54 protein-coding genes, 1 tRNA gene and 2 pseudogenes (1 of these 57 only partly in view) are annotated in these 56,802 nt (G+C 61.3%); 28 read left to right on the top strand and 29 right to left on the bottom strand.

The genetic code is table 11. The features are described 5' to 3' along the window. Both CTP10_RS37510 and CTP10_RS37515 read left to right on the top strand, forming a co-directional pair. Entirely contained in the window at positions 1–1,518 is a 1,518-nt protein-coding gene (locus CTP10_RS37510; RefSeq protein ID WP_058698215.1) for a replication initiation protein, read from the top strand. Positions 1,519–1,691: 173 nt separating this feature from the next. After that, positions 1,692–1,779: transfer RNA gene (locus CTP10_RS37515), tRNA-Ile, on the top strand. Between the two features lie 1,539 nt (positions 1,780–3,318). Here the strand turns inward: CTP10_RS37515 and CTP10_RS37525 are convergent. From CTP10_RS37525 to CTP10_RS37585, 13 genes are all read right to left on the bottom strand, one after another. Next, entirely contained in the window at positions 3,319–5,046 is a 1,728-nt protein-coding gene (locus tag CTP10_RS37525; RefSeq protein WP_058698213.1) for an ATP-dependent helicase, read from the bottom strand. Between the two features lie 255 nt (positions 5,047–5,301). Beyond that, positions 5,302–6,147 carry a hypothetical protein gene (locus CTP10_RS37530; RefSeq protein WP_058698212.1) on the bottom strand — a complete coding sequence of 282 codons (846 nt, stop codon included), beginning with the start codon at positions 6,145–6,147 and terminating at the stop codon, positions 5,302–5,304. A gap of 57 nt (positions 6,148–6,204) precedes the next feature. After that, complete coding sequence (locus CTP10_RS37535) at positions 6,205–6,822, bottom strand: DUF4400 domain-containing protein (RefSeq protein WP_058698211.1); 618 nt, start codon at positions 6,820–6,822, stop codon at positions 6,205–6,207. Positions 6,823–6,825: 3 nt separating this feature from the next. After that, complete coding sequence (locus CTP10_RS37540; protein ID WP_233528063.1) at positions 6,826–7,119, bottom strand: hypothetical protein; 294 nt, start codon at positions 7,117–7,119, stop codon at positions 6,826–6,828. After that, on the bottom strand, positions 7,094–7,600 hold the full coding sequence (locus tag CTP10_RS37545; RefSeq protein WP_058698210.1) for a hypothetical protein: 507 nt from the start codon (positions 7,598–7,600) through the stop codon (positions 7,094–7,096). The genes CTP10_RS37540 and CTP10_RS37545 overlap by 26 nt, the downstream gene beginning before the upstream one ends. A 7-nt stretch (positions 7,601–7,607) precedes the next feature. Further along, positions 7,608–9,464 carry a conjugative transfer system coupling protein TraD gene (traD, locus tag CTP10_RS37550; RefSeq protein WP_058698209.1) on the bottom strand — a complete coding sequence of 619 codons (1,857 nt, stop codon included), beginning with the start codon at positions 9,462–9,464 and terminating at the stop codon, positions 7,608–7,610. Continuing rightward, positions 9,464–10,723, bottom strand: coding sequence for a TraI domain-containing protein (locus CTP10_RS37555; protein ID WP_058698256.1), 1,260 nt, complete (start codon positions 10,721–10,723; stop codon positions 9,464–9,466). The genes traD and CTP10_RS37555 overlap by 1 nt, the downstream gene beginning before the upstream one ends. Then, on the bottom strand, positions 10,723–11,772 hold the full coding sequence (locus CTP10_RS37560) for a type IV secretion system protein (protein ID WP_058698208.1): 1,050 nt from the start codon (positions 11,770–11,772) through the stop codon (positions 10,723–10,725). The genes CTP10_RS37555 and CTP10_RS37560 overlap by 1 nt, the downstream gene beginning before the upstream one ends. Beyond that, positions 11,769–12,506 (bottom strand): conjugal transfer protein TrbJ, encoded by a 738-nt coding sequence (locus CTP10_RS37565; protein WP_070940838.1) that lies wholly within the window; start codon positions 12,504–12,506, stop codon positions 11,769–11,771. Before CTP10_RS37565 ends, CTP10_RS37560 begins: the two co-directional genes overlap by 4 nt. An 11-nt stretch (positions 12,507–12,517) precedes the next feature. Continuing rightward, positions 12,518–14,971, bottom strand: a complete 2,454-nt coding sequence (locus CTP10_RS37570) for a VirB4 family type IV secretion system protein (RefSeq protein WP_058698206.1) — start codon at positions 14,969–14,971, stop codon at positions 12,518–12,520. After that, positions 14,965–15,294 (bottom strand): VirB3 family type IV secretion system protein, encoded by a 330-nt coding sequence (locus CTP10_RS37575; protein ID WP_058698205.1) that lies wholly within the window; start codon positions 15,292–15,294, stop codon positions 14,965–14,967. Before CTP10_RS37575 ends, CTP10_RS37570 begins: the two co-directional genes overlap by 7 nt. A gap of 1 nt (position 15,295) precedes the next feature. Then, positions 15,296–15,643, bottom strand: a complete 348-nt coding sequence (locus CTP10_RS37580) for a hypothetical protein (RefSeq protein ID WP_058698204.1) — start codon at positions 15,641–15,643, stop codon at positions 15,296–15,298. A gap of 17 nt (positions 15,644–15,660) precedes the next feature. Further along, entirely contained in the window at positions 15,661–16,713 is a 1,053-nt protein-coding gene (locus CTP10_RS37585; RefSeq protein ID WP_058698203.1) for a CpaF family protein, read from the bottom strand. Positions 16,714–17,155: 442 nt separating this feature from the next. Between CTP10_RS37585 and CTP10_RS37590 the strand changes: the two genes are divergently transcribed. The 16 genes from CTP10_RS37590 (at position 17,156) to pilV (ending at position 32,327) form a co-directional block, all read left to right on the top strand. Beyond that, positions 17,156–17,863: a VirB8/TrbF family protein gene (locus CTP10_RS37590; protein ID WP_058698202.1), complete on the top strand. Its 708-nt coding sequence runs from the start codon at positions 17,156–17,158 to the stop codon at positions 17,861–17,863. 16 nt (positions 17,864–17,879) lie between these two features. Further along, positions 17,880–18,779, top strand: a complete 900-nt coding sequence (locus CTP10_RS37595) for a TrbG/VirB9 family P-type conjugative transfer protein (RefSeq protein WP_058698201.1) — start codon at positions 17,880–17,882, stop codon at positions 18,777–18,779. After that, positions 18,779–20,008 carry a TrbI/VirB10 family protein gene (locus tag CTP10_RS37600; protein WP_058698200.1) on the top strand — a complete coding sequence of 410 codons (1,230 nt, stop codon included), beginning with the start codon at positions 18,779–18,781 and terminating at the stop codon, positions 20,006–20,008. The genes CTP10_RS37595 and CTP10_RS37600 overlap by 1 nt, the downstream gene beginning before the upstream one ends. A 4-nt stretch (positions 20,009–20,012) precedes the next feature. Continuing rightward, entirely contained in the window at positions 20,013–20,795 is a 783-nt protein-coding gene (locus CTP10_RS37605; protein WP_058698199.1) for a transglycosylase SLT domain-containing protein, read from the top strand. Continuing rightward, positions 20,792–22,057: a TrbG/VirB9 family P-type conjugative transfer protein gene (locus CTP10_RS37610; protein ID WP_058698198.1), complete on the top strand. Its 1,266-nt coding sequence runs from the start codon at positions 20,792–20,794 to the stop codon at positions 22,055–22,057. Before CTP10_RS37605 ends, CTP10_RS37610 begins: the two co-directional genes overlap by 4 nt. After that, a complete protein-coding gene (locus tag CTP10_RS37615) occupies positions 22,057–22,491 on the top strand; it encodes a lytic transglycosylase domain-containing protein (protein ID WP_058698197.1) in 435 nt (144 codons plus the stop codon). The genes CTP10_RS37610 and CTP10_RS37615 overlap by 1 nt, the downstream gene beginning before the upstream one ends. Positions 22,492–22,519: 28 nt before the next feature. Next, complete coding sequence (locus CTP10_RS37620; protein ID WP_058698196.1) at positions 22,520–23,062, top strand: toxin co-regulated pilus biosynthesis Q family protein; 543 nt, start codon at positions 22,520–22,522, stop codon at positions 23,060–23,062. Next, a complete protein-coding gene (locus tag CTP10_RS37625) occupies positions 23,059–24,720 on the top strand; it encodes a type II secretion system protein GspD (protein WP_058698195.1) in 1,662 nt (553 codons plus the stop codon). Before CTP10_RS37620 ends, CTP10_RS37625 begins: the two co-directional genes overlap by 4 nt. Positions 24,721–24,735: 15 nt before the next feature. Continuing rightward, the gene (gene pilP, locus CTP10_RS37630) at positions 24,736–25,404 is read left to right on the top strand and encodes a type IV pilus biogenesis protein PilP (protein WP_081050309.1); all 669 of its coding nucleotides are present in this window, start codon (positions 24,736–24,738) and stop codon (positions 25,402–25,404) included. A 3-nt stretch (positions 25,405–25,407) separates the two neighbouring features. Then, positions 25,408–26,670 (top strand): type 4b pilus protein PilO2, encoded by a 1,263-nt coding sequence (gene pilO2 / locus CTP10_RS37635; RefSeq protein WP_058698194.1) that lies wholly within the window; start codon positions 25,408–25,410, stop codon positions 26,668–26,670. Further along, positions 26,667–28,469 (top strand): GspE/PulE family protein, encoded by a 1,803-nt coding sequence (locus tag CTP10_RS37640; protein ID WP_058698193.1) that lies wholly within the window; start codon positions 26,667–26,669, stop codon positions 28,467–28,469. Before pilO2 ends, CTP10_RS37640 begins: the two co-directional genes overlap by 4 nt. Continuing rightward, positions 28,466–29,506 carry a type II secretion system F family protein gene (locus CTP10_RS37645; RefSeq protein ID WP_058698192.1) on the top strand — a complete coding sequence of 347 codons (1,041 nt, stop codon included), beginning with the start codon at positions 28,466–28,468 and terminating at the stop codon, positions 29,504–29,506. The genes CTP10_RS37640 and CTP10_RS37645 overlap by 4 nt, the downstream gene beginning before the upstream one ends. Positions 29,507–29,542: 36 nt before the next feature. Continuing rightward, positions 29,543–30,043, top strand: a complete 501-nt coding sequence (locus CTP10_RS37650) for a prepilin type IV pili (RefSeq protein WP_058698191.1) — start codon at positions 29,543–29,545, stop codon at positions 30,041–30,043. Between the two features lie 128 nt (positions 30,044–30,171). Then, positions 30,172–30,423, top strand: coding sequence for a hypothetical protein (locus tag CTP10_RS37655; RefSeq protein WP_233528062.1), 252 nt, complete (start codon positions 30,172–30,174; stop codon positions 30,421–30,423). Positions 30,424–30,592: 169 nt separating this feature from the next. Continuing rightward, positions 30,593–31,072 (top strand): hypothetical protein, encoded by a 480-nt coding sequence (locus CTP10_RS37660; RefSeq protein ID WP_058698190.1) that lies wholly within the window; start codon positions 30,593–30,595, stop codon positions 31,070–31,072. 7 nt (positions 31,073–31,079) lie between these two features. Continuing rightward, the gene (gene pilV / locus CTP10_RS37665) at positions 31,080–32,327 is read left to right on the top strand and encodes a shufflon system plasmid conjugative transfer pilus tip adhesin PilV (RefSeq protein WP_058698189.1); all 1,248 of its coding nucleotides are present in this window, start codon (positions 31,080–31,082) and stop codon (positions 32,325–32,327) included. A gap of 701 nt (positions 32,328–33,028) precedes the next feature. Here pilV and CTP10_RS37670 read toward each other — a convergent pair. The 3 genes from CTP10_RS37670 to CTP10_RS37680 all read right to left on the bottom strand — a co-directional run bounded on the left by CTP10_RS37670 (position 33,029) and on the right by CTP10_RS37680 (position 36,969). Continuing rightward, on the bottom strand, positions 33,029–34,042 hold the full coding sequence (locus tag CTP10_RS37670) for a CAP domain-containing protein (protein ID WP_058698188.1): 1,014 nt from the start codon (positions 34,040–34,042) through the stop codon (positions 33,029–33,031). A 530-nt stretch (positions 34,043–34,572) separates the two neighbouring features. Continuing rightward, entirely contained in the window at positions 34,573–35,748 is a 1,176-nt protein-coding gene (locus tag CTP10_RS37675) for a FlhC family transcriptional regulator (protein ID WP_058698187.1), read from the bottom strand. A 12-nt stretch (positions 35,749–35,760) separates the two neighbouring features. Then, positions 35,761–36,969, bottom strand: a complete 1,209-nt coding sequence (locus CTP10_RS37680) for a hypothetical protein (protein ID WP_058698186.1) — start codon at positions 36,967–36,969, stop codon at positions 35,761–35,763. 597 nt (positions 36,970–37,566) lie between these two features. On the opposite strand from CTP10_RS37680, the gene CTP10_RS37685 reads away from it, so the two are divergent. The 8 genes from CTP10_RS37685 (at position 37,567) to CTP10_RS37720 (ending at position 44,101) form a co-directional block, all read left to right on the top strand. Next, on the top strand, positions 37,567–37,875 hold the full coding sequence (locus CTP10_RS37685; RefSeq protein WP_058698185.1) for a hypothetical protein: 309 nt from the start codon (positions 37,567–37,569) through the stop codon (positions 37,873–37,875). A 96-nt stretch (positions 37,876–37,971) separates the two neighbouring features. Further along, positions 37,972–38,400 (top strand): hypothetical protein, encoded by a 429-nt coding sequence (locus CTP10_RS37690; RefSeq protein WP_058698184.1) that lies wholly within the window; start codon positions 37,972–37,974, stop codon positions 38,398–38,400. A 3-nt stretch (positions 38,401–38,403) separates the two neighbouring features. Beyond that, positions 38,404–39,204 (top strand): hypothetical protein, encoded by an 801-nt coding sequence (locus tag CTP10_RS37695; protein WP_058698183.1) that lies wholly within the window; start codon positions 38,404–38,406, stop codon positions 39,202–39,204. Positions 39,205–39,216: 12 nt separating this feature from the next. Beyond that, a complete protein-coding gene (locus tag CTP10_RS37700) occupies positions 39,217–39,786 on the top strand; it encodes a single-stranded DNA-binding protein (RefSeq protein WP_058698182.1) in 570 nt (189 codons plus the stop codon). 212 nt (positions 39,787–39,998) lie between these two features. Further along, the gene (locus CTP10_RS37705) at positions 39,999–41,075 is read left to right on the top strand and encodes a primase-helicase zinc-binding domain-containing protein (protein WP_058698181.1); all 1,077 of its coding nucleotides are present in this window, start codon (positions 39,999–40,001) and stop codon (positions 41,073–41,075) included. A 103-nt stretch (positions 41,076–41,178) separates the two neighbouring features. Continuing rightward, positions 41,179–41,388 (top strand): hypothetical protein, encoded by a 210-nt coding sequence (locus tag CTP10_RS37710; protein WP_058698180.1) that lies wholly within the window; start codon positions 41,179–41,181, stop codon positions 41,386–41,388. A 153-nt stretch (positions 41,389–41,541) separates the two neighbouring features. Beyond that, positions 41,542–42,765: an ISL3 family transposase gene (locus CTP10_RS37715; protein ID WP_116318649.1), complete on the top strand. Its 1,224-nt coding sequence runs from the start codon at positions 41,542–41,544 to the stop codon at positions 42,763–42,765. Between the two features lie 1,000 nt (positions 42,766–43,765). After that, on the top strand, positions 43,766–44,101 hold the full coding sequence (locus tag CTP10_RS37720; protein WP_176844252.1) for a hypothetical protein: 336 nt from the start codon (positions 43,766–43,768) through the stop codon (positions 44,099–44,101). Positions 44,102–44,109: 8 nt separating this feature from the next. Here the strand turns inward: CTP10_RS37720 and CTP10_RS37725 are convergent, their stop codons facing one another. From CTP10_RS37725 to CTP10_RS37735, 3 genes are all read right to left on the bottom strand, one after another. Then, complete coding sequence (locus CTP10_RS37725) at positions 44,110–46,182, bottom strand: recombinase family protein (RefSeq protein WP_058698177.1); 2,073 nt, start codon at positions 46,180–46,182, stop codon at positions 44,110–44,112. A 136-nt stretch (positions 46,183–46,318) separates the two neighbouring features. After that, positions 46,319–46,651 carry a DUF6788 family protein gene (locus CTP10_RS37730; protein ID WP_058698176.1) on the bottom strand — a complete coding sequence of 111 codons (333 nt, stop codon included), beginning with the start codon at positions 46,649–46,651 and terminating at the stop codon, positions 46,319–46,321. A gap of 52 nt (positions 46,652–46,703) precedes the next feature. Beyond that, entirely contained in the window at positions 46,704–46,991 is a 288-nt protein-coding gene (locus CTP10_RS37735) for a DUF5372 family protein (protein ID WP_058698175.1), read from the bottom strand. Between the two features lie 29 nt (positions 46,992–47,020). Between CTP10_RS37735 and ltrA the strand changes: the two are divergent. Continuing rightward, a pseudogene (ltrA, locus tag CTP10_RS37740) lies at positions 47,021–48,043 on the top strand (group II intron reverse transcriptase/maturase); the annotation flags it as partial. Positions 48,044–48,126: 83 nt separating this feature from the next. Here ltrA and CTP10_RS37745 read toward each other — a convergent pair. The 3 genes from CTP10_RS37745 to CTP10_RS37755 all read right to left on the bottom strand — a co-directional run bounded on the left by CTP10_RS37745 (position 48,127) and on the right by CTP10_RS37755 (position 49,838). Next, positions 48,127–48,252 (bottom strand): hypothetical protein, encoded by a 126-nt coding sequence (locus CTP10_RS37745; RefSeq protein ID WP_271816321.1) that lies wholly within the window; start codon positions 48,250–48,252, stop codon positions 48,127–48,129. Positions 48,253–48,342: 90 nt separating this feature from the next. Continuing rightward, positions 48,343–48,825 (bottom strand): hypothetical protein, encoded by a 483-nt coding sequence (locus CTP10_RS37750; RefSeq protein ID WP_143010732.1) that lies wholly within the window; start codon positions 48,823–48,825, stop codon positions 48,343–48,345. A gap of 11 nt (positions 48,826–48,836) precedes the next feature. Next, a complete protein-coding gene (locus CTP10_RS37755; protein ID WP_058698174.1) occupies positions 48,837–49,838 on the bottom strand; it encodes a PRTRC system protein D in 1,002 nt (333 codons plus the stop codon). 1,112 nt (positions 49,839–50,950) lie between these two features. On the opposite strand from CTP10_RS37755, the gene CTP10_RS37760 reads away from it, so the two are divergent. After that, entirely contained in the window at positions 50,951–52,102 is a 1,152-nt protein-coding gene (locus CTP10_RS37760; protein WP_058698173.1) for an integrase domain-containing protein, read from the top strand. Positions 52,103–53,230: 1,128 nt separating this feature from the next. Here CTP10_RS37760 and CTP10_RS37765 read toward each other — a convergent pair. The 7 genes and pseudogenes from CTP10_RS37765 to CTP10_RS37795 all read right to left on the bottom strand — a co-directional run. Further along, the gene (locus CTP10_RS37765) at positions 53,231–53,383 is read right to left on the bottom strand and encodes a hypothetical protein (protein WP_158577659.1); all 153 of its coding nucleotides are present in this window, start codon (positions 53,381–53,383) and stop codon (positions 53,231–53,233) included. 52 nt (positions 53,384–53,435) lie between these two features. Further along, positions 53,436–54,026: a hypothetical protein gene (locus CTP10_RS37770; protein ID WP_058698171.1), complete on the bottom strand. Its 591-nt coding sequence runs from the start codon at positions 54,024–54,026 to the stop codon at positions 53,436–53,438. A gap of 54 nt (positions 54,027–54,080) precedes the next feature. Further along, positions 54,081–54,353 carry a hypothetical protein gene (locus CTP10_RS37775; protein ID WP_058698170.1) on the bottom strand — a complete coding sequence of 91 codons (273 nt, stop codon included), beginning with the start codon at positions 54,351–54,353 and terminating at the stop codon, positions 54,081–54,083. Positions 54,354–54,838: 485 nt separating this feature from the next. Continuing rightward, positions 54,839–54,952 (bottom strand): annotated as a pseudogene (locus CTP10_RS37780) (DUF5131 family protein); the annotation flags it as partial. Positions 54,953–55,545: 593 nt separating this feature from the next. Next, positions 55,546–55,989 (bottom strand): DNA translocase FtsK, encoded by a 444-nt coding sequence (locus CTP10_RS37785; protein ID WP_058698168.1) that lies wholly within the window; start codon positions 55,987–55,989, stop codon positions 55,546–55,548. Continuing rightward, complete coding sequence (locus tag CTP10_RS37790) at positions 55,979–56,596, bottom strand: DUF1173 family protein (protein ID WP_081050304.1); 618 nt, start codon at positions 56,594–56,596, stop codon at positions 55,979–55,981. Before CTP10_RS37790 ends, CTP10_RS37785 begins: the two co-directional genes overlap by 11 nt. Next, positions 56,596–56,802, bottom strand: the end of a protein-coding gene (locus CTP10_RS37795) for a hypothetical protein (protein WP_058698167.1). Its footprint extends 243 nt past the window's final position; 207 of the gene's 450 nt are visible here — the last part of the coding sequence; its start codon lies off the right edge, out of view; its stop codon occupies positions 56,596–56,598. Before CTP10_RS37795 ends, CTP10_RS37790 begins: the two co-directional genes overlap by 1 nt.

Genomic DNA, 56,802 nt, shown 5'->3' on the forward strand with positions numbered 1-56,802 from the left:
ATGGCAAGCAGCGTAGCAAAGCGGGTGACACCACTACAGTACGCGCTCGACTTATTCGTCGAGATGGCGCCCGCACAGACAGCCATACATGAGGTCGCCACCGACAAGGATATTGGCTACCACAAAAACAAGGTCTTCGCTCGCATTGTCGGACTGGGGATGTCCGCTCGCCGGTTTGTCGACGCTGCGTACTTTATCGTGGCGCAGGAACCCGAGGTCAAGGAAGGCTACGAAGTCTCGCTAAGCTTTTTCAAATGGCTGATGCGCTATGACAGCAAGAACAGGAAACACTTTTCGAGCGTTATTCGCAGCGTGAAGTCGTCGATGCTCGAAGTGACCAGCGCACCCGTTGTGTCGGTGGACGCGAGCGGCCGTCTCCTTGAAAGCCCCGGTGCGGCACATGACGGCGACGAGACTGACAGCGATGCCCGCAATCCTGATGTCGATACCGTGCGGGTCTCAGACGAAGAGGGCGACTGGCTCGAATTGATCGGTCGGGTCAGTGTGAGGGACGGACGGATTCGATTCCGTGTCCCTGTAGAGCTTCAACGGCTCATCAAAGACCCGGAGAATTCGTATTGGACGAGCCTTCTGGTCACGTCGAAGTTCACGCTCATCTACGCTCGCGCCATCTATGACCACATCCTGCCCAACGTATCGGACGAGCGGACGGACTGGTTGCCCCTCGATGTTGTGCGGAATCTACCGGGCAAGTCATGGGCCAATAACGCGGAGTTCAAGTACTTCAAGCGTGACTACCTTGACAAAGCAGTAAGCCAAATCAACGAGCTTTCCGACATTGAACTGTCCTATGAGACCCGTGCGGGGACACCCCGGTCTAGGAAGAAAGACCAGATTCGTTTCCAGATGAAGCGAAAGGATGCCGCCCTGGCGTCCAAAGCGGCCATGCTTAATTCGGTGGCGCTCTTCCAGGCATTGGAGAAGGAGTTTGCACTGACTGACTCTCAGTTCGAGCGAATCGCGGATAACCGCAGCGTCTGGACGGATGAGAGGATTCAGCAGGCTATCGAATACGTTCGATGGCGTATCCGTTCCGGTGACAAGGTCAAGCGAGCATCAGGCTATTTGTTGGATGCAATCGCAAACGACTATCGCGTTTCCGAAGCAGACAAGGAAGTTGAGAGAGTTCAAGCCAAGCTCGCAGACAAGGCTAAGGAGGAAGTCGAATCGAAGTCTGCTGCGCAGACCGCGGTCGCGGCGAGCGTTGCAGCGGCAGACGCCGCCGCAGAGCGTCGCAGGCTGGAGGAAGTCCGCGCGGCTCGAGACTATTTTGAGAGCGCCGAGATGACGACCCGTGAAGACCTAGTCCGTAAGTTCGTCACGACGAAGACGATTGGGACGCGAACGATCGAGCGTCAAGGTCTCAAACCTGCGGACATAAACGCAAAGAACATTATGGAGCGACCAAATATTGCCACTTCATTCTGTTCATTTGTGGCCGGTGAGCTGAGGAAGGCTGCCCGCAGCCGTGCGAATAGTCAGGACAACGTTCTTTAGTGACGGAAAGCCGGCCTAACGCCGCGCAGCGTGGACCGCGCTCACCGGCATCAAGCGGTATCGCGTGACAAATTAGGCCACGGCGGCGTCCGCTCTATTGCGGGCCGGCCCCCACCAACCTCGGCTGCACGCATACAATCGCCGCACCTGGAAGTGCAGGTGCGCAATACTCAGGGCCGGACGCCGTGCTGGTTGCAGGCAGCGGACTCATAATCCGCCTCCGAGAGGACACCGTGGGTTCAAATCCCACCCGGCCCACCAAATGCGCAACGCCGATGCCCTCATTAAGCAGGCCGACTGAACATGTTGGAAGGAGGTCTGCCACCGAGGATGCCGCGAACTTGCTCAATAGCGGCCTGTGCCATGGCCGACGATGACCGTTTCGCTGACGACGGCTGGGCTAGGGCACGCGAGAGCCCAGTCGCAGCTCTGTCCATCTCGATCAGCCAGGCACGCGCTTGCTCATGCCCTAATGAATTACGGCGACCGTTGGCCTCGGTGATCACAATCGACGCCGAGTCGACCTCATAGATCCGACCGTCGGGTGCAGACACCCGTCGCCCACGGTATCGCTCAATGAGTTGGGCAACCTCCAGCCGGTCTTGTGCCGCCTGCGCGGCGGTTGCGCGCCTCTCGTCTTCTTGGGCCTTCCGAGTTTGGACGACATGCCTATAGTCTATGGGCCTTCCGAGGAGAGACTTGAGGTAGGCGAACAGCTCTCGTCCCCGGAGTGGACCAAGAAAGTGACCCGCTGCCGAAACAACGTCCGACAGTCGGTGGCCGGCCTCCCTCGCGAGCCGCATCAAAAGGAAGAGGGCGGACGTCGTCAGCTCTTGGTCACGCACGAGAGGCGCTAGATCAATGGGCACGGCCCGATCATCAATTTGCACAAACTCTCTCGGCCCCGAATGTTTCTTCGTAGAAGACTGGTTGGGGTTGTTTACGCCACTCACCGGTGCGAGACATGCGGAGCTGGACCGCGACTCATCGGAGCCCGTTCGAGGTTCTGGGTGCCCAAGCTCCCGGCTAGCGATCCCGATGCACTGTAGCAACTTTGCGGTGAACCCGATGCGCCCGACAACCTCGAGTTGCGTCCTCGTGCGTTGCTGCCTTTCACGCTCAATAAGCCCGGCGTCTTCAAGTGCGCCAAGCGCCCGATAGACAGTGGCCTCGCTAATCGCGAGGTGCTGCGCAATCGTTGCCTTCTTTATGAAGGCGAGCGAGGTGGGATCCTTCTGGTTCAGGGCGAAGCGGATGAGCGTTGCCAAGACTTGGCGATTGGTGATGTGCAAAGCGCGGAGCCCATCGGACTCGTAGACCAACGCGATCGCTCTGAGAATCCGCTCCGGCAGCCGGCCGGCATCGCACCTGGCTGGCTTGGCTTGCGAACCGTGGCTTTCGACAGGGGCCGGAGAGTGCGGCGCACCGCCACACGTTGTTGTTCTTCGGGCAATAGGAAGCCCGTCGAAGCGATATCTCATCTTCTTCGATCAATGCGCAAACTTGTGGGGAGCATTGACAACGAAGGGTGGGCTTCATAAACTCAGACTGTCTTGTTGTTGGACGAGTCAAGAGGGTTTTGAAGCCCGCTACGCCTTTTGTCAATGCCGATTAAAAGCCTGGAGCATGCGGACTCCAGGCTTTTTTCGCTTATGAGGATGCCTACGGGCTCAACAACCCCTCCTTGAAATCCGAGTGCCACCGCTACGCACAAAAATGAAGTGCCGGACGGCTATGGCACGCGCGATGGCAGGGAGCTCGCAACCATCAGACGCCACGAACGATCGGTTGCTTAATAAATCAAGTTAGCCCGGCTTCAACAACGAACCGGGACGTGGGGTTCTTCTTTGCCGTAGAAATCTGCAGCCAGTCGCGGGCGCGCGTGAGGGCAACGTAGAAAAGTCGCCGCTCCTCACTCTCCGGACTGGCTTCGTCCGGAACGATGGTTTCCTCGGCCCGGATCACAACAACAGCCGACCATTCGCGCCCCTTGGAGGCATGCATGGTCGTCAGCACCAAGGCGTCGTCGGCCGGCTCGTTATTCTTTTGGCGCAGAAACAGCACGCGTTCCGAGAATGGACCGTTCAGCCGCGTCAGGACGTCATATGCGGTATTGATAGCGCGCTTGCCCGGCTCGTCCGCCACAAACTTGAGCATCCATTCGCGCACGCCATCGAGAACGAGGGAAAGGAACTCGCGTTCACAGAGCGCTTGCCATTCCGCCAGCTTCTTCAGGAAATCGCGATACTTGTCGACTGTTGGTTCTGCGATCCCGGCCTGCACCAGGTCCTTTTTTCGCGGAATCGATCCCTCCGGCTTCGCCGTAGTCTGCGTGTGTAGCAGCTGCAGCTCATGCGAGCTGATTCCGGCGAAACCTAGCAGGGCATCGATGCCAGAGCTCTTGGACTTCTGAATCAGTTCCAGCAGGTCCCCCATCAACGCTGCCTCCGGGCGATCGAGGATAGAGCGGCCGGTTGCCCGGTAGTACTTGATACCGTGCGAGCGGCAGACGGCCTCCAATGGATCGAGAATGCGGTTCGTCCGCGCCAGCACGGCCGCCGTTTTGCCAGCCCGCAAAACCGGTGTCAGCGCCTCAACGGCTGAAACGGCTTCCTTGTACTCGTCCTCAAATCGCTTGAACTCGATAGCGCCGCCAGGCCCGCGATGGGCTACCAGCTCCTTCAGGATACGGTCCTTGTTGTTTCGAATGACACGATCCGCGATGTCCAGGATCTCAGTGTGTGAGCGGTAGTTCTTCCCGAGGATGACGGACCGTGCGTCGAACTCTTTGATGAATACCTCCATGCCCCGAAATCCGAGCGCACTTCGAAATCCGTAGATCGATTGATCATCGTCCCCGACCACCGTCACTATCGAACCGGCCTCCGCGTGCAGCGCCGTCCAGCGTGATTGCAAGCTGTCGCAATCCTGGTACTCATCGACCAGCAGGTACGTCATACGGTAGGGCGCAATGGTTCCGCTTTGCATCCCAGCTACAGCCAACCGCAGCATGTCCTGAAAGTCGATCTTGCCGTTCCGGGCCAGGGCGCTCTGATAGGCCTCATACAATTGAGCCTCCACAGTTCCTGAAGGCGGGTCGGCCAGTTGCATCTTGGCGCGCTCAATCGCAGCGATCGCATCCTCGACCTTCCCATCAAATCCCCCTTCCTGCAGGATCTGCCCGACGATAGCGAATCGAACGCCGTCGTGGACGATATCGGTGAGCTTGCCGGTTCCCTTCCCGAGTTGCTTATAGGCCAGCGAATGGAAGGTGCCCGCGAGCAGTCGCTTCTTGGCATCGGCCCCGGCTAGCGCCAGGATACGGTCACGCAATTCGACCGCAGCGTCCTTGCTGAACGTTACCGCGCCCACCGTCACGTCTGGGTTGGCGAGCAGCACGGCTGCCTTCGCCGCAATCGTCGCCGTCTTTCCGGCGCCTGGCACGGCCACGGCGACGCAGTGCTGACGCAGGTCGACCACCTCGCGCTGGGCGGGGTTCAGTCCTTCCAATACCTTTTCGAGCGACATGGCGATCGCAGTGTGGCAGTAAGTGGCACTTGGTGCCGGTTCAAAACAGCAAGTACCCCGAAGTGGTACCTCGGGGCAGATGTCGACGTCTGTTGATACGTTCGAAAGTGAGATCATGTCTCACGTGGTCCCACTAGCCATCACCAAGTGGCACTGCGTCCCACAGAGTGCCAATCCTCTTACTTCTAAACGGAGGGTAGAAACTAGGGCTTGGTGGGACTTGGTGTGACTGAGCGGGACCGTGCAGGCGGACAGTCAGACGCCGCGAACGGTGGTCATCAGCTTCAGGTGTGTCGTATAGCAGCGGAGGCCGAGCGGCTGGAACTTTCGCAGGAACCTCGTGACCTCGTCATTGACGTCCGTCATGTCGCGGATCCCGTTCCAGACCATGAAATCGAACTGGTCCATGGTTTGGTCGAACTTGATGAGGACCTGAAGCGCTCGGACGGCAAAGCGAGAGTAGGCCTGGACCTCCAGCTCGACGGACGGCCGCGTAATCGTCGGTTCGAAAACGATGTCGTCCTTGGCCCGCATCTCCTGCTCGCGTTGCTGGCGGTAGGCGGTTGCGACGCGCAGCTGCTCGTCGACATAGTCCTCGAGCTTTGCCAACTCACGCTCCAGGAACGTTTCGATGGTCGATAATTCGCTGCGCGAGAAGGTCGACTGACCGAAGCGCTGCAGGTTGAGCGACATGCGGTTCATGTACGGCCACCATTGCTCGAACAGCGGCCGCAGTCGGGTGTGATTCAACTTCAGTCCGACGGCCACGACAGCCGCGCCAGCGAGCTCGCGCTCGAGAATTTGACGACCCAGTTCGCGACGCCGGCGAACGATGGCTTGGCGGTCTGCCGGCGAGAGTTCGCGGAACAGCTTGCGGGTGCGCTCGACCTCTGCCTTCTTCTTCTCCAGGTCAGCCGTTGAAATGATGCCTTCCTTCCGCAGGGCGTCGGCAGACGCCTCCATCTCAAGCAGCTCCGACTCGACGTCATCGGGCCGATCCGCGGTGCCGGCAACGTCGACCGCAACAGCGGCCAGTGGCTGATCAAGCAGTTCGCTGACCGTAGCGGGCAGCTCGGCAGGGATTAGATCGGTAGTGGTCATAATTTCTCCTTGGATGGCCAGCCACTTGGCCTTTGGCATTCAGAAAGATGGTGTCGACTACTTGCCGACATGAAATGACGCCGCAAGGCGCCAGCTGAGCAAGCCGACCAGGCAGACGCCTAAGGTCCACCAGTAGGCCAGCAGGGAAATCGGAAGCAGCAGGGCGGATGCACCGAAGCCGAAGCACAGCAGCAAGCCATGTGCGGCGACATGGAACGTCACCGGGTTCGCGAACCCAGCGCCGGCGGCTCGGATCCTTCTCGACACGGCGCCGTCGTTGAGCAGCGCAGCAAGCAGCACCATGCCGCCAAACAGCCAGTAATGCGCAACCGCCGACCGATAGACCGCTCGATAGATGGTCAACCAGAAGTGCCGCATCCAACCACGCCCAAATTCGGATGCGCCGGCATCGGGTAGCGCCGTGTTCGCATCCGAGCCGGAGAACGATGCGCGCAACGCACCAGACCGGACAAACCATCGATCAAAGCGGTCGTTAGCCAACATCGTTGCCTTGTCCGCCTTGGGCTGTCCGAGCACATGTTCAACCGAACCCTGTTCCGCTTCACTCACTTCGAATACGGCATCGTCCTGTATGAACGGAGCGATGGCACATATCATCAGCGGCGCGGCTAGCATCCACATCCGAACATGGGAGACGAATCGACTGTTGGCCATGGCTCAGATCCAGTGCAGAGCGAGCAGAACAGGCAGCGCAGGGATCGCAGCGAGCGCGCCCCAGAACAATGCCGGCTTACGCGCCGCAATGCCAATCAGCGCGAAGCACGGGGCCGCGTTGCCGAGCAGGAATGCGCTTGGTATCGGGGTATCCGCATTCCCTGCGGAAATCCACGCCTGCATTTCGAACGCGAGTGCCTCGTCGACGCGAAAGAGCCGTGCGGCGATCCGCGGCTGGGTCTTGCGCAGCGAAGCGAGCGATTGCCTCGCCTTAGTATGCAAAGTCTCGAGCGACATCGTAGTTCTCGAAGTAGCGGGTAAAGCTGTACCCGGTCAGCACGCGTGCGGCCAACTGGAATGCTGCGCATCGCTGCGTCACATTCCCGGGAACTGGTTCGTCTACCACCTGGCAGACGTAGCCGATGGGCTGGCGTTGCTCGAAAGAGGGGATCGACTCGTGATAGGGATACCAAACGTTGTACTTCTCGCCCTTGAATGCGGCGTAGCGCTTGGCGTAGAGATCGTGGGCACGGCCGAACAGACCTTTCATGAAGGCCGCGTTGGCGTCACCATGCTTTCGAGCGGCGCGCCAGGCGGCGATAGCGTCTGTTAGCATCTCCTTGACCAACGGGTCTTCACGCACGCGGAAGTTCACGCCGATGTATTCGACTACCCGCGTGCATACGTCGTCCAGGTCTGGCGAGACGATGAAAACGGGCGAGAGCTTCGCGGAGAGTTTGTATTCCTTGGCGATTTGTCGGAACAGGCTGGTGCGCATTGACCTTTTAACCTTGGATAATTGGAATTCGACCCTGGTAGACGGAGCCACCGGAGATACGCAGGAAGTACTGCAGGTTGGGCAACTGCATGATCAACTCATGCGGAATCAATGGCGCTTTCTCAAGCTGGGTCGAACGTGACACGGAACCGCTGAACTCCCCGACATGCGCCTCGGTGCCAGTGCTTGTGCTGCTCGACACCACGACATTCCGGATGGCCGTGGTGCCAGCCTTCTCGCAGAACCACTCGGCCGTGTCGATATCTTCCAATCGTAAGACGAGCTGGTTGTTCAGATTGCCTAAAACCTGCTGCATCTTCGCCACGTTTCCCAGTTTGGCGGTGAAGTCCGAGCGTGTCTGGTAGGCGACGAATGCCTTGAAGCCTGCGCCACGGCCCTTGTTCAGGATCTGCAGCATCTGCTCGTTGATCGCCTCGGCTGCCTCGTCGACGATCAGGACGATCTCTGGAGGCTTCTTGTAGAAGTTGTAAATGGAACCGGCGACGGAAGCGATGTCGGCTAGCAGCATCGACATGACAGCCTGGGCCACCATAGAGTTGGAGAGCGAATCCGCACCGACATAGAGCACCGCCTTCTGCTTGATGACCTTATCGATGTCCCAGATCTCACGGTCATCGTCGAAGTCGTCTGCCTTTGGCGCCAGCATGAGGCCCGTCTCGCCGGTGGCCAGCATCTGGAGCAACGGCAGGGCAGAGGCGATGATGCGGCCGTAGTGGTCCCGATCGTGCTGGAACGTGGCGATGAGGCCATCGATAGCCTCGTGGCCATTCCCCTTGTCGGAGAAGCGCTCGATGTAGAGCCGGGCCATCCCGTCCAAGCGCGTGCCGCCTGGGCGCTGGCCGGCCTGTTGCATGTAGCCCATCACCTCCTCTTCCCAATCCGGCTTGCCGGCTTCAGGGAAGAAGCGCTGCAGGGCCCGATCCAGAAGATTGTTAATGCCGTTCTGGGCGTATTGAAGGATTGACCGCAGGTTCGGCTTGTCGCCGACGTAGAGTTCGCCCTTTACCGCGCGGTCGATGAACAAGAATGCGAACTGGCGGAAGGGTCCTTCCTCCATCAGCTGGGCGATGCGAGTTGGGATTTCCGAGGGTTGAGACCAATTTTCTAACGGGTTCAGGCGGATGGACTGCGAGGGAGCGGCCTGCTTCCAGTAGAGAAATTTGCGCCCAGTGCGCTCACACTCGCGCTTGACACGTGCGACCCACTCGCCGTCATTTTTCGGGTCGATGACGATTAAAACGTCGTTGGGATTGTGGATGACCTGGGTCGAAATGACCTCGTAGGTCCGGGTCTTGCCTGAGCCGGTCGTCCCGCTTACCGATGTATGGCCGGGCATCGCCTTGTAGTGAAAGGGCACCTGGATCTTCTTCGGCTCCATGCCGTGTATCCATGATTTGCCCTGGGGCGAATGGTCGGCAATGCTGCCCGCAGGCGCGAGCAGTTTCTCGACGCGCTCCACTATAGGCTGCGGCAGCCACCGCGGCAAGCCGGGAATATCGCTTGACGGCATGCGAAGGATGTCGTGCGCGATCTGGCAATGCTTCTGTGTCCACTCAAAGCCAGTGCCAAGATACATGGCATCGTCGGTCTTTCGTATGCGAGCGCTCAGCGCGAGGAGCGCCTCGATCGGAAGGACCGCAAGCCACTTGGTGGAGATGGCCAGCCGAAACTTCAGCGCGCGCCAAACCTGTGTAGACCGGAACAGCAGCATGCCAACGCAGAACAGGGAAAAATACCCGGCGCTCGGCATATCGCTTAGCAACATCAAAGCTGCGGCAAGAAGCCACCCGATCGCGGCCCGGAATTCATAAATGGGCCGAAAGTGATTGATGTAGTGGTGCATCACTCGCTGCTCTCTGGGGATTGCGGAGGGGACGCAATGAGGTTCGCCACCTTGTCAACCAGAAGGATGTCTTGGCCGACGATCTTGTAGAGCAGCTGGAACTTGCGAAGGTTGTCGATGAGCGTCTCGGACGCGATGCCGTAATTGCCGAGCATGCGCTTGCTAATTGCCAGCTTGTTATCGACCCACGATACTTTCACCTTTCCCGCTGACACGTCCTGTGCTAGCGCCCTGAAGAACTCGCGCATCAGGTTGGACGCACCCTCCAAGGCTTCCTTGAAGGGGTCGGCAGCCTGATCGGGGCGCAGCGACTTGGTGCCGTCGAGTTGTACGATGCTTCGCGCTACCTCGCGTTGCGTGCCTTCGGCTGTCTCGGCTTGAGACTGGGCTTCGCCAGTTCCAGGGCCTGCTTCCTTCTCCATCTGCGACACCACCACGGTGCTCGCGTTCTCCGGGCCGGGTGTCGAATCGGCTTGCGCCGGTGCTGGTGGGGCGGGTGCCTTGATCTGGGTCGAATCTACCGCGGCGGCTAGCGCTTCGACACTCGGTGCAGGCGTCCTGTCGGGCGCAAAGGCGGCGCGGCGGGCTTTGATCTCGAACTGTGTCACTGTGTCGATGGCCTGCCGGACAACCTTTTGAAGCAAGGTCTCGAGTCCGGTCGGTCGAGGCTCGGGGTTGATGGCGCCAAAAAGATCAGCGAGGACCTGGCCGTCGAACTGTGCGAGCCGGTCCGCACCAAGAATCTCGCGCGCCAGCAACGCGGTGCGCATGCGCTCCAGTGGGAGCACCGCATCGCGACGGGTGACGCGATACGTGTCATCGCTTAGCCACGGACCGAAAGCTCCATGCACGGCGGGGATCCACTCCGCCCCATCCCTATCCCGAAAGAATTTGAAGTGTCGGCATGACTCATCAAGGCGGGAGCAGCAGGCGGCGAGAAACAGCGCATACAGGTATTGCGGTTCCAACTGCCTGCGCCGTTCGGACGTCTGATTGGCCGCGAACTTTTGTGCGCCAGACAGGCGCATGGCGAAGTAGGCCGCCTCAACCGTTGCCCGGAACGCACCACCGGCCTCGGCGTGCTCGTTGTGGCGCAGCGGCATGCTGGAGAACCACGTCGCACAACGCTCCAGCACATCAAGCCACTTGCTGTTGAAGTCCGCGCCATCCGCTTCGTTGGCGTACTGTCGGATGAGCGCGACGCGGTCTGCCTGGGAGGAAAGGAGATCGGAAGCGGAAAGGTGAATGTGAGGGGTCATCATTTCCCTGCCAACTTCCTGCCGAGGTTCCAGGCTCCGCGCCCAAACATCTTCATGCCACCGGTGCCACTCACCCCGCCACCAGTTCCGAAGAGAGATCCGGCGATCTTCGGAATCTCCAGCGCGACAAAGCCCAATAGGATGGCAATACTGAGTGCGTAGCTTGCAGCAAGAAGCGTGTCCGTGCCGATGTTGCCAACGTCTGAGACGATGCTGAGCAGTGTGGCGCTCACCAGCTGAGAGATGATGGCGGCGACCACCATATACATCGATCCTGTAACCATGTAGTCCAGCCACGCTGTGAAGTATTTTCGGGAGACGTCCGCCATGCCAAATGCGACGGCTAGTGGGCCCACCACGATGCCTACGGCTACCTGCAGGTGACCCACCAGAATGAACCACGAGTAGATCAAGGCCGCAATCAGCACCGCAATGAATGCCAAGCCGAACAGAATCGCTGAGACGACGGCATCAATCAGTTTGAGTGGGTTGGCGAACCCCGCGAGTAGTGTCCTCAGCACGGAGTCGTAGAAGCTACCTCCGGTCCTTGCCAACGAGATTGGGACGTTGTAGATGTCTACCCCCCCGTTGATAGCTTGGGCGAGATCGTTGAACCAAACAAACAGCCCGGGCGCAAAGCTGGTGTAGCTGGCGTAGAGAGACGCGAAGATGCCAACTACCAGAAAGGTCTCAAAGAGATCCGTCCACGCGGATACTGCGTCGCTCGTTGCCGCGAATCGTAGGCCGGCGAAGACGAGGGTGATTACCCCGAGTCCGAATGCGATCTTGTTGGCGTCAGGTCGCGTCCGCTCGCTGAGCCAAACTGCAGCCTGGATGAGCCCGCTTCGCAGGCCGTTCATCTTGTCCAGCGCCTTCTTGATGCCTTGACCGACCTCACCAGGTGCGCCAGCACTTGCAGCCGTGGCGCTATCCCCACTGCTGATCGCTTCCTGCGCGACGGCAACGCAGGAAAAGAGGGTGAGGAAGCTGAAGACGAGCGCGGTGAGCATCGCACAGAGGCTGTGTCGGATCAGCGAGGCGTGGCTCATTTCAGGTTCAGGATGCGCTGACGTTGCTGTTCGCGTTCTGCCTGCAGCCGGCGCGCGACGTCTACCGACTCGGCCTCGACGGCCAGTGCCTTTTGATCCTTGTCGGCGTCTGACTGCGTCTTGGCGCTCATGATCTGCAGCAGATCGGAGTTCTGGTTTGCGAGGACATCCAGCATCTCATTCGTCGCTTCGGCAGCAGCTTGTGCCGTTCCAGTCAGCTTCATTTCCTTCTGGATCTTCTGGCGTCGCTTCGCCTGGGTCTGCACGTTCTTGACGACGCTGTTGCCCAGGTTGAACAGGTTCTTCGCGGTCTTGTCGCCGTTGGTGAGAAGCGTGCGCTGATCTTCAAGCCACTGACCGCTGGATTTGCCGGATGCGGCCACCATGCTCTGAACCTTGCTCAGGTAGTCGGCATTCTCGGAAACCGTGCCATAGAGATCCTTCAGCGTCACGCCGTAGACGTCGTATTTGCCGATGTCGTCCTTGATGGCGTCCAGCTGTTCAGCCAGGTGCACGGGGTCCATGCCGGTGGCCTGCAGCAGCTGGTTGGCCATCATCCGGTATTGATAGGCAATGTTTGTGTTCTCGTAGATCTCCGTTTTCAGCGATTGCAGGGCGGTCCGCGTCGTCTGGACCAGATTGGCCACATCGATAACGGGAAGCCCGCTGGCGTGGGCCACCGACGAAACAAGAAGGGATGCCGCGACCGCGGCCTTGATGAACCACTTGTTCACTGGAACTTTCCTTAGACGGATCGCGCGAGCATTTCGCGCACGTAGCTTTGCTGCCAGTCGGGTGCACCCGACGCGTAATGACGATCAAGAATCGATTGCGCGACACCATCCGAGCGCAACATCGCCACCATCTCGTCGGAGAACGGGCTTTGCAGCATCCGGGTCTGGGAGCGCGTGATCCACAGATAGTCGCGATTCGGTACTGCATCGTTGACCATCTGGATCTGGTCATCGGTCAGGCCGAACTTCTCCTTGTAAAGGTCCTTGCTGGTGTTCGCCTGGCTGTTCGGTAGGTAGATGAAGTTGCCGACGTTCTCTTTCAGGATCTCGAAGTCGGCAACCCGGGCCAGTTGTTTGAGCGATTGCGTCGCACCCCAGAGCGCCGCATTGAGCTTGCGGATGGTCACGATCCACATTTCGAACCGCTCGTAGAACCGTTTGTTGGTGAAGAAGAAGCCCAGCTCTTCCACCTCGATGATCGTGTATCGCGTGCCGAGGCTCTGGCTGATGCGATAAAACGCATAGTCCATGAACAGCGCGCCCGCCCGCGGATAGTTCAGGAACAGATCCCCCATCTCGATGGACAGGTTGTCGCTGATCTCGAACGCGTCTTCGGCATGGTCGAAGAAATGCCCGTACTGTCCGCCTTGCAGCCAGATTTGCAGACGTTCCCGCAAGCTGTCGTGCAGCAGCGTTGCGAGCCGGCCCAGGGTCCAGCTCTCTCGCCCATATCCGGCAAGGATTTTCACTGCCTCGAAGATATCCTGGCGTTGCTGGGGTGAAAGCGTGAAGGAGTCGTCCTCAATGGCCAGCGTCACCCACTCGGAGACGTAGGTGAAGTTCATAGGATCGGCCAACAACGACAGCGGATTGACCCGAGTCGCCGCTTCGAACTTGCCGGTGATGTCGATGAACTTCCCGCCACTCAGGAGCGCCGTGATGCGAGTGGATCTGTCCTTGTCGAATCGGATGCGGCGAGCTTCGTGCCTGCCAGCCTGGGAAACCAGGAAGTTCAGGAACACGGACTTACCCGCACCGATTGGGCCAATGACGATCAGGTGGGCATTTCCACCGGGCTGGTGCAGGTCGACACGCTGCGCGGTGCGATGGCGGGTGGGCAGGCAGGTCAGCGGTGGCACTTCCTTGCCTGCCTTGTCCGAGAGCCAGTCGTTGCGCGAGGGGCCGGGCATGACCGATCGGACCGGGGCGAGGTCGGAAACCGCGGGCGTCTCGACGAACTGCAGTCGGCGCTGCTTGTCCCAGCGGCCGGGCAGGGTAGAGTTCCAGGCGGCCATCAGATTGGCTTTCTCGCGGATTGCCCCGAAGCCAGCGTTGGTGAGCGCCCCAACCACCTCGCTGACCGAGTCCTCGACGGCCGCCTCGGAATCACCGTAGACGATGATGGAGATGTTGGCAAAGCCGTGCTGCGTGTTCTTGGCCGTTAGCCGCTGGAGCGCTTTGCCAGCTTCCTTGGCCAGTTCCTCGCGGCCCTCGTCGTTCTCGGCCTCTTCCTTGGCGAAGTACTGCTTCAGGATGGAGCGGATGTTGAGCGCTGCCATCTTGTAGAAGCGCCTCACCTTTTCGATGTAGGCCGCAGCGCGAGCCGTGTCGAGGAATCGATACATGATGCAGACATCGAGCTCGGCGTCGAGCTGCATCAGGCTGTCCAGTGCCGCTTCCTGAAAGCTCATCCATTCCTTAACGGCGACGATTGCCGCGTACCGCTTGCCATGGGCGGACTCGAACAACAGGCGCTCGGCGCCGACGGTCACTTCGGATTCGGTCAGGTGGGTGTCGAGCAGCGTCACCGGGTAGCGAATGCGCCTCGGCGGAACGCTCGGATTGGCAGCCTGGTGCAGGGCGGCGTAGCTTTCCTGCATGACAAGGCGGCGCGTGCGCAGACGCGGCACGCCGCCGGTGAAGGCGTCGAGCATCGACTCGAAGCGACGCGCATCGGTCGAGATCTTCTCCAGATCAAAGGCAAAGGCGCTGCGCGCGAAGAGCGTGTCCTTCGTCGCCTCGAAGATCGCCGCGTAGATGGACTTGCCACCGACCGTCATGTGGAAACCGGCCTTGTCGAAGAACTTCGCGATGCCGCTCTCCGGCGTGTAAGCGAGTGCCAGCGAGTGGGCATTGTGGAAGTACTTGCCGGTCGTCATGTGCGCCCGGTTAAGGGCGTCCAGACGCTCGTCGGCCTGCGAGGCGAACTCTCCTTCAACGTAGTCGCGAGCGCGCCGATGGCTGATCTTCCACCACGCGGTAATCCGGTTGTCGAACGTACGGCATGCCTGGTCCAGCTGATTGCGCGCAGACGTGATGTCATTGCTGTCGGGGCTGTCGGCGTCCACACCCTGAAACGCGTAGGAAGCGAGTAGCGACCCATCCTTGTTGAGGACGAGTTCCGGCGTAATCGATGTCAGCCACGGCACCAACTCATAGAGGGGACGGCGCTTTAACTTCAGCATGGCAGGTCGCTGTCAAAGCCGTAGGGACGGCGAAAGAGGGTATGCAGCTTGCCGTGCCACGGGGTGGACTCGTACAGATCGCCGTAATGGTTATAGACGTTCAGAATTTGGTTCCACCATGGATCCCGGGTCGTGAGCCAGCGCAAGAGCGCATGAAACGCCATGCCCATCAGCACCACCGCGACGGGGATCTTCCAGCCGCTGCGGAACGTCACGTACACCAGCAGAGCGACCACCGTGCCGTTGGCGATGGCCAGTCCGCGCACGGCCCCGCCGATTTGGCGAGGGCGGGATAGCCCAATGCTGACGTGGTGTTCGCGCATATCAGAATCCGGAGCACTGGGCAGCAACGCCGAGCGTCTTCATGATCGCCGGGGCTGCAGCGGCAAGACCGATACCGATACAGATCACCGAGACGAACTTCATGATGGTCGACTCGGAGTTGGCGATACCGATAGCGCCCAGGACGATCAGGATCAGACCGGCGACAAAGAGGTACTTCGTGTTGATGAACGTGGCGATGCCGCAGATGAATTCGCCGAGGTTGCCGAGGAACCCGTAGTCGGCCGCGACGGCGGATGTGGCCACGCTCAGCATGCCGACCAGGACCAGCATCGACGGGGCGTACTTGCGCGCCGTCTTGGCGGCACATTGAACAAACGGGGAAGACATTGGAGAGACTCCTTGGTTTAGAAAACGCGTTCGATGTCGTAGTCGTTGTTGCGGAAGCCCTTGATCTCGATGATTTCCGAGACGTGCCGCATTTCGCCGGTGCGGCGCATATGCACCACGTAGTTAAAGCACTCAGCGATGAGCTTGCGCATGTCATCCAGTTCCCAACGAGAGCCTGGCGGGATGCCAAGCATCGCCAGGCTTTCCATGCGGGAGAGGGCCGAGCGGGCGTTGTTCGCGTGTAGCGACGCCATGCCGCCGTCGTGACCCGTGTTCAGCGCTTGCAGCAGGTCGAACGCCTCCCCGCCGCGGACTTCGCCAACGAGGATGCGGTCGGGGCGGAATCGCAGGGCGAGCGCGACCAGCTGTTGGGTGGTCACGTTCTTGTCGGTGTTGGAGAGCAGGCGGACCGTATTGGGTACCCGCGTTTTGAGTTCCATCGTGTCCTCGATGGTCAGGACACGCTCGCCGTCGGGAATGTTCTCGACCAGTGCGTTCAAGAATGTGGTCTTGCCGGAAGATGTGCCGCCGGCGACTAGGATGTTCTTCCGCTGCAGGACAAGCTCAATGAGGGCATCCTTGAGCGCTTCATCTTCGACAGAGCCCGTGAATATGGGCTGATCGGTGTGTTTGCTGCAGGCGTGCCGGGACGAGAAGGCCCCCGCCTTCACATAGTCGCTAAGAGAGAGATTGGTCTCGCGGTGCCGGCGGATGCTCAGCGCATGGCCGTCAATGGCTGTGGGCTGCATGACGGCGGCGATCCGAAGCCCTTTGTGGCCCGCATTGATGATGCCTTGTGCGGTGCCCCGCACCGCAGACTTCTGCACCGAGGAAGCCAGGGAGCGAACAGCACCTTCCAACTTTGCGGGCTCGATCCTCACGTCCAATCGCGTCATCTCGCCGCGCCGCTCCACCCAGATGCTGTCGTGCCTGTTGACCATGACCTCGGCCACATCGGACGCATCGATGTAGGCGCGTATTGGCGCGAGCGATTCAAAGAACATCGCGACCGCGCTTTCTTCGAGCTGGCTGAGTTGCAATATGGGGTGGTTGGAGACTGAGGATTCCATGCCCGCTATTGTTGGCGGGCGATGTATCGTGTGGCGCGTTGAAAGATATACGACTTTTGCCAGCTTTCTACGGTTCTTCGGCACGGCTCTGATCTGAGCCAACGCCTTGGTGTGGTGCGAAGAGGAAAGTCTGAGCATGCTCATGCTGTTTTCGCGGAAAGGGATACCAAAACCATCGGCTTTCCGGGTAATCCTCCTTCGGGGCAGTTGGATATAGGGTGCGACGGGAGAGGCAGCATCAAACGACGCCTCTAGCCGGCTCCCAAAGCCCGTCGCAGGATCCAGGCGTCGCTACAGCGTCCGGAGGTCTCTCAAGTGTCCTGCGTGATCTGGCGAGATCGCGGAGATTCTCGGAAAGCCGCGCAAAATCGCATGGCTTTCTGCGACCTGAAGGGGTGACTTCACTGCTTAAATTGGCGGCATCCCAAAGGACTGCCGCAGCATGCGCTTCTTCCGCAAAGATTCCGACAATGCCAAGCCCCTCGCCGTTGCGCCAGGGATGTATGGCAATGAAAGCCCCGAGCAGCTGATCTTCGATCGCACCACAAGAATCTCCGTGGAGCGCAACCATTGGAAGGTCGCAACCCTCGGCCTGGGCTGCATTGCGTTGGCGGCGATCATGACGCGTGAACCGCCGCCTTCGGTCGTGAAGGCTGTAGGCGTGTCGGCGGATGCGAGCGGCAAGCCGATCGTGCGAGAGCTTGAGGCGTTCCAGCCGGAAGGCATTCAGTTGCAATGGGCCCTCAAGGATCTCGTGACGCGCTGGTTCACCATCGAACCGATCCTGACAACCCAGGTCGAGGACTCACGGATGGCGCGCAACCTGCGTTCTGTCCGCGAACAGATGATCGGATCCTCTCGCAAGCAGTTCGAGGATTGGGTGGCAGAGGATGAACCGTTTCGGCAAGTCGGTGCGTCGGCAACCCTTGTCCGCGAAGTCAAGGTAACCAATGTGGCCGTCCTGCCCGACAGTACCGTCGCGGTGGAATTCATTACCACCACGACGGAGGACGGCTACAAGCCGCGCAAGATGCGGTACGCGATGACGTTCCGCTACCAGGTAAAACCGCCGACGAGCGACGCCGTGCTTGGCACGAATCCATTCGGTGTCCATCCCGTTTTCTTCAGCCTCCAGAAATCGCCGGCATGAAGCCGGGTCTACGCTCATGGATATCCGCAAGTCATCCCCGCTGAGTTCCCTGGTTGCCGCCGCTGTGATGGCGCTGACTCTTGCCATACCGGACGCGCACGCCGCCGATAAGCCGGTGCGCCGGGTCGGCGCCAGTGTCGCGGGCCTCGGCATCGGCGACATTAGCGACGCCATGAACCCGGCCAACCCCTTTAACGGCGGCGTAGAGCCGATCGCGCTGCCGGGTGACTCCCGCCTCGTCGTCTTTACCTACAACCGCGACCAGATCTTTCGTGTGCTGAGCGCGCCGCTGAAGATGACCACGATCGAGTTCCCCGAGGACGAGCAGATCGTTGGCGAGCCGGCGTGGGGTGAGAGCGTTCGTTGGGACTACGAAACCGATGGCCTGAACCATCTGTACGTGAAGCCCCAAGCGGCGGGTCTGGTGAATACCCTTTCAGTGAACACCAACAAGCGCAGCTACGAGTTCACGCTCGTATCGTCGCCGTTGGGCGGCATCTTCTACCAGAAAGTGCGCTTTCGTATCCCCACGACGTTTGCGGCCAAGGCCAAGGCGCGTAGTGATGCGAGAGGCGAGCGGGGCGAGGGGAGAGCTGATCTGGAGGGCGTTCGCAATCCGGATGCCCTTGCCGTAGGGCCTGAGCAGCTCAATTTCGAGTATTCCATCTCGGGCAGCGCCAGCTTCAAGCCGGAGGCAGCCTTTGATGATGGCAAGGCGGTGTGGCTGCGGATACCGAAGGGCGCGGACTGGCCGGTGCCGCTGGCCAAGGACGGCAGCGACTATGTGGTCGTGAACTTCATACGCCGTGGCGACTTTCTGGTCGTACAGCGGCTGGCGGAAGCCATCGCCCTGCGCTCCGGGAGCGAGGAGGTCAAGGTCGAGCGCGGTCGCCGGCGCATCCTGGGGCTGTTCTGATGCGCGATCGCACATCGTCCACCGGTGTCTCCGATGTGACGGATGCGCAGGAGCGCACCGTCAAGGGAAAGCTGCCGCGCAACATCGTCATGGCGCTGGGCGTGATCGCCGCCTTGCTGGTGGGCGGGCTCGGCTACTACTTCCAGTCGGTCAGCGAAGAGCAGTCCGATGCCAAGGCCGAGCAGGATCGGGCGGAGCAGCTGCGCCAACGGGCCAGCAGCGGCGACAACGGGCAGACGCTCGAGGCCACGATTCGTGATCAGGCGGCCAAGGCGCGTGCTGAAGCGGAGCGCCAACGCGCACTGGCAGTGAAGCCGGACACAGGCAGCGCGCCAGTGATGACGGCGAAGGATCTTGCCGCCCCGGCCAAAGCTGCAGCATCCGATGCGAAGAAGAACGAAGAAGACGATATCTTCACGGCCTCGATCTTCAAGAAGGGCATGCGCAAGTCCCAACTCGGGCAGGCCAAGGTGCCGGCCGGGCTTGCTGATCTGACCGATCCCGCGCAGATGCGGGCGCTGCAGCAAGCCGCCGTGGCCCGTGCCAGCACTGCCAACGGGGCGCCGGAAGCGCCGGAACTGGCCGTCTCGCCGGACAAGCAGTTTCTCCGCGAAGCAGGTGCCATGACGACCTTGCGCACCGGCTTCGACGGCAAGCTCCCGAAGTGCACGCTGAGCCGAGGCTTCGTCATCCCGGCAACGTTCGCGGGCGGCCTCAATTCGGACAAGCCGGGCGAATTCCGCGCGACCGTCTCGCAGGACGTCTACGACACGGTGAATGGGCGGTGCAAGGTGATCCCAGCCGGCAGCACCCTGGTAGGTGCCTACAGCGCCGAGGTCACGATCGGCCAGGAGCGCATCCTCGCCGCGTTCGTCCGTATGCAGTTGCCCAATGGGAAGACGGTGCCCCTCATGGGTATGCAAGGGGCGGACCCAAACGGGCACTCCGGCATCAGTGGAGACGTCAACAACCATTTCTGGAAGATCTTCAGTGGCGCCCTGGTTATCGGTGTCCTTCAGCAACGCTTTAATGACAGCAACACAGCCACAACCGTGGGACCGTCTGGCCTGACGACGTACGGCAATGCTGCCGGCCAGATTGCAGCGCAAACCGCATCCACCATCCTGAACCGCAACCAGAGCATCCGTCCGACGATCACGACCGAGCCGGGCCAGAAGATGATGGTGCAAGTCAAGCACGACATGGTGCTGGAGGCATATCGTGACTAAGACCATGCTCGCCCTGACCACGCTGGTACTCGCCGGCGCGGCACAGGCCGCAATGATTCAGGCTGTGATCAGCCCGAACGCCTTGGTAGTGCATGCCGATGGAAAAGACCGGCTGCACACCATCGCCGGAAAACCGGTCCTGTATTGCGGCCTCGACGCGTTTCTAGGCTGGTCGGCCAGGCTGGTTGGCGCATTGATCGAGCCCGGGGCCGAGGAAGGTCCAGTCGTCCAACTCGGCGGGAAGGCCGTGCCGATCGCTGTCCTCCTCGCACGCGAAGGCTGGCTGCGGCCGCCCATCCTCACCGAAGCAGCCCAAGAAGCGCTCGCGGAGCGCCGTGGCGGGTGGGGTTGCGCGCCGAAGACCGAGCCGTTTTCTCAGATGGGCCAACGAGTCGATCCCAAGATTACGGCTGGCATCGCGATGAATGAATCGGCATACCGCGGCCGCCCTTGGCCGTGGACCTTGAACGTCGCGGGGCGCGGCATGTTCTTCGCCACGCGCGAGGAAGCGTACGCGGCGGTCAACCGCCTGCTGGCCAGCCAGCGCTGCGATTTTGATGTCGGTCTTATGCAGGTGAACTGGTGCTATCACGGCAAGCGCTTCTCGTCGCCTTGGGAAGCGCTCGCACCGGCGACCAATATCCGCGTAGCGGAGGACATCCTGGCCGAAAACCTGCGGCGCAGCGGCTCCCCGATGAAGGCCGTGGCCTGGTACCACAGCGCCAATCCGGAGCGCGGCGGGCCGTACTTCGCTCGTTTCATGAACCACGTCGCCCAATTCCGATGATCAGGTCGCTTCTTCTCTCCGCGCTGGTGTTGATGGCGAGCGCTCACGCAGCGACCGACACCGAGCCGCTGGACTTCGATTACCAGGTCGTTGCGCGGGCTGCGGATCGGCCTGCCCTGATCTTCAATGACGGGCTCTCGACGTATATCCAACCGCGGCCGGGCCAAGTGGTGCAGGCTGACGGTGCCGCGCAGAACGGCCCGTACTGGGTGGTCGATGGTGTTCCCGATGTGGTGCGCTATTCGGCCAACGGCCAGGCGGTCGTGGCGCGTTGGAAGCGAGCCAACGGCTTTACGTCCGAGCCGGCCAATCCGCTGGGCGATCTGCCGCGCGCGGCGATCTCGGGCAGGCTGGCTTTGATCGGCAGCTATACGGGCTTGCCACTGGTGCGCGCGGGACGGTCGTCCCTGCCATTGGCGCAAATGGTCAAGTCTATTGCGCCTGCCGGTTGGACCGGCACGGCGCAGAAGGACATTCCGCTGACGGATGACGTCTCGATTGAGCTGCAGGGTGGCGAGAACTGGCTCCAGGCGCTCGCGCGGGTCCTCGATCGCCGCGATCTTTACGCCGAAGTGGATTTCACTCGCCGCAACATCGCACTGCGCGTTGCGCCTCCGAAGAGCTTCTCGGTGATGGGTGAAGCGTCGGCCGCGGGGACGGGTGGGCTGGTGCAAGCTTCTGCGACAGCAGCCCATATGGAGCCGGGCGGCCCAACAGAAGCCGCAGCGTCGGTGCCGGTGGCCGGAACGCCTTTGCCGGAGGGCCCGACCCTGGCATCGGCCTTCGGTGCCGTCGCAATCCGCGACAACAAGCAGGGTCGCATCGAGATTCGGCTCGAGCAGGAGCCCAGGGACCTGGTGTTGCGCGACGAGACCGATAGCAAGATCTGGACGAAGTGGGATGAGGCCCAGCGCGTGCTGTCCTTTGCCACCGTCGACCGGTTTACGGCGATAGCGGACGGAAAGTCCGTGAGTGTGCAGCGCGTGCCGGAGATTGACTACGTCTTCCCGCGAGAGAACGGCGCCGGGTTGGAAATGGCTTTCGAAAAGGACGGCACGACCTACCTGAGCTTCGCCAAATCGATGGTCAGCGTGTCGGTCTTCGGCGATGACCACCAGCGCAACGGTGAGCAAAAGGACCGCTACTACAAATTCAACGGCATTGCGGCGCGATTGACGGTGATCGCCGACGGAAACGTGGTCTACGTGGATCGCGTGCCGCAAGTGCGGTTCAAAGAGCAACCCGGGAAGGTGGCGCTGTGATGATTCGCAGGATCGGAGCGCTGATCGTCACCTCACTGCTGGCTGGGACTGCCTATGCCGACTGCCTGGACGATGCCGCCGTATTCCACGGTGTCAGCCCGCCGCTGCTGCGGAGCATCGCCATCCAAGAGTCCGGCATGAGGCCGTGGGTGACTAACCGAAATACGAACGGCTCAGAGGATATTGGGCTCTTGCAAATCAACTCGATTCACTTGCCGCGGCTGAGCAAGTACGGCATTACGCGGGCCCACCTCTTCGATGGCTGCGTGAATGCCTACGTCGGCGCCTGGATTCTGCGCGAGAACATCCAGCGCTTCGGCCCGACATGGAAGGCGGTTGGCGCATACAACGCCGCGTCGCCCGACAAGCAGTTGCGGTACGCCAACCAGATCCATGCCCGGTGGCAGGCGCTGCAACGTGCCGCATTGCGGTAGTCCATTCCGTTCATTCGAAAGCATAGCTATGCGCCAATCCAACCGAACCATCCGCATCGCCGGGGCTATTGCCTCGCTGGTCACCAGTCTGTGCGTCACGCCGGCCGCCAACGCTTCCAAGGCACCCAGCGCGCATCCAGCACAACAACTGTCGAGCGATGGGTGGCAGTCGTTGCAGCCCGAGCGCACCAGCAAGGCCGCCGGCGGGGAGGCACTGCTGGCCGCTGTGTCGCCCATGAGGACCACTGTAACAGGCAGCGCCGTGTTGGGCTCCGGTGACACCTCGCCCGCTGCGGCGGCCGTCGCGCCGGTGGCTCATGAGTTCAGACTCCTCAAAGGGGAGCCCCTCCAACAACAGCTTCAAGGCTGGGCTACCCGGGCTGGCTGGACAGTGGCATGGAACGTCCCGGACGGTTGGATCGTCCCCGGCGACAAAGCTTACGGCAGTGACTTCGAAACGGCCGTCAAGCGTGTCGTCGAAGAGCTCGCGAGCAATGGTGCGGACGTGGTCGGCGATAGCTGGCGCGGCAACCGCACGGTGATCATCAGCCAAAACGGAATAGTGCAATGAGTATGCGAAGGAAACGCTTTACGGCGGCTGCCGTGGCGGCCGCCACGTTGATGTCCGGCTGCGGCGTGATCGAAACACGCAATGTACAAACTGCGATCGGCAGTGAGGCCAACGCGCACTATGCCGATGCGCCGCGCAGCCGGCCGGTGTTCCGTGTGCATGAGGGCGCATGGCTGATGGGAGAGAAGGTTCGCGCAAGCAAGCCACAACCGGACATTTACAGCAAGCATGTGGTGTTCAAAGGCAGCATCGGCTCGCTGACCGAGGCCGCCAACTGGATCGCGCAAAGCGTCGGTGTGCGCGCCACCGTGGACGCGTCGGCGCTGCCAGTCATCCCGGCTCAAGTACAACCGGCATCCGGGCCACGACCAAGTGGGCCTATCCCGATGGGTGGGGCTCCGCGTGTGGTGGACCTGGGTGCTCCGCTGGCCGGCGGAGCCTCGGTATCGGCGAATGGCGCAAGCATGGCGCCGGCATTGCCGTTGACCCTGCGCTATGAAGGCAATTTCAAAGGATTTCTGGAGGTGCTTGAGGCGCATTTTGTCGCGTGGTCTCGCTATAACGACGGCACCGTGACGTTCTTCAGGACCGAGACGCGTACCTACATGCTTCCGAGCCTTGCGGACTCCTCATCCATGGCCGGATCGATCACCACCTCGGACAGCAGTTCCGGCGGCATGTCCGGTGCCAGCAGCAATGGCAGCGGTGCTGGCGGGACCGGCGCGGGTAGGAGCGGTCAGTCGACGAACATGTCGGTCGAGATGAAGCCCTGGGAAACACTCCAGCACACGGCAAAGGCGGTTGCCGGCGCCAGTGCTGAGGTCGTTGTTGACAAGAACTTGGGCACTTTGACGGTCACTGGCGACCCCGTACAGTGCGATCGCGTCGAGCAGTTCGTGAAGAGCCTGGCTGCCATGTATGGCAAGCAGGTTGCCATCGATGTGCAGGTCTATGAAGTCCGCGTAACGCGCGAGGACAACTACGGCCTGAACCTGTCGCTCGCTTACCAAAGCTCGAGCGGCCACACCGGCGTCTCCTTCAGCTCGCCCAGCACGCCGACTATCTCCGGCAGCGCCTCGCCCATGAACCTGGGCGCAACGATCATGAGCGGCCCCCTGGCAGGAAGCAAGGCCGTGGTCCAGGCGCTCTCCAGCCTCGGCAACGTGTCGCAGGTGGTGTCGCGCTCAGGCGTCACCCAGAACGGCAAGGTGCTCGCCCTGCAGACGGCAACCCTGCAGGACTACGTGCCGCAGTCGCAGACGACGTTGGCAGCGAATGTCGGCTCGACCAGTTCCATCCAGACAGGCACCGTGACCTATGGCTTTACCAGCGCGTTCCTGCCCAAGGTCGTCGATGGCCGGATCCTGATGAACTTCGATATGACGTTGTCGGACCTGCTTCCGCTGCAGCGGTTCAACGCAGGCGGCGACGCGAATCAGACCAGCGTGCAGCTGCGCACCATGCCGACCAATCGCTTCGCGCAGTCGGTAAGCCTCAAGCCGGGCGAATCCCTGGTGCTGACAGGCCTGCGCAATCAGAAGGCAGCGACGACCAACAACGGCGTCGGTGAGCCATGGATGGCTGCTCTTGGTGGCGGTGTCGGCGCCACCAGGGGAGACACGGTCATCGCAATCGTGATCTCGGCTCGCCTCCTGTAACACAGAGACAACACTATGCAGAAACGCGCATTGAATCTTCGTTGGGCTGCGGCTGCCTTGACCATCGCCGTTGCTTGTCTGTCGGCGACCGCCACGACCACTGCGGCTCTCGCGTCGCCCAATCCGGCTGCTGCCGCAGTTGCCTCAGTTGGGGCTGCCCACGTGACCTCGCCCCCGGCTTCCAGTCCGACGGCGAAATCGGTCACGGATCCTACCGCAGCGATCGCTGCAGCGAGTGCGACTGCAGGCACCACTGCAGGCGCTCCGGTCGAAGCCACCCAGCCGTCTCGGAACACGGATGCGCCGGAGCTGGCCACCCTGCAGTCGCAGCTCGCGCTGTGGAAGGCCCGTGCGGAGATCGCCAAGTACAAGGCGGAAGTGAAGCGCGCGGAGGACTCGATCACGGCCGCACCTGCGGGGGCGCCGCAGCCAGGCGGGGCACCTTCAATTTCGCTGACCGGTCCGATGCCGACGGGTGGGGCCAGCCCAAGGCTGTCAGATGGGACACGCCTCGTGTCGCTACGCGCCTTCGACGGCCACTACAACGCCATTCTCGATGTCGACGGGCGTACCGTGCCGGTTCAAGCCGGTGACACGCTGGATGGCGGCTGGAAGGTGGTGAGCATCGATGACGCCGGCGTGAGGCTTGCCAACGGCAAGCGCGTGCGCACGCTGAGGCCCTGAGCCATGGCCGAGATCCTGTCATTCCCCGGGCTGAAGGGCGGCTTTGCTATTGGGTTGTCCTGGCTGCACGAGGAGGCACAGCCTACCAATAGCGCCTTGCGTGCAAGCGCTCTGGAGCTTGGCCGCAATGTTCGTTGGGGCGTGGTCCATGAAAGCGCCGAAGGTGCGGTCCAAAGTGGCTTCTGCGAACCCATGGCCGGCGCGAAGCCTGCTGGGCTAAAGCCGCTCGCCGCCATCGTGGCGAGCCAGCATCGTCAGCCATGGATGGGCCTCTTTCACCTGCAAGGCAGCCGCTGCTGGTATGTGGCGGTCAGACAAGGCCATGCCGTCATTACCGGTGGAGATCAAGTCGGCACTCTGGAAGAGTTGACTGCAGTCCGCGCGCAGCATCGGGCGCTTGGCGAATGGACGGAGGTTGAGGGGACGCTGCGCGACCTGGCGGCGATGGCGCGTGCGTCGAAGGGCGTGTCGGCCATGCGGGACGTCCTGACGGGGCCATGGAAGTCGACCGCTTACGTCGCGGCGGCGATCGCGGGGACAGCCGCGCTCGCCGGGGGCGGGTGGTATTGGTATGACCAACAGCAAAAGGCGGAGCGCGAAGCCCAGCTGATGCGTCAACGCGCAATCGCCGCCGCGCAGCGTGCCAATGAGGCCGCGCAGCAACGGGTGTTGCCTTGGGTGGAAGAGGCCGCGCCGGCGGCCTTCCTTCAGGCATGCCGCCGTGCGTGGGACAACCAGGCGCTCGCTGAGGCTGGGTGGACGCTCGCCGGATGGCACTGCAAGCGAGCCACCTCGACGACCATGACGATCGAAACGAACTGGAAGCGGGATGGCGGGATCGCCGCCAATGCGCCGGGTGTGCTCACGTCGGACGGCAATCAGGCGAATGCCTCGTCAAATGTCCCGGCTGCCTTTCTGCCTTCGGCGTCGGCTGTTCATTCCGTTGCGGATGCACAGCGGTCAATGTGGACCTACGCGCACGGCAGTGGCGTGGGCTTGCAGTTGACCATGCCGCCCGCGCTGCCTCCGTCAAATGGCAATCCACCGGTTGATCCCTGGCTTTCCATGACAGCAGATATCTCGTTCGGCGCACCGCCTTGGCTCGGCACGGGCGGAGGTCTTGATGCCGTGCCTGGCTTGCGGCTCACGGAAGTCAGCTACGACGCAGCCACTCAGGCATGGAAGGGAACCGGGAAGCTATACGCACTGCGGGACGGTGCATCGCCGCCGGTAGCGGCCAATCACAACGTCGGAAAACCACGATGATCGGGACCATTTCGCGCCTGTGGCGCAATCCGAGCCGAGATCCTGCCCGTTTCACGGCAATTGCCTTGCGGGCCGAGCCGTCGGTGAAATCCGACGTGCTGACCTTGCCGCCGCCACCGGATGTGTTGGCGCCCCATATCCTCTATCCGAAGACCATTCCGGCAACCTTCGACCGCGTTGCCTGCAACATGAACCGCCTGACGGCTGAGCAAGCGGCGGCTCTGCGTCAGCGCGCGTCCGAGAGCGGACTCTATGTCGAGAATCTCGTCGAGGAGTTCGGCCTCACCAATGATGAAGTGCAGCAGGTGCTGGCGGTGCACGGTTGCGAAATCTACGTGGACGCGCGGCACTTTGGTACGCCTCGCTTCCTTACCTGGGAAGCGAAGCTGCGGCGCAGCGGTGCGGCGCCACAAGTGCGCAAGGTGTCCGCGCAGGAACTCTCGGTATTGCGGCAGCAGCGCGGTACAGGCCTGTTGCAGGATGCAGACCTGCATACGTTGAGCCTGGCGCGCCGGCTGATTGCCGATTGCGCCGTGCTGGTCGCCTCGGATATCCACATCCTGGTCCGTGAGCACCATACCGAGATCCAGGTGCGGGTCAAAGGGGACCTGCGCACGGTCGCCGCCCTGTCCATGCGCAGGGAAGAGGGGGAGCGACTGATCCGGGCAATGTACACGGGCTTGGCCACCGTGAAGGCCGCTACCTACAATCCGCTGGACGTCCAGGATGCGCAGATTGCCGGCGACGCGCTGCCCGGCACGGGCCTTTCCAGTGTGCGGATCGTCCGCGGGCCGGCCTATCCGGTGGAGAGCGGCGGTGGCTTTCTCGTGGCGCGCCTGCAATACCGGGAACATCACCAGGGAGCCAAGAAGTCCGAAGCGCTCGAGGCGGCGAAGCGATTGGACCTTCGGATGCCAGAGAGTCCGATGGGCGATTTCAAGCTCGGCGAGATGGGATACACGCCCTTACAGGTGGAACTGATCTCGCAGTTACTTCGTCGGCCCATGGGGGTGATCGTCGTGACGGGCCCAACCGGCAGCGGCAAGACGACGACGCTCTTCGAGTGCACCCGCCACCAGGCCCGTCTATTCCCCCAGAAGCGGCTGGTCACGATCGAGAACCCGACCGAGTACCCGATGGACTGGGCGATCCAGCTTGTCACGGAAAGCGAACGCTTTCCGGAGATGCTGCGCATGACACTGCGGATGGACCCGGATGCCGTACTGCTGGGCGAAATCCGTGGTGTTGAAGAGGCGATCGCAACGCTGCAGGCCGCGGCCACTGGTCACCTGGTACTGACCACCCTGCACGTGACCGATCCGTTCGAAACCTTCTTGCGGCTCGTCATGCTCGACCACGTGCGTCTGGCGATGGACGTGATCTGCAATCACAACCAGGTCATCGGTCTGATTGCGCAACGGATCGTCCCGTTGCTTTGCTCGGAATGCTGCGTGCCAATTGAAAGCGCGGCAGAACCGCTGCCGGACTACATGATGCGTGCGATGCGCTCTTGGGGGGATCTGTTTGGCGTGCGCGTTCGCGGCGCAGGGTGCGAACACTGCCATGGCGAAGGCATTGTCGGTCAGCAGGCAGTGGCAGAGGTCGTAGTGACCAACGAGGCGCTGATGCAAGACTGCATCAACGACGGGGTGTTGGCGGCGAGGCGCAACCACAGGGCGCGGCCCGGCTCCGACAAGCCGATGATCGCTCACGCCATGGACCTGGTCCTGGCCGGCCGGCTCGATCCGGTTGACGCCGAGCGAAATGTCGATGCCATTCCGATGCGGGAGCAAGTGTGAACGGATTGTCCTGGGGAATGCGGCGGCGCCTGTATCAGCAGGCATCCAGCCAGTTGGAGAATGGGCTGACTCTCGCGCAGGTTCTGGAGGATTTCCGCGAACGGCAAGCTCGGCGCGGCAGAAAGCGCGCGGCCGAGGCGGCGAACGAGGTGGGTCGCCAGGTACGCGACGGCAAGACACTGATGGCGGCAATGGGCGCAAGCCTTAGCGATCTCGAGCGCAGCGTGCTGGACGCGGGTGAGAGGGCGGGGCAATTGCCGGAAGCGATGCGGCTCGTGCTGGACGTTCGGGACCTGACGACACGCCTTCGTCAGAAGCTACAGGCGAGCTTCTTCGCGCCAACGGTGTATCTCGTGACGCTCTACGTGGTCTTGCTGCTGATCGGGGGATACATCGTCCCGCAGTTCCTCGATGTACTGCCGCTCCAAAGATGGACGGACTGGGCCTATGCGATGTACTGGATGGGGCAGTTGGCGGTGGGGTGGCCAGCGCCAGTGATTTTCGGCGGGATCGGTGCATATGCCGGCTGGAGTTGGTGGGCGCTGTCTCGATGGACGGGGCCGGGCAGGCGAGTCTGTGACCGGCACGTGTTCCCGTTCACGGCGTACCGAGAGATTACTGGCTTCACCTGGCTGATGTCCTTCGTCGCACTGTTGCGGGCGAACGTACCTGACACCGTTGCGCTGGAGGGACAGATCAGCTCGGCGTCGCCCTGGCTGGCGTCACGGCTGCGGCCGATCCGTCTTGGGCTTGCTGATGGTCTGGACCTGGCGGAGGCCATGCGTCAGGCCGGCAATGGATTCCCGTCCTTGGATCTAATCGACGAAATCGGCGCATATGCGGGCTTCGATGACTTCACCGAAAAGATCACGGTGGCCGTGCGCCAAAACGCTGAGGTCATCGAGCGGCAGTTGCTCGCCAAAGGGATGGTCATGTCCGCGATCTTCACCGGGTTGATGTTCCTGGCCTTCGTGGTGCTGCAGCTCGGCTCCAACTCTCTCTCATCGATCCTCACGTCCTCGATGGGACAGTTCTAACAAACGGCTTATTTCAAACTCAAAAAGGGGTATCGAATGGATGGAATTCTCGGGCGCATCGTCGCCATTGTCTTGGGCCTGCTCGCACTGGTTGGCATTGCCTACGCGGGTTACAACGGCTTTCAGACCCATAAAGCCGGTGTAGTCGCGACCAACCTCACGCAGCTGATTACGAACGCTCGTGCCGGATTCTCGCAAGGGAACAACGGGTATACCAACTTCACGACGGCGAACATCGCGGCCATGGTTACTGGCGGCATGTTTCCGACGGACATGGTGCGCGGTACGACGCTGGTCGATCCGTGGGGCAATGCAGTGACGCTTTCGTCCGCCAACAATGGCTCGCAGGGCGTGATCACCTTCGGCGGCGGCAACGCACAGACCGCAAAGCAATGCGTAAGCGCAGCCGTGGGTCTCAAGGACTATGTGACGCTGACAGTCGGCTCGACGACGTTCAACCAGGCCAACCTTCCCGACCAGGCGACCGCCGGCGCGGCCTGTAGCGCCACGGCGACCTTCGCTCTGACATTCCAGTGAGTAAGGCGAGCGTGCGGCTACAGCGACCGCTTCTGCATCGGTATCACATCCACGATGGAAGGCAACGTAATCGAGCATGGCACTTTAGGGGTATGACGTGGATGGGATTCTTGGTCGGATCATCGCGATTGTTCTGGGCCAGTTGGCACTCATTGGTAGTTTCCTACGCGGGGTACAACCGCATCCAGAGCCACAAGGCCGGGGCAGTGGCAACCAACATTGCACAGCTGAGCACGATTGCCCGCGCAGGGTTCTCGCAGGGCTACGACGGCTCCACCGAACTTCACGACGGCGATCGTTCCGTCGATGATTACCGGCGGGTGTTCCCGACGGACATGGTTCGCAGCACCACGCTGCTCGATTCCTGGGGCATGCCATGACGCTGTCTTCTGCCAACGGTGGCTCGCAAGGGGTAATTCAGTTTGGTGAAGGCGGCGGTCGGACCGCAAAGCAGGGCGTGAGCGCGGCCCTGCTTCTCAAGGACTGCCGCCTTTACGCTCACCTTCCAGTGAGGTCGAGGGCCCGTGCTGGTTCCTCAGGAGAAATGTCATGGGTTACCTGATCATGCCCATCGCCACGGTCCTGTTTTGTCTTGGATTCGTGGCGCAGCTCGCGCAGTTGTCGCAAGCGGCGCCCGGTGCCGGTGTGCCCGGTCGCATGGAATCGGTGGCAACCATCACCGCACAGCAGGCGCAGGCCTACGGCGCAGCCTGCGTAGCTACGGCCGGCGCGACGCCCGGCCTGGTCGGAGCAAGTGTCACGCCGGTGCTGCCGGCGGGCATGGTGACTCCTGCCGGCGCGGGCTGCATGGCCGTGGCCAACCCAGCTGGGGGGCGGGACGTGTACGGCTATGTGCGCGTGTCCTCAGGGGCGGGCGCGTCGCTGCTCGGCACCACCCAAGGCAGCCTGGCGTGGTTCCGCGTCCGAAGTCAGGGCACGGGCGTCAATCTTGCAACCGGCATGGCGTACAGCGTGCCGGCGAACATTCCCGTTGGGGCGCTGGTCCACTGGGTCCAGCTGAACACCTGAGAAACGCATGGAAGCGATACTCGGATATCTCATCGCGCTGATGCTCTCGATGCTGAGCCTTGCCGGCTTCGCGACGTGGGCGAAAGCCGGCGTCACGAACGTGCAGACCGCAGCCGCGGCGAGCCAGATGCTGGTTTTCGATAAGGCCGCCCTGCAGTTCGTGCAGGACGAAGCCGCAACGCTGGTCGCCCAGGCCACGGCGAGTGTGCCGGTGTCGGTCACGCCGGCGATGCTAGTCAATGGTGGCTATCTGCCCGCTGGTTTCTCAGTGACGAACGTGTTCGGGCAGACGTGGTTGCTCCAGGTCATGCAGCCAACGCCAAACAACCTGCAGGCGCTTGTCACATCGCAGGGCGGCCGTGCCATCACAGACACGCGCCAGCTGGTGCAGATCGCTGCGCAAGCCGGTGCGCAGGGCGGCTTCGTACCATACGCAGGGCAGAACGGAGACCCGACGATGGTGCCAACCAGGGCCTATGGGGCGTACGGCGCGTGGCAGGTGCCGCTGGCGAACTACACCAACCCGGGGAGTGGCCGGCTGGCTTCGTTGTTGGCCTTCACCGGAGCGCAGGCCAATAACGGGTATCTGTACCGGGTCCAGGTACCGGGGCATCCCGAGCTGAACCAGATGCAGACATCGCTCGACCTGGGCGGCAATGACGTCAACAACGCAAGGCGGGTGTCGGCAAACACATCCCTCACAAGCAACGGTGAGACATACCTGACCAGCACCGGAAGCCCAGGCAGCGCATGCGGTGTCGACAAATCGATCCGGACGAGCACAACGGGAACGGGGCTCGTGATTTGCTTCGGCGGCATTTGGCAGCCGATCGGCACGGCCGTCACGAATGTGACCGACGGTACGTGGTGCGGAAACAATGGCCAGCTTGCCACGAGCGGTACAAACGTCGGCTACATCTGCAAAGGGAACCGGTATGTCGCGTTGACCAACGGGTTGGGGAACTTGTCGATCACGCGGAAATTCGAGAACGTATCGGATGGAATGACGTTCTCTAAGGACAACTGCCCTGGCGGCACCGCTTGGGCGATGTACACACCAAGGCAGGAAATGGTGAATATCACTGGAACCGTAATGCCGCCCATTCAAGGAACGTACTTCTCAGTGAACGACTATGGCACCTACTGGTACGCGCAGGCAAGCGCCATGTCGCCAGCGGCTTGGTATAGCGGCAACGATACCGGGGCTCTTGGAGGGCAACTGCTGGGCACCGTCACGACAGGCTGCATGTACTAGAAGCAAGATCGATCTATGAAGCGCATTCTTTTGGCGAGCGTTCTCGCTGCCGAATTCTCAACAGCGGCCGCACAGTTGTACACGTTTCCGGCGTCACCAATGACAGTGGCAGACTGTCCTGCCGGGAAGATCTGGCTCGTCCAGAATGGTCTGGCCACTTGCGGCGCTCCGGCACCGCCCCCGCCGCCACCACCTCCACCACCGCCTCCACCACCGCCAAACACGGTGACGTTTGTGCTTGTTGCTGGCGGCTTTGCGGCGGGTGGCGGCGTGCCGGTTCCAGCGGCTACCCCGTACGCATACTCGTACACATCCCGGCAAGGTTTCGGGGGCAGTAATGTAGAGTATGTGCTGTTCGGCAGTGTCCCCTACGATCAGTTGAAAGCTTCTGGCGGATACGCAGCATTGACGTCTGCGCTGGTCACCGTGAGAAATCCGGGGGCGTCGACGGTCGTGAACGGGTGGGTCATCACTCATGGCACACCGTCAATGCAGTTTCAAGCCGTTACTGGGCCTGGGTTCGACTCGGCCTTGACCGGCGGCGGCAGCAACGGCCCAGGGACGTGCTTCACTTGGACATACCTGGCGCCGGCCAGTGTTTGTAATAACGGCGCTACAGTGCAGTGAGACTAGCCCGCGGAAGAAGAGAAAATGGCCCGCATCGATGCGGGCCATTTCCAATTTTGCAGCTTGGCGCTACGTCAGTATACCGTGAAGCTCCAAGACTTGCTGATGGCTACGCCGTTGCGAGCGCCCGCGAAAGTTGCGGTGTAAGTGCCAGCCGAGAGCGGTTGGGTAGGGAGAAGGAAGGCCACTCCACTGTAGACGTAGGGATCCGAGATAGCCGAAGCGACTGAGCTCGGCTTCGCGGCGCTGGCAACCAGAACTCTGGCGGGAACTGCGTTACCCGCTGGGCCCGTGAGGATAAAGTTTGAGACCGTCAGCACGTCACTTGCATTGGGAGCTGGAACCCTGAACATGACAGGGTGGCCTGCGCTCGGCAGATCTGGTGCCGGGCTTGGCGACTCGGCGGTGGCGGTGAATGTTCCTGGGACGCTTTCGGCGTCGATTGGAGAATAAGCAAAGGCGTTCGTCGCCATTTGCTGTCCACCCCACTGCGGGAGGCCATATCCGCTGCCGTTTGCACCGGTCTTTACGCCAAAATTCATAACGCAATAACCGTCACGAATGGAAAGGCCGATCGTCTCCTGGTTGCTGGTGATGCCCTGCAGGTGATACACCGAGTTCCTAAAGTCCGCCAGGCAGCCGATGGAACCATCTGCCGCTTGGCTGATCCACTGGTCCTTCGAGGCACCCGCGGCTACGCCCTGTTCGTAAGGAGTTGCACCGGTAAAGCCGGGCTTGCCGGCAGTTTCGTCGTGGCCAACCGCAGAATTTGCTTTCAGGTACGCGACGTGGTTGTCCGCGGCAACATCGAGGGCTGTATCTTGCTTCAGGGCACCGACGCCCATCTTGATCCGATAGTCGCTCAGGGCATTGAACGCTGCCAGACGCAGGTCGCCACTGGGGTACGAAGGGGCGGAGACCGTTGTCGCCGGCGGCACCGACGTCGGAGCCTGCGGAACCGTTGGCGTGGTTGGTGTACTCGGCTCCTGCTTGGAGCCACCGTCGTCGCCACCACCACCGCCACATGCGGCCAAAGTGAGCGCCGTGGCCGTGGCCAGGACCGAGAAAGCGAATTTGGAGTTTTGCATTTTTCTTCTCTGATTTTGAATCGGCCGGGGATCGGTCCGTTATTTTTAGCTTAACGTCCGGGGCGCAAAGTCAAGTCCGCGCCCAGCCTTCGGCCGGCGTGAGCATACACGAAGGGGAACACCATCTAGACGACAAACTAAAGCCAACTTTGACCCCCTGAAGGTGGGGCTTCAGCATCAGTGGTGTAAGGGGTCCGGCCGCAGTGGTTGCAAATATGGTGCTGCCGCATGGAGAGGAACCGTTGTTCGCGCCACAGGCGGATGCTGCGCGATCCGCAATAGCAGGCCATGCCAATATTCGTTGCGCATTCGGGATGCTTCTCGCAGTACTGCTGAAGCTTTGGGGTCTCCCTTGACGGCAGCAGATACAGCAGGAAGAGGCCGATGTAACGCGTGCAGAAGCAGATCAACGCCCACTTCCAGCCGCTTCATCCCCATTGCCGCGCGAGCATGTATGCCAGGACCGGGGGCACTACAAAGACGAGAACGAATAGAATAGCGGTACTCATCATCCTTCAGTCCTCTTTGATCTATTTGTGCCGGCGCGCCGCGCCATTTGGACCGCCAAGTAGCCCACTGCAGCCGGGGCAGGAGAATGCGTGGCTGAGTTCAATACGGGGCGCCGCGTTTGCAATGAGATAGGGGGTCCGACATACCCTGCAAGGTGCCAATTCCAATTGCGCATCGGTGGACATGGTTCGGCAAATGTGACATGCCCGATCGGCAGAGATCTTGGACGAAGTTCCGAAGAATTTTTCAAAAAGATCGTAGGCTGCGATGAATGCCTCCGGAACATTGGCGCCGAACGCCAATGCAATGCGATACAGCGTGACGATGGTCGTCGCCTGAAGGCGATGGGTAGGATGTTCGAAGTACCAGGCGGTCGACGTCGGTAGCTGACCGGAGGGAGAGGATTTTCCGTGGATCAGGTGGAACAGCTTGCGGGTACGTGTCGAGGTTATGCCCAGCAGCGATGTGATAGTCGAGGCGCGGCAGTAGCTTCGGACCATCATTTCGCTGTAGACCTTCTTCTGGAATGGCTCCAACCGGAGGTTCGTCCAGCTGTTCTTCGTCGCCAAGCGATCGGCGCGCAGCGGGGTGGAGGTCAGGAAGTGATGCCCTTTCGAATCGGTCCCCAGCCGACTGGAATCAAAGTCGATCCAGAAAGTCTTGCTATGCAGGCGCCAACGGAAAATCGGGAAGTCCACCCGCGCAATGGCCGTGTCAAGGACGTGCTGCGGGAGCGAACGCAGATACTCTGCTAGCTCCTTGGTGATCCCGAGAAGCGGCGCGGCCAGAATGCTGACGTGGAGCAACTCGACCATCAGCCAAATGTAATGGCGATTGTTGTAGAACAAGCGAAGCTTGTCGTCGTTGGTCCAGCCAGGTAACTGAGAACGCAGTGTGTCGACGGCCAGTGTGGTCGTTGTGTTTTCACTCAAGCAACGCCAGTCCTGTACCTCGGAGAGCGTCGGCACGACAACGAGGAACGGGGTGCCCATCAAATCGCGTTGCGTGGCCTCCGCCTTGCGGACCTTGTCGACGCCACCTTTGCCAATATGCAGCATCTGCTCAAGCTCAGGGTGCGCGCCGAGCAGTTCCGCAAGGTGATCGGTGAGGTGATAGTTTGCCGACCGAATCCGATCGCATGTCATCCTGGTGAGTCGCAAACGCTCAAACTCGGCGGTGGGGGAGTGCTGTAGCATAGCTCTTTGCTCTCATCGGGCATTCAGGGCCGAGCGAATGTCGGCGTGGAGACGTGAGACGATGCTGTCGAGCACCGTCAAGGCCGGGCGGAATTCGGAAACGTCTCCGGCCATCTGTACGGCGAGCTGCACCGACGCGAATGTCGAAACGACTTGCTCGAATTCCGTCACCAGTTTGGCGAGTTCATCACGGGCGCGCGCACGCTTATCCAGGACGGACGAGCGTTCTGCGATTTCGTCCTCAATCTGCTGGCGCCGCGACTGGATATCGGCCAGCTCTGCCTTTGCCGCGGAGAGTTCGTCATTCTTGGCGGCCAGGGCGTCTTCCAGGGAGGCGTAGCCTAGCGGAACCACTTGCACTTCAACGGTTTCCGGGCGGGTATTGGCCTTCGAGAACGCCATGCGGTCCTGCAGCTCTCGCTTCTCGCGCTCCAGATCATCGATCTGCATCCGGATAGCGCTGTAGCTCAAGTTTTGCCGGGTCATCTCCTCCCGTACGTGACTCAGCGCTTCCCGATCCGCGTCGCGTTCTGACGCCAATCGTCCGAGCTCAGTGTTGAGGCGCCTAATCTCAAAATCCTTGTCGGCATTCTCGGAAACCGTACTTGCAAGTTCCGCTGTCGCGATGTCCAACTTGGTTTGGACGTCGATAACCTCCTCCTCCTGCTTACGAAGCCGCTCGACGAACTTGCGAATGTCCTTGCGATGGTAGGCCGGGTCGTTCTCCTTGAATTCGATGACCGCGTCAATTTCCTCCGCGGAGTAGTCACGCCGGCGTAGAACCATAAGTTCACCAATATTGAGCTTCGAAAGCGCGCCGTTGTGCTGAAGAAAGCGATGGTAGAGACTCAGGTATAGCTGTGCCTGGCTACGAGTGAGGTCGAGTGCGTCCTCAGCGATGGTGAAGAACATCTCCCGCGCGCGTGACCGTGCCGCTCGGGTGTCGCCATACTCAGCAGCGACGATTTCCGTCGTTGATTCATGCATGAGCTGAAGGTCCGCCCCAAGGTCCTGGAGCAGACGAGAGATCTTGTCCTTCGTGCGCTGAATGTTTCGGACACATTGAAGAAGACGGCTGAATGCGTCCTCGTTGACTGGGACAGTCCCGAGCGCATTGCGTAAGGCTATCTCCGCTCGGGAGACCTCAGGTTGCACAGGGAAATTCACGATGTCTGCCCGCACGGCAGGAACGTCTTCAGTTTTGATTTTTTTCTGCGGCATTTTTCGCTCACTTGGAAGGAACCTGACAACCAGCGTTACGGCCCAGAAGCGTTGTCAAGTCCTCATGGAGAGTACGGAACGTGCGACGCCTTTTGGTCAGCAAAAGCTCTTCATTTAGGGGTGTCATTTGCCGGGACAGGTGCAAAGCTGGTTGCTTATGCTTCGCTTATCGGTACCGTTTGCCCGGGAATTTAGGGGTTTACCCCTAACGTTAGGGGTCGATATTAGACATTCGAAAAACAGAAATAAACAAACCTTAATTTGCGGACGCGACCTCAAACCATGAGCATGCTCATGCGTTTTTCCCGGAAAGCCACCGTGTTTTGGTTAGCTTTCTGCCTACCTTCCTTGATCCTCTGTCGTTAGGATCGTGACAAACCTGCGTTCAGACGCATCGACCTAGTGCGCGCCGAATGGCGGCAGCGCTCAATCTCATAGTCCCCCGCCCACGCCAGCGTGCTTTCGCCATGCGCTACTGCATGCCGCAAGCGCGTTGAAGCGCAGCTGTTCCTCCAGAGATTCCTTGCTCCCTCGGAGCATCGAACCATCGCCTGGCATCTGCCAGGAAATCCCTTGCAACGTTTCTGGAGAGAAACTATGGAATCCTTTGTCACGAATCTCATCAAGCGTCCATTCAAATTCTTCATGCTCTGCATGGTGTTGTACATGGCGTCGCAGTCGTTCATCGTCGGTGCCTTTGTGACCGTCGTTGGACTGTCATTCCTGTATCACCGGGCCATGGTCTGGAACAAGGCCGTGCCCGCAGCGCCGAAGGTTTCGATGCCGGATACCCAATCCAAATCGAAGCACGAATCGCATCAAGTGGGAGATCCGCTCGAGCAACCGTATGAACGCTCGGCTGTGGTGACGCCGCTTCGTCGAGCGGGAACGCACGACCGTTCCTGATCCGTTGCCGCCTCTCTGAGGCGGCGCTTTCCACCTGTCGCGGGTACCCGTTATCCGCCGGCTGGCGGGTCTCCGGGTGCCTGTCCGGAGACCATCATGGAAACGACAACAGCGGGATGGCAGCTCGACTTCTTCGGTGAGGCGGCCGCCATCGTAGTGCCCCCTCCCAAGCTCGACCCGTTGCCCGACCCTTCTCTCTGGAGCAAGGCGGTGCGCGAGAAAATGGTCGACGCTCTCATCAGCCTCGCCTGCGATAGCCGGCGCGGCGACAACATGCCGGAGTCCCTCATCGACTGTGCCGAGATGCTGCGTGCCCGCATGCGCAATCGGCCTCTCGATCTGGAGGAATACTCGATGACGCTCGGCTGGATCTTTGGCTACTGGAATGGCGCGTTGCCATATAGCTACGTCTGCGCAGTATCCGGGGTCGACCCTGAGACCCTGCAAGACGTGATTCTCAATCATGCCAGGCTGCGTTGCGACCTCGATGTGGTCCGACGTTTGTGCTGTGGCTCCCTTCTTTAGACCATGACTTGGCTCAATCTCATCAAGCGTGTGGCCGGTGTTCTGAGCGCGGAACACAGAGGGTCATCCTCTCCCAGCACGATCCCGGTCGGCACGGGCGCCGCCAACGAGCGGCAGTTCTATGTTCACGGCGTCCCCCATCTGCTTCGGGACGAAGGTGATCGCGTGATCCACTTCGTTGGGGGCTTTCATCATCGGCTGCAAAGCACGCCGTATGGCGACAAGCTGCTGCCGGAGGTGATCCCTCGTTGGAAACAGGTCAGCGTGCATCCAGGCGAAGCGCTGGAGAAGGTCGCGGCTGACGTCATTTTTCAAGCCGAGCGCGAACTCACGCCGGACGTGCCGACAAGTAGTGACGCGCCAGCAGGAGGGCGCCGCTTTCAGCCAACGCGTAGCTTGGATGGCGCCCAGCCATCGCGCAGCAAACGCGAAGACGGCGAGCGGGAAGGGGGCGGAAGCGCCTCCTCTGAAAAGGGTTCCTCTTCCGCCTACACCGTGGGCAAGCTCATCGAGTGGGGCGAAATGGAGTTCCCCAACCGTAAGTCTGGCGGGCCTCGTACCTACACTTCGTTTGCCGTCAAGCTGTACACGAGTGCCGGCGAGAAGACCCTGCAGGGCGAAGGTCTGAAGGACGCTCTCGCAGAAGCCGGTTGCAAGCTGGGTGACCGTGTTGCGGTCAAACGCCTGCGCAAGGAAAAGGTGCCAGCCTTCGATAAGAAGACTGGCGATCCCATTAAGGACCCAAGGACCGGAGAGCAGAAGCTCTGGGACAGGTGGGTCTGGAACATCAATCTCGTTCATTGAATAGGAAGCACCATGGCATCCGTCAACAAAGTCATCCTCCTGGGCAACCTCGGGGCAGATCCTGAAACTCGTTACATGCCCAGTGGCGACGCGGTGACAAACATCCGTATTGCGACCACCGATCGCTACAAGGACAAGCAGTCCGGCGAAATGAAGGAAGCCACCGAATGGCATCGCATTTCGTTCTTCGGCAAGCTGGCAGAAATTGCTGGTCAGTACCTGCGCAAGGGTTCGCCGGTCTACATCGAAGGCCGCATTCGTACGCGCAAGTGGCAGGATCAGTCCGGCCAGGACAAGTACAGTACCGAGATCGTCGCCGATCAAATGCAGATGCTCAGTGGTCGCGCGGGTGTCAACGATGACGACGGCGATGCCGGCGCAGAGCGAGCGGATTCGCAGCAGCGTCGTGGGAGCGAGCAGCGCTCGGCTCCGCCAACGCAACGCTCGGGCGCGGCGCGTCAGCAGCCTGCGCAACCGCCGTCGGGTGGATTCGGCGGATTCGACGACAATGAGATTCCCTTCGCGCGACCTGCAGTGCTCGATGGCATTCCCTTCCGCAACGATGGCGCGCCGATGTACTGACGCGCTCCTCCAAGAAGTGCCTCTTTGAACTAACTGCTACCGGCTTGCCCGGTAGCAGCGGTGCCTTTCTCGGCCGCTCGGCCAAATCCCCATATTCCCCTCAGCTAAACGCAATGCTGAAAAGACCTTCTGGCCTCGGCCGGGATGTCTTTTGAGCAAGCGTTCCTTCGCCTGTCTCAGGCATCGACCAACCCTCCACCTGGAGCCATCCCATGAAAGAACTGAGTGATATCGTAAAAAGCTGGACGCCCGCTCAATGGGACGCTCTGGTGAGGCAGTACGTGCCAGCGGAAGTCCTGACGGACAACTTCTGGCGAGGACGCCCAGGTCCGTGCCCCCTCTGTGGTGGCCATGACCGCTTTACCTATGACAACAAACGCGGCCGCGGCGATTGGGTCTGCCGGAAGTGCAATGCAGGGAATCCGAAAGCCGGCGACGGCCTCGAGCTCGTGCGTTGCTACACCGGCATGACCTACTCGGAACTGTGGCGGGACTTGAATGGCGAGCGGGCTGTGCCGATCGACCCCCCCTTTACGAGGCCAAATTCAGCTCGCCGGGGGAAAGCAGTAGATCCCGCCACCAAGATGCGGCGTATTGCGAAGCAGTGGGAAGCTGCTGCCGGGCTGGTGCCTGGCGATCACGCCATGCGCTATCTTGCTGCCCGGGTTCCTGGCCTGCGCGCGCCGCGGCCAACGGCCTTGCGCCTGGCGGTGCAGGACTATTGGTATGAAGGCCAGCTTGTTGGCCGCTACCCGACCATCGTTGCGCAATTCACACGGCCAGATGGGCGCATGGCCACGGTGCATCGCACGTCGCTCGACCCGCGACAGCCCGCCAAGGCGACGATAATCACTGCGGATGGGGAGATCCTCCCGGCCAAGCGCAATGGTGTGTCTGCGTTGCCGCTGACCGGTGGTGCAGTGCGTCTGATGCAACCGCGCGATGGTGAAGTTGGTGTCGCGGAAGGGCTGGAGAGCGCCTATGCGGCGTACATGCTCTTCGGCGTGCCGGCATGGAATTGCCTCAACCGGGTACTGCTGAGTCAGTTTGTGGTGCCGCCGGACCTGGGCATCCGCACGGTCCACATCTTCGCGGATTTTGACAGGATCGACCCGAAGACCCGAAAGTCCCCAGGCATGGCCGACGCGCTCGCGTTGGAAAAGCGGTTGCGCGCCGAAGGGCTGCACACCGTCATGCATCGACCAAAGGTTCGTGGAACCGACTTCTGCGATCAATGGCGCACCGAGTACCAGTTGCGCCTGATGTCTCAACAGGCTGTTACCGCCTGATCAGTTCGCCACCAGCCGGTGGCGCCTTACCTAACCTCTGCCCTGTGGGTCCTTCCCACAGGGAAGGAGTCCCCCCTTGGCAGGCTCTCCGAGGAGAAAAGCAATGCCGCAAAAGGGTTTCACAGCAATCATCAATAAACTGCATATCCAAGCTATGCGTGCGACCGCCGCTACGGAAGTTCAGGCCGGACAATCGGAAGCGCAATTCTTCGATGTGTACCGCCGAGAGCCGTCCGGTGGCTTCACGTTCCTAGACCGGAAGTTCTCGTTCGATTCCGCCCTCGACTACTGTTTGGCGCCGACTCTTCACTGAGAGGCCATCCCATTCACAAAAAAGCCCAGCAAACTGCTGGGCTTTTTTTTGGTTCTTCGCCGATCTGCGTGACCGTTTAGAAACAAAAAGGGCCAACACGCCCACCACTGTTATCTTGGAGTTGCGACACAACAAGAATCAGGAAGGTGGAGGTTGGCCCCACGCGATTGTATGGCCCAGCTCGGCTGCTGGGAAGGCTATCGCATGCGCGATAGTTGGGAAGAGACCCGCAATGGGCAGCGTATTTGCATCATCCGGCTGGAACCTAAGGGGCGCCGTAGGCGGTGCTGCGATGGCTGTGGTCGGGGCGTTAGCAGTATCCATGATCGGGTAGAGCGGCGCGTGCGGGATCTGCCTGTGTTCGAGATTCCGGTGGAGCTGATCGTGCCGCGACTTCGTCTGGCTTGCCGGCGATGTGGCCCGAAGCTGGAGCGCCTGGACTGGCTCGCGCCCTATGCGCGGGTTACGACGCGGCTTGCGGCCAGCGTAGCGCAACTGTGCAAGGTCATGTCGTTGCGCCATGTCGCGGCCTTCTACCGGTTGGCCTGGACCACGGTCAAGCGCATCGATCTGCGCCATCTTGAGCGGGAATTGGGACCGGTCGATCTGAGCGGGGTCACGGTGATCGCGATGGACGAGTTTGCGATCCAGAAGGGCCATCGCTATGCCACAGTCATCGTCGAGCCGTCGAGCAAGCGGGTACTCTGGGTCGGGCGCGGTCGCTCCCGAGAGGAAATCCGGCCCTTCTTCAAGCTGCTTGGCCCTGAAGGCTGTGCCCGGCTTCGCGCCGCGGTGATGGACATGAATACCGCCTACGACCTGGAAGTGCGGATGCACTGCCCGCAAGCGGAGGTTGTCTATGACCTGTTCCACGTGGTGGCCAAGTACGGTCGTGAGGTCATCGACCGCGTCAGGGTGGATGAGGCTAATCGGCTGCGCGGCGACAAGACCGCTCGTCAGGTGGTGAAGTCTTCTCGTTGGTTACTGCTGCGCAATCGGGAGAACGTCACGCGTGAGGCCGATCAGATCCGGCTTGATGAAATACTGGCTGCCAACCAAGCGCTGATGACCGTCTACGTGCTCAAGGACGATCTCAAGACGCTCTGGACATATCGGCATCCCGGCTACGCCCGGCGCTTCTGGCAAGGGTGGTACGAGCGCGCAATGGCCAGCGGCATCGCACCTCTGTGCCTGTTCGCCAAACGCCTCAAGCCATATTTACCCGGCATCCTGGCTCACAGCCGCTGGCCGTTGGGAACCAATCTGGTGGAAGGCATCAATAACCGGATCAAGGTCATCAAACGGATGGCCTATGGCTTCCGCGATGACCATTACTTCTTCCTGAAGATCCGGGCGGCCTTCCCCGGAAATCGGTGAAGAACCTTTTTTTTTTGGTGCGCCCGGCAGGGCGCACTCACTTGAGGGTGCAAGTCCCTTACACACCCGGCAAGGGGAAGTGTTAGCCAGAGACAAGGGTTTCCCGGGCGACTGGGAGTCTGAAGGAAGTCCGAGGCAAAGCGCTGGCCTGACGAACAGGAAGCGGATGAGGCGTCGTATCGGGGTGAGGTAGCCAAAATTGCCAAAGCCCAGTACTTGCACGGAACGGTGCGGCGTATATCCGACAGGCATAAGCGTGAAGGTGGGTGCGTCATACCCGGGGAGATCTGCACCGCTGCCATGGTGCTACCGACGTCGAGAGGCGTCGGGATGGCGGTGTAGAAGTCAGCAGAGGCCATATTGTGCGCTGAGCAGCGCGTTGTTCGGGAGGGTTCAAGTCCCTCTGACGCTCAGATGAGGGGCGTCATATCCAAAAGCGGGGGTAATGCCTCGCTGGCCGGAGAGAGAAGGCAGGTATGGAGATGCCTAACCGGGCACGAAGGCGAAAGCCGGAGACAGCCAAGGCAGACCTGGAGCCACCTTCCCGTAGGTCTCCGGAGGGCAGGGTGTCCACCGCGAGGTGGAATCCGAAGGGCATGAGGAGAAGTACCGGGCCGTAGTCGATGGGGGCTGCCCCGATGACGAACCGGTCGGCCAAAGGTGGGGCAAGGTCGAGCCCGCAGTATGGGGGCGAAGGCGTTCTCATTCACCCACCGCACCAAGGTGTTTGCGGACGGCACGGTACGGAAGAACAGCGTGTGACCTCAGGAGGACTGGCACAGTCTGCGGGTGGCACCGCGGGAAGTGAGCCTATAAGCGAGGAGCGAAGTGGCGAGCGGTGCTGTGCCAGTAGTCGGACGGCTGAGTAGTACCTGAAGCGTGGCCAAAACCACGTGACCGAGCGATCGGCGACAGAAGTGGGTCGGGGAAGGCAGCCGGCGAAGATGATTGGGAAGAGCCCGGACGACAGTGAGTAAGGACACGGAGGAGGATCAGTTCCATGAGTGAAATACCCGTACATCCGCGCCCGAGGAGACTGTCTGACTGGATCAACCCGATGGAAGCAAGGAAGGTCCACTCATTAATTGACAAGGTTTTTCAACGGAAGAATCTGGAAGTCGCCTGGGAGCGAGTCCGGGCCAACCGGGGCAGTGGCGGTGTCGATGGAATCAGCGTGGCAGACTTTGCCGAACAGGCGGACCAGCATCTGGACCGTCTGCAGGCAGAACTGCGTGCGCGGACCTATCAGCCGCAACCGGTCCGGCAGGTCTCGATCCCGAAAGTCGGCAAACCGGGGGAGTTCCGCAATCTCGGCATACCGACGGTGATCTCATAATGCACCTCTCACAGTTGAGTGTGGGAATGTTGCCCCCGAAGATGCCCTGAAGTGCGCACCCAGTCCCGCAGTTGCTGTTCCTTGACGGGATCCAGCGTGATCCACCATGGGCCCCGCCCGTCGAGCTTACGAGCGTGGACGACTTGGCGCTCAATCCAGTAATACACGACGTGTGGACTGATGCCCAGTCGGTGAGCGAGTTGCTGAACCGTGAGTTCGTCAGGCCGCATGAAGTTGGTCGCCGCAATCCCGTACCGGAAGCGGATCCATTTGACCATGGAGAGCGTGAACGATTTGCCAGTTGAACTGCGCAGGCCTTCCTGATTGAGGTGCGCAGCGATTTGCGGGTCGGACAAATGTTGCGACAGTTTGCGCACGTGCTCGACGGTTGCAGTGGGATAGCGCATCGCGTCGGCGACCGGCTTGGGCAAAGTCACGGTGGTGTCGGTACAGGTGCCGCCCTGCCAACGCACGTGTAGGACCACCTGTCTGGTTGCGGGAAGTTTCTCGACCGTAATGTCCCGGATGAGCAGTCGCAGCATGCGCTTGCGATCCTTCGCCGGGGTCGCCGGAGCACGCCAGAGGCGCGGCAGATTGCGCGCCAGTGCGAGGATCTGGGCCTTCTGTTCGGGTGTGGCAACGCGCGCCTTCTGGCTCTGGAACTGGGCGGCTTCCGTCTTGATCGCTGCGAGGCGAAGCATCGCGTCATTCCAGCGCCGCTCGAGGGTGCCCGTGACCAGACGGTTGGCGGGATCGCATTCCTGATAGCGACGCTCGGCAAGAGCGACTTCATACTCGGCGCGTTCGATGCGCATATGCCACTGACGCATGATGGCCTGATCCCGCTGCTCGAGTTCGTTCAGGGCGGTCACGGCGAGTTCGAGTTCGGCTGGCCGCAGGGCCGCGAGCATCGCTTCGCCGATCGCGTTGTCGAGCAGGTCGCTGCGCACGCTCATGCAATCTCTGGTCGCTAAACCCTGGCGGCGCTGCGCATTGCACAAGTACATTGGGTAGATGCCACCGTTACCCTGGTAGCGCACGGTCAGCGCCCGACCACAGCAGCCACAGATCAGCATCCCCTGAAGCAGCGCCAATCCTTCACGCGCCGGACCGCTGAGCACGGTGCCTTCACCGTTGGTCCGGTTGCCCGCCAGGCGTGCCTGGTTCCGCTCAAACTCCTCCGGGCTGATGTATCCCTCGTGATGGTCGGGTAGATGGACGCGCCAGTCTGCCTTGGGTACCGGCTGCACGCGCTTATGCACCTCCCCCTGTGGCGTGATGCGCTGGCGGTACTGGTACCGTCCAAAGACATAAATGCCCGCATACGAAGGATTCTTGATCAGGCCGATCACGCGCTCATGGCTCAGGCGCCCCCAGATGAGCCGGCCCGCCCAGGCGCCGCCATAGGCGCGCTTCGGAAAGCGCAGGCCATCTTCGGCAAAGCGCTTGACGACCGCGTATGCGCTGCCGGTCTCTCGAAAGAGACGAAACACCAACTGCACGGCGCCGCGCACCTCGTCATCGGGATCCAGGACGATGTGGCCTTCGTCGTCATAGCACAACCCAACCGGGAGCGGAAAGCGCAGCTCACCCTTCTGCGCCTTGTTGAGCTTGCCGCCTTGGAGGCGCCCGCGCAAAAAGTGCAGTTCCGCCTGTGCCATTGTGCCTTTGAGACCGAGCAGCAGGCCGTCGTTGAAGTCGCCTGGGTCGTAACAGCCATCGGCGTCGATTACCAGGGTATGGGTGAGGGCGCACAACTCGAGCAGGCGATGCCAGTCCAGATTCGAGCGCGCCAGGCGCGAGACCTCCAGCGCAAACACGGCGCCCACGTGCCCCATCGAGACATCTGCCACCAGCGTCTTGAAGTCCTCGCGGCCCGTCATCTGCGCGCCTGACTGACCGAGGTCCCGATCCAGGATCCGGATCGACGTTTGTGGCCAGCCCAATGCCAGCGCTTTGTCGCGCAACGCATACTGGCGCTCCGTGCTCTCCTGATGGTGTCGCACCTGGGCCAGCGTCGATTGGCGGATATAGATGTACGCCGGCTTGCTCTGATGTTGGGGGGTGATCTTGGTGTTCATCGACGGCCTCCTCGGTCAACTCCAGCGCGGGCTCTGCGATGAGCCAGGCTTCGAGCATGTTGGCGATGAGTACGCCGGCCGATTGCAGGTCGATGGAGTTGGTGAGCGACAGCGGCGACTGGCTCACCGACGCCCCTTATAGCGCCTCGCGGCGGCGTAATAGTTCGCGATTGATCTCGCAGATCTCCTCGATGATCTCGCGGACCCGGTGATAGTTCGCCAGGTGTTCGGTGACGTCGGCGTAATCGGCCTGTGGCACGTAGTCCATTTGTGGTCGGCGCCCGGGAAAACTCACCGACAAGTAGTACTTGGGGCCATGACCTGGGCCATCGGCGCACTTGCAGCCGGGCTTGCCGCAGCGCTTGTAGCGTTCGATGAGCGAGCCCCGCAAGAGCGTGTCCAACGCCGGCATTTGCTTGAGCAATTGCGCGCGACGCCTGCGTAATGTTGACGACGGAATATCTTCCATTGGCGGACCACGTTAAAAACTGGTCTGATAGTAGGGCAATGAAATGCATTGATCAAGCTCCTTTGGTTGATGACTTCTTGGAGGACGAAGCGGCAAGCTGGTCGATCAACGCGATCAGCTCCAGCAGCATGCCCAGATCGAAGCGAGACACAGGGATCTCGCAATCGTCTTCGACGGCAGGCGCGCCCCAGTCGGTCCATTCGCGGGCAATGCTGAAGCTGCCGCGCTCGACATGACCCAGTAGCAATGTGTCGACGCCTGTCACCCGGCGCGTCTTCAGGACCGGAAAACGCTGGCCCCGGAGCGGATGAAACGGATGGCGGATCTCAGCCCATCCCAAATGCTCGTTGAGCGCTTGTGCAGTTCGCGCTGACCGTCCCCTCTGCGCTCGACAGGTTCGTCCAGCAGGCAGTGTTGCAGGTGCTGCAAAGGCAGTGGGACCCGACGTTCTCGGACTCCAGTTACGGCTTCCGTCCGGGACGCTCGGCGCATCAGGCCGTGGAGCGCGCACAGGGCTACATCCAGGCAGGGCATCGCTGGGTTGTAGACCTCGACCTCGAGAAATTTTTCGATCGCGTGAACCACGATATCCTGATGAGCCGGGTGGCGAAGCGGGTCAGCGACAGGCGCGTCCTGAAGCTGATCCGCTCCTTCCTGACGGCAGGTGTGCTGGAGAACGGGCTGGTTGGTGCAACGGACGAGGGCACGCCCCAGGGCGGTCCGCTGTCACCGTTGTTATCCAATCTGTTGCTCGACGATCTAGACCGCGAGCTTGAGCGACGCGGACTGCGCTTCGTGAGGTACGCAGACGACTGTAACGTCTACGTGCGCAGCGAACGCGCGGGCCAACGGGTGATGGGTGGGCTGAAAGCCTTCCTCACCAGCAAGCTGAAGTTGAAGGTCAACGAGGCGAAGAGCGCGGTCGCCCGGCCACACACTCGGAAGTTTCTGGGCTTCACCTTCTTGGGGCGGGAGCAGGTCAGAAGGCGCATCGCGCCCAAGGCCCTGGCTCGCTTCAAGGATCGGGTCCGGGAACTGACGCAACGCTCGCGCGGGATCAGCGTCGACCAGTTGATCGGCACGCTGAAACGATATCTGACGGGCTGGCGTGGCTACTTTGGTTTCTGTGAAACGCCCAGCGTGCTCAAGCAACTGGATGAATGGACCCGACGCCGCCTACGCTGCTTCTTCTGGACGCAGTGGAAGCGTGGCCGGACCCGATTCCGGGAGCTAGTTGCGCGAGGCGTGGACCGCAACCTTGCCGCACAAACGGCGGGTTCGCCCCACGGTGTCTGGCGCCTAAGCCACAGCCCGGCACTGAACAAGGCGCTGTCGAATCGTTACTTCCGCTCGTTGGGCCTTCCGTCGCTGGGACCATCGCCGATCAACTGATCCGAACCGCCGTGTACGGACCCGTATGCACGGTGGTGTGGGAGGAGGCAGGCCGCGAGGCCTGCCCCTATCCCGATCGAAGATCAGCCGCGCTTTCGGTTTTTGACGCCGTTGTAGATGACCAGGACGGCCTCCAGAAGACACCACCCAATCAGGACAGTGAAGACGAAGCGGTTAATGCCTTGAGTCGTGGACAGGTATTCAAACATGGCTCGGTATCCTCCTGTTTTCTCTGAATGCTATTAGGTTGCCACATGAAGAGGCGGAGTCAAGCGCCGCCGTGCGCCGCAGATTCTCGCTTAGCCGAATCGCGCCATTGCGTCATTGAGCGCACCGAGATCCAGTCCCGCAAGCGGATCAGGACCGTCCGCGGCAGGCTCAGATGCGGGCGCCGGTGTAGCCCGTGGCCGCTCCTGTGCATGGGCTGAGGCAACCTGCGGTCGATCCGCAGCAAGCCGGCCTGCCGCAGCCGGCGACAATGGCAGGATCGCGGCTACTGTAGCGTATGGTGCGGCGGTCTCCCGCTCCCTCGCTCCTGAGGGTTCGGGGTGAGCCAGCAGCGGTGGAGGCGGTACCGGTGCTGCAACGGTCGGCGTCGTTGCAGCAGTGGGAGGACGCAGCAGCGTGTCGGGACCAGCGCTGAGCACAAGCTGCAGCCCCCGTTGCGCGAGCAGTTTAAGCATGAACGCCCGCTCCCGAGCTCCCGGGAACTGCCGCAGATACGCGAGCAGATCAGGAGCCGAGTCGGCGGACAGCGTCACGGTCATCTGGAGCTTGTCCATGGCGGGCGTCCTCAGGCGGCCTTGGCGACTTGCCGTGCGGAACCGATGGTATAGAAGCCGCGAACGTTGGCGAAGCAGGGCGCGTCCATGATGTGGATCACGTTGTGCGGGAAGGCAGCACGAATTGTCGGGGCGTAGAGCTGGGCCCCGCCACCAGTCAGGATGATTGCCCGGATATCGTCGGTGCGGCCGACGCGTGCCTGGATTTCCTTGACCGGCTGATGGGTGACGGCCATGGCCTCTGCCAGGTAGGGCGAAACGTCCAGATCCTGACCGAAAAACACCATTGGCTTGGCGTCGCGGATGGCCTTGTCGATGCGTTCGATGCTGTCGGTGGGATGCCCACGGTCAGCCGAGATGAGGCTTGCCACCTGTTGGTAGATGCGCGCGACGCCTCCAGGCACCCCGCCGCTTCGCGTGTCGTCCATGGTGTAGCCACGCGCCACCACCCAATCGGTTGTGAAGTAGCCGACATCGATCACCAGGTATGCGTTCTCAGGGTCGTACTTCTTGCCGTTTTGCTGGATGTACGTAATCAGCGTGCCCAGCGGCTGCGGCAGCGGGAGCACGCTGTTGATGTGAACGTCGCCCCACCCAAAGTTATGGGTGCCGGTGAAACGGTCCTTGAGGTAGGCAGCGTACTTCAGCGTATTGTGCACCGGCAGGCCCAGGACGAGCCGATCAACTTCCATGGCATTGGCATAGTGCAGCGAGCCGGCGAGCAGGGCAGCGTAGTTGGGTGTCGTTACATAATCCTCAGACAGGGAGCGACCGGTATGGACATGAGCGGCGCTCAGCGAAACATCGGGTCCGACCTCGTATCGCGCACCATCGACCTCCACATTCACTACGTTTCGAGCCCGGAAGATGCCGCCGGTATGCGCGGTGAGAGAGGACGTTGCGGCAATGGGTGCCAGCGAGGGGAACATGTTGGTTGCGATGTCCGAGCCAAGCGGAAAGGCGGACTTGGTGTTGCCGTAGCCAACATCGATTGCGACGGTCGAGATTCTCATTTGTGCTCCTTGGCGATTCATTGAAGTGGATGGCTCCGATGTGTCGAATGTCCTTCGTGTTCCGAGCAAGTGGGACTTTGTACCTCCGAGCCCCATTCACTCGCCTCAGGTCGGTGGGAGCATCTGGGACTTGGTCGGACTTTGTCGGTCTTGCTTTGAGAGCGTCGGATTAGATGGCACATCGACATAGCCCACTCTACCGTCGGAAAATCGAAGTCAAGTCGCCGAAAGCTCGCGATTTTGCAGTGGCAAACGTTGCCGTTTGGCCCATGCCTGGTATATGCTTCGAGCACTTACCGCGTCCCCGACGCATCGACCTCGCCGCCAGTTGCGCGGCAAATCCAGCACGCAAAACCCCGACATTCGGGCCTTGCGATCGCCAGTTGTTCACGCCGGAAATTGAAACGGCATTTTTTTCAATTAAATCAAATGGACCGTGTCGGATAGTGAGGACACCGGACACCGCGATACCAAGCCGATTGGCGGTCTGTTCGTGAAAATAGACCGCAGTGTGGACAATTCCGAAGCCGGACACCGGACAGGTGCTCTGTGGAATTTCCACGAATGCCCGACGCCCTTTCAGCCGCTTGGCTGGGCGCGGATCACGAAGCCCGACACACCGCAGCAGGGATGATCCGGCTTTGGGGCGGGGAGCTGTTTGCGTACCGAACGAGCGGTGGACGCAGGCTTCTGAGCAATATCGACCCGGGGGGCGCTACCGGTACCAGAACGGCGCAACAAGTAATCACTCATCACGGCATCGGCCGGCTGCACCAGGACGAAATCCCTGGCGCCGTCAGGCTGGCATCCATTGATGCACCGGATAGGGTGGCCGCGCAGCGGCGTGCAAGGCGAAGGCCTGCGCCCGCACTGCGGACAGTCACGACGCATTGCTTCCATGCTCAGGGCTGATCGGTTTGGCATCGCTAAAGGACAGGAAGGTAGTGGCAAGACCGGCTGGGTGGGCTGGAAAGCTGGGGGTGGTACCCCGGAGCACCGAGGGGACAAAGCCGGATCGGGGGTCGGCGCTGTCCAGCAGCGAGCTGCGAGGTCCCATGGCGGACACTCGCCCGTGGCCGCACGCGCGAAGCGCAAAAGTTCGAGAACGCCGTATGACTAAGACTATCAACCTGCGCCCCATCATTAACCAATACAACCTGCCGGAGAGATTCAAGGCTGAGTTCGCAGTACTGGCTGCGGAACACTTGCACCTGCCGCATAGCGGGACGCGAGTTAGCGGCAGATCGCTGTCGCAGATGTCACAGCGACAGCGCGTGCAGGCACTTCTCGCCATGTTCGTGGAGCTGCGCAGCATTGGTGGCATGGCCGTAACCTCGCCCTACAGCATTCGGCAGAAGCACATCCGCTGGCTGGTCCAGTATTGGGTGGAGGAGCGCAAGCTGAACGTGGGAACGGTGGAGCTACGCCTCACCCACCTGCGTGCGCTGATGTCATGGATGGGGAAGACCAACGTGGTCGGCCGAATCGAAGACTATGTGCAGCGACCGGCCGGATACGAGCGCAGCTATGTTGCGCGCGAAGACCGTTCGTGGGATGGCAAGGGCATTGATGCGGCGGCGAAGATCGCCGAGATCGCGGTCACGGACGCCCACGTCGCACTGCAGCTCAAGCTGGAAGCTGGCTTTGGCCTGCGAGCAAAGGAAAGCTGGCGATTGCGGCCTGCTTTGGACGTCCTGCCATCGGGAATGCTGCTCGTGCATGACGGCACAAAAGGCGGGCGCGCCCGCCGGGTCCCGATAGAGTTCGGCTGGCAGTACGAGTTGCTCGGGCAAGCGGCAACACTTGCATACGTCACGAATCCGGAGCGAGGCACGCTGATGCCTGCTTCCTTCTCCCAGACTCGGTGGCGCCGACGCTTCTATACCGTTCTGGAGAAGCACGGAATCACCAAAGACGGCGACGGTGTGACGGCGCACGGGCTGCGTCACCAATACCTGCAGCAGATGTATAAGCGGGAGAGCGGCCAGCCGGCGGCTGTGAAGGGGAGCGGGCCAGTTGTTGATGTGGAGGCACACCGCGAAGCGATGCGCAAGGTGGTGGAGGCCGCTGGCCACAGCCGGGCGACCAAAGCGAATGCCTATCTTTCTACCTATTCCACCCAGTTGAGCTTGGGTAAGAAGGAACCCACTCTGAATGAGGTCAAGGCCGCTATCTTGGCCGCCGATGGCAACAAAGCAGTGGCTGCGCGGCAGCTTGGGATTTCAAGGACCAAGCTTTATCGAATTCTCGCGAAGGAGGGCTGAGGCCGGGACTGCTCTTCGGAAGCGGGCTCTTATCCGACGCTGGTCGGCCGGCCTTCCGGCCAGTATCGGCAAACGCTCGATCGCGAAGGTATGAGCATGCTCATACTGTTTTCCCAGAATGCTCGCAGGAGAAGGGTCGCTTTTACCGAAAAGCCGCGTCGCTCCATCGAGCAAAATCTAGCGAGGGCTCGATCCAGCGCTGCCGCGAGCGGCACGTTGCCATTTCTGTTGCGGCAACTGGGGGGTCTTTGAGCTAGCAAAGCTATCTGGACTGGGGCTGGCTGGTTCTTTCCATACTCGTACTCACGGCGGTCCTTGCGATCCCTTTTGCAGGAACTGGTAGCGCCATGGCCTGCACTTGGGTCGTTTCGTCCGGTATCGCTTTGCCTTATCGAACCGCGACAATCGACTGCGTGCAAAGCCAGCGTACGGCCGCAAGAGCTCATCCAACAACCGTGAAGGTCGGTGCGCTGTGGAACGCGAGTTGGGGACGATCGTGCGTAGGCTGCCGCCAGCGCGACCAAGGAGCCGGCCGCGCGGACAAGCTCCTGTACAGCGTCTGGAGCCGGCACCGCCTTTGCCGAGTCGGCGCTGGCCAGCCAGGCGAATGAAACGCGCCCGCGCTGGCCGCTCGCCCGGATGCCGGCATGGGCGGTGGCAAGTCCATCGGGGACATTCGCATCGACTTTGGCAGCGATGGGAAGGGATCCACGCCGGCAAAGTGAACCAGTTCTGCGATGCTCACTACACTGTATGCAGGTGCCGCATCATTGCGCGCGATGTAGGCTGCGGCTGGTGCGCAAAAGTCGGCATTCATCCGCGACGCTGGCGCGCTGCGGGGGCGAATCCGCTTCCCTGATTTCGTCCGGAAGGCCTGCCAGCCTAAAGCTCTCGGCCTGCGACGCCTTGTCGCCAAAGTCGGCGCTGGATGCCAGGTGCCACGGTCGAGCCCAGCGCCACGTCCATAGTCGCGCAAGCTGCCTCGCTCACCGGCAGGCAACCGCTCTTCCTCGTAGAAGTCGCTGTCCCGCGGCAGCGCGCGAGCGGCATCAGCCGCCCCCCGAGTGAGGTGTTCGCAGACCAGAGCGCCGTTCGCGTCTGGGCGGAGTGCATGACCGCATATGCGCATTAGCACAGAATTCGGGTGTGGCTGGCCTTGGTGATGACCGGCTGCTGGCCATGAGCGAATACGTAAGCACAGGCTGGTGCCGGTAAGTCCTTGGCGCCGACCTTGGTCGGTGCGAGGAAGAAGAGGATCGAGAGGGCGGGCGGCCGCAGCATTTGGATTTCCAGATCAAAGTAGCGCTTCCAGCTTGCCGCAGGCCGGGCGAAGTCAAGGTTCGGTGCTATCCGGAAGGCTGTCCACGGCTCGGGCGACGAACTCTTCTAGAATTGGGAACGGCCATTCGTCGTTCTCCTTCGCCTCTTCAGCGATGATCGCAGTCAGGGCGGGTACGTGTTCGAACCGGACCATTGGGGCACCATCGATATAGATAACCTTGGATCGCCGAACAACCTTACGATAGCGGCCGGCATCCTCGATGACGGTCTCCGGCGGCGAGACGTGCTTGAACTGAAAACCCGGCTGCGCCAACGCTGCGGCCATGGCTGCGAATTTCGGCCCGTTCGTTGCCCAATCGGTGGTAGTCGATGCGAGCAGGTTCAGGAAATAGGGGATGTCGGACGAGGTCAGCTCACGCCGGGCGAGCATGGAAATCGTCTGCTGGTCTGCCGGCCGGTGTTCCACCCGGGAGTTCCAGATCGCGCGCAACTGCGCAGAAGCGGTGTCCGTGTCGGTGGATTCCAGGCGGACTGGCGACGTTGAGATACCGCATTCCTCACAGACGACGACAGCCTGCAGACGGCCGGCGATGAAGAGGGGGGCGCCATCGCAGTGGGCGCAGTTGAGCAGGCCGGTTGGCATGGCAAGGTCCGGGTGGAGAAGCCGGAATTATGCCTTGCACCGGCCGGCTGCCCGTTAAGATCGCTCGTCGGGCTGTTCGAATACCGGCTCGTTGATGGCGAGGTATCGCGTCGAAGTGCTGAGCAGGCCGCGGCGCGCCGTGCCCTGGAAGCCCTGCAGCATTTCGCTGTGGTCGCGAAGCGTCCGGCCGATCTGCCAGAACTCGTTGAGCCAGTGACCCTCAGGCCCCATCGAACCGCCGTGGCGGCCGGTTGCGATCGCGCCGCGGATGGCTAGGACGGTCTCAGGCTTCGGGTATTCGGATTGGTCGTTTTCGAACTGCTGCATTGCTACCTTGGTTGATTGGCCCAGTGCAGGGCCGGGTGGAGGTGGAACCCGGCGGCCTCTCGAAACAACTCGGCGGCACGGCGGATATATTGAAGAATCCATTCTGAGACGAGCCTGCGTCGGCCAATACGTCCAGCGCCGAGGCCAGTTCGAACCGTGCCGCGGAACGGTTCGATGACCCGGTCGCCTGGTTCGGTGAGAAAGCGGACAAAGAACTCAGGAATTGCCGTCGGCTGCATGGTGCCATGAAGTGGCAACCCGAGCGCTACGGCTTCCTGCCGTACTGCACCGCTGGCCCCGCTCGAGCACATTTCGCGATAGTCGGCCCGGTGTGGGCTCGCCAAAGGACCGGGGCCGGATTCGGTAGGCGCCATCACCATAGACGGTGGTTCTGCGCTCCCCGCCGGCGTCCATCAGGCGCTGGTGACATGCCGTGTGCGCCTCCAGCACACGCAGGTTGTTGGCGCGGACGCTGGCCGGGTCGTTCGTGAGCCAGAGTACTCGGCATAGCAGTTGTCGCAGCCCGGGCCCACTTTCGGGCACCCCTGCCACGGTTTCCAGCTGTGGTCTGCCCACTCGATACGGGTGTTCTCACTCATGCTGGCACATCCTCGAACATGTCGATGGTACGGCGTGTCGCGTTCGGGCTGGCCGTCCTCGGCGAGCAGTATTTGACCGATATAGGCCGATCCGAGACCACAGTAAGGGTAATCGGTCTCGGTCCAGCCATCTTCGAAGTCCGCAGGAGTCCGATAGGGGCCGACCAGCTCGTAGCGCGGCTCCGCGCAGTCGCCCTCGATGTCCCGGCGCTCACGTTTGGTGGCGACGAGCGCGGCCTCGGCGTCATCGGCTTGAATGACGGCGCGGTAGACGATCTCAGTGTTGTAGAGCGGCATTGGTGAATCCTCCTTGCCTACCAGGCTTTCGTGGATGGTGAATGCTTTAGTGGACCGCCTGAACTATCGTGAACCTAGCGTAGCGCGCGCGACCCGAAGTCACGCAAGGAGTGAACCATGTGGACTTGCACGAAGTGCCGTCTCTCGGTGATGTTTAACACGGCAGACCCACAGCTGGACGAACGCGGTTTCTTTTTCACCTGCCTTGGGTGTGAACATAGAAATCCGCTCGCCCGGGTTGGACCAACGCACAGGGGCGACGATGATCCCCTGTATCTCGCTCAAGTCGTGGATGCCTAAGGCTCACCAGAGTCCAGCGCCGCCCCGCTTGCCCTGAAGCATCGGACCGGGAACTCGAAGAGCGTCGCGCAGGCGCACTGGTCGCCGCAACGAGCCGAGACGGTTGTCTCTTCAGCCAGGCCATAGCGAATGGCAGAGGCCCGAAGGTGGGCCGCGTCGATGCAATCTTCGGTAAGCGCGGCCAACACCTCCTGCGCAAAGCCGTTCAGGCGCGCAAGTTCCGCGCCGATAGGGCCGTGGATGTAGAGGTAAAGGCCGTTCTGCATCTTGCGAACGGCCATCGTTTCGGCGGCCATGCGGGCCAACAGTGCTTCCGCAGCCTCCCAGCCAATGCGCAGATGGCGCTGGATTAGCGCCACCGACGCGGCGCGGTGTTGGTGGACCAGTTCCATTGCCCTATGGAACAATTCTCCATCCATCGCTGCGTGTTCAGCCTGCATGGGTGGCCTCCGAGGCTGTCCCGACAGGGGACGGCAGCCGAACCGCGGAAAGCGGTTGCGCGGGAGCGTTCCATTCGACGAACGGCACGCTGGCGGCGCGGTAGTGCTGGCGCTTTGCCGCCATTCGGGTGACGTACTCCGGGTTGCCAGCCATTCCCAGCACTTCGATTACCACCTCCGGCGATGTGTCGGTCAGCACGAAATCGGGATGAACCGGCGCGTTGACGATGTGCCGGAGCGGTTTGCGGAAGGCGCGCCGCTGTGCCACCAGGTGGTCCGCCATCGCCACCTCGTGCGCCGAGTCGCAAGGCAGAAACTGCGCGTTGGTGAGCATCGCGGCCGCGTCCGCGATCGTCAGGTAGTTCGACTTGGATCGTTCGAACAGCAGGATCGCCACACAACGCTGATCAGGTTGACCCGCCCCCGCGAGCGCCGTGCCATGGGAGCGCCGCCAGCGGGCGAGCAGGAAAATATCTCGGTGGCGCCGTATCACTAGCGTCGGGCGGAGCGTGGAGGTCTTGCCCGCGCCGGCGTAAGCCTTGACCTTGAGGGCGTCGCCGCCCTTCACCGCGTCAACGACGGCGTCCCGCTCGTCGGTCGGGGCCATTAGACCACCTCCAGCGCGGCTTGGCGGTTCACGGATTCCCACGCGCGGCGTCGGATCTCGGCGTGGCCGGCGTCGGCCTCGGCCACCCGGCGTGCCCGGTCACCGCTCAGTTCGTCGACGATGTAGATGAAATTGGTTGCGGTAGTCGGGCCGGGCCAGGACAGCCACTTCGCGCGGATCTGCGCCTTGCCGGCTTCCGGCAACGA

Origin of the sequence: Cupriavidus sp. P-10, from assembly GCF_003402535.2 — a bacterium.
Taxonomy (GTDB): domain Bacteria; phylum Pseudomonadota; class Gammaproteobacteria; order Burkholderiales; family Burkholderiaceae; genus Cupriavidus.

Coding starts and splice junctions, on each gene's coding strand:
- CTP10_RS37510 (WP_058698215.1), top strand. CDS start 1: ATGGCAAGCAGCGTAGCAAAGCGGGTGACACCACTACAGTACGCGCTC.
- CTP10_RS37525 (WP_058698213.1), bottom strand. CDS start 5,046: ATGTCGCTCGAAAAGGTATTGGAAGGACTGAACCCCGCCCAGCGCGAG.
- CTP10_RS37530 (WP_058698212.1), bottom strand. CDS start 6,147: ATGACCACTACCGATCTAATCCCTGCCGAGCTGCCCGCTACGGTCAGC.
- CTP10_RS37535 (WP_058698211.1), bottom strand. CDS start 6,822: ATGGCCAACAGTCGATTCGTCTCCCATGTTCGGATGTGGATGCTAGCC.
- CTP10_RS37540 (WP_233528063.1), bottom strand. CDS start 7,119: ATGTCGCTCGAGACTTTGCATACTAAGGCGAGGCAATCGCTCGCTTCG.
- CTP10_RS37545 (WP_058698210.1), bottom strand. CDS start 7,600: ATGCGCACCAGCCTGTTCCGACAAATCGCCAAGGAATACAAACTCTCC.
- traD (WP_058698209.1), bottom strand. CDS start 9,464: ATGCACCACTACATCAATCACTTTCGGCCCATTTATGAATTCCGGGCC.
- CTP10_RS37555 (WP_058698256.1), bottom strand. CDS start 10,723: ATGACCCCTCACATTCACCTTTCCGCTTCCGATCTCCTTTCCTCCCAG.
- CTP10_RS37560 (WP_058698208.1), bottom strand. CDS start 11,772: ATGAGCCACGCCTCGCTGATCCGACACAGCCTCTGTGCGATGCTCACC.
- CTP10_RS37570 (WP_058698206.1), bottom strand. CDS start 14,971: ATGCTGAAGTTAAAGCGCCGTCCCCTCTATGAGTTGGTGCCGTGGCTG.
- CTP10_RS37575 (WP_058698205.1), bottom strand. CDS start 15,294: ATGCGCGAACACCACGTCAGCATTGGGCTATCCCGCCCTCGCCAAATC.
- CTP10_RS37580 (WP_058698204.1), bottom strand. CDS start 15,643: ATGTCTTCCCCGTTTGTTCAATGTGCCGCCAAGACGGCGCGCAAGTAC.
- CTP10_RS37585 (WP_058698203.1), bottom strand. CDS start 16,713: ATGGAATCCTCAGTCTCCAACCACCCCATATTGCAACTCAGCCAGCTC.
- CTP10_RS37590 (WP_058698202.1), top strand. CDS start 17,156: ATGCGCTTCTTCCGCAAAGATTCCGACAATGCCAAGCCCCTCGCCGTT.
- CTP10_RS37595 (WP_058698201.1), top strand. CDS start 17,880: ATGGATATCCGCAAGTCATCCCCGCTGAGTTCCCTGGTTGCCGCCGCT.
- CTP10_RS37600 (WP_058698200.1), top strand. CDS start 18,779: ATGCGCGATCGCACATCGTCCACCGGTGTCTCCGATGTGACGGATGCG.
- CTP10_RS37605 (WP_058698199.1), top strand. CDS start 20,013: ATGCTCGCCCTGACCACGCTGGTACTCGCCGGCGCGGCACAGGCCGCA.
- CTP10_RS37610 (WP_058698198.1), top strand. CDS start 20,792: ATGATCAGGTCGCTTCTTCTCTCCGCGCTGGTGTTGATGGCGAGCGCT.
- CTP10_RS37615 (WP_058698197.1), top strand. CDS start 22,057: ATGATTCGCAGGATCGGAGCGCTGATCGTCACCTCACTGCTGGCTGGG.
- CTP10_RS37620 (WP_058698196.1), top strand. CDS start 22,520: ATGCGCCAATCCAACCGAACCATCCGCATCGCCGGGGCTATTGCCTCG.
- CTP10_RS37625 (WP_058698195.1), top strand. CDS start 23,059: ATGAGTATGCGAAGGAAACGCTTTACGGCGGCTGCCGTGGCGGCCGCC.
- pilP (WP_081050309.1), top strand. CDS start 24,736: ATGCAGAAACGCGCATTGAATCTTCGTTGGGCTGCGGCTGCCTTGACC.
- pilO2 (WP_058698194.1), top strand. CDS start 25,408: ATGGCCGAGATCCTGTCATTCCCCGGGCTGAAGGGCGGCTTTGCTATT.
- CTP10_RS37640 (WP_058698193.1), top strand. CDS start 26,667: ATGATCGGGACCATTTCGCGCCTGTGGCGCAATCCGAGCCGAGATCCT.
- CTP10_RS37650 (WP_058698191.1), top strand. CDS start 29,543: ATGGATGGAATTCTCGGGCGCATCGTCGCCATTGTCTTGGGCCTGCTC.
- CTP10_RS37660 (WP_058698190.1), top strand. CDS start 30,593: ATGGGTTACCTGATCATGCCCATCGCCACGGTCCTGTTTTGTCTTGGA.
- pilV (WP_058698189.1), top strand. CDS start 31,080: ATGGAAGCGATACTCGGATATCTCATCGCGCTGATGCTCTCGATGCTG.
- CTP10_RS37670 (WP_058698188.1), bottom strand. CDS start 34,042: ATGCAAAACTCCAAATTCGCTTTCTCGGTCCTGGCCACGGCCACGGCG.
- CTP10_RS37675 (WP_058698187.1), bottom strand. CDS start 35,748: ATGCTACAGCACTCCCCCACCGCCGAGTTTGAGCGTTTGCGACTCACC.
- CTP10_RS37680 (WP_058698186.1), bottom strand. CDS start 36,969: ATGCCGCAGAAAAAAATCAAAACTGAAGACGTTCCTGCCGTGCGGGCA.
- CTP10_RS37685 (WP_058698185.1), top strand. CDS start 37,567: ATGGAATCCTTTGTCACGAATCTCATCAAGCGTCCATTCAAATTCTTC.
- CTP10_RS37690 (WP_058698184.1), top strand. CDS start 37,972: ATGGAAACGACAACAGCGGGATGGCAGCTCGACTTCTTCGGTGAGGCG.
- CTP10_RS37695 (WP_058698183.1), top strand. CDS start 38,404: ATGACTTGGCTCAATCTCATCAAGCGTGTGGCCGGTGTTCTGAGCGCG.
- CTP10_RS37700 (WP_058698182.1), top strand. CDS start 39,217: ATGGCATCCGTCAACAAAGTCATCCTCCTGGGCAACCTCGGGGCAGAT.
- CTP10_RS37705 (WP_058698181.1), top strand. CDS start 39,999: ATGAAAGAACTGAGTGATATCGTAAAAAGCTGGACGCCCGCTCAATGG.
- CTP10_RS37710 (WP_058698180.1), top strand. CDS start 41,179: ATGCCGCAAAAGGGTTTCACAGCAATCATCAATAAACTGCATATCCAA.
- CTP10_RS37720 (WP_176844252.1), top strand. CDS start 43,766: ATGAGTGAAATACCCGTACATCCGCGCCCGAGGAGACTGTCTGACTGG.
- CTP10_RS37725 (WP_058698177.1), bottom strand. CDS start 46,182: ATGAACACCAAGATCACCCCCCAACATCAGAGCAAGCCGGCGTACATC.
- CTP10_RS37730 (WP_058698176.1), bottom strand. CDS start 46,651: ATGGAAGATATTCCGTCGTCAACATTACGCAGGCGTCGCGCGCAATTG.
- CTP10_RS37745 (WP_271816321.1), bottom strand. CDS start 48,252: ATGTTTGAATACCTGTCCACGACTCAAGGCATTAACCGCTTCGTCTTC.
- CTP10_RS37750 (WP_143010732.1), bottom strand. CDS start 48,825: ATGGACAAGCTCCAGATGACCGTGACGCTGTCCGCCGACTCGGCTCCT.
- CTP10_RS37755 (WP_058698174.1), bottom strand. CDS start 49,838: ATGAGAATCTCGACCGTCGCAATCGATGTTGGCTACGGCAACACCAAG.
- CTP10_RS37760 (WP_058698173.1), top strand. CDS start 50,951: ATGACTAAGACTATCAACCTGCGCCCCATCATTAACCAATACAACCTG.
- CTP10_RS37765 (WP_158577659.1), bottom strand. CDS start 53,383: ATGCTGCGGCCGCCCGCCCTCTCGATCCTCTTCTTCCTCGCACCGACC.
- CTP10_RS37770 (WP_058698171.1), bottom strand. CDS start 54,026: ATGCCAACCGGCCTGCTCAACTGCGCCCACTGCGATGGCGCCCCCCTC.
- CTP10_RS37775 (WP_058698170.1), bottom strand. CDS start 54,353: ATGCAGCAGTTCGAAAACGACCAATCCGAATACCCGAAGCCTGAGACC.
- CTP10_RS37785 (WP_058698168.1), bottom strand. CDS start 55,989: ATGCAGGCTGAACACGCAGCGATGGATGGAGAATTGTTCCATAGGGCA.
- CTP10_RS37790 (WP_081050304.1), bottom strand. CDS start 56,596: ATGGCCCCGACCGACGAGCGGGACGCCGTCGTTGACGCGGTGAAGGGC.